Annotated in this window: 52 protein-coding genes (1 of these 52 running past the window's edge); 27 read left to right on the top strand and 25 right to left on the bottom strand. The window is 60.8% G+C overall.

Translation table 11 applies throughout. The annotated features are described in order from the left end of the window. The 11 genes from FH975_RS08875 to FH975_RS08825 form a co-directional block, all read left to right on the top strand. Positions 1 to 706: the 3' portion of an ABC transporter permease gene (locus tag FH975_RS08875; RefSeq protein WP_162321056.1), read on the top strand. Its footprint begins 341 nt before the window's first position; only the last 706 of its 1,047 coding nucleotides appear in the window; the start codon falls outside the window, past its left edge; its stop codon occupies positions 704 to 706. Then, positions 703 to 1,719, top strand: a complete 1,017-nt coding sequence (locus FH975_RS08870; protein ID WP_162321055.1) for an ABC transporter permease subunit — start codon at positions 703 to 705, stop codon at positions 1,717 to 1,719. The genes FH975_RS08875 and FH975_RS08870 overlap by 4 nt, the downstream gene beginning before the upstream one ends. A 62-nt stretch (positions 1,720 to 1,781) precedes the next feature. Further along, entirely contained in the window at positions 1,782 to 3,299 is a 1,518-nt protein-coding gene (locus tag FH975_RS08865; RefSeq protein ID WP_328821843.1) for a sugar ABC transporter ATP-binding protein, read from the top strand. Between the two features lie 11 nt (positions 3,300 to 3,310). Then, positions 3,311 to 4,330 (top strand): LacI family DNA-binding transcriptional regulator, encoded by a 1,020-nt coding sequence (locus FH975_RS08860; protein WP_162321053.1) that lies wholly within the window; start codon positions 3,311 to 3,313, stop codon positions 4,328 to 4,330. A 278-nt stretch (positions 4,331 to 4,608) separates the two neighbouring features. Beyond that, positions 4,609 to 5,901, top strand: coding sequence for an ABC transporter substrate-binding protein (locus FH975_RS08855; protein WP_162321052.1), 1,293 nt, complete (start codon positions 4,609 to 4,611; stop codon positions 5,899 to 5,901). Beyond that, positions 5,898 to 7,172 carry an ABC transporter substrate-binding protein gene (locus tag FH975_RS08850; RefSeq protein WP_162321051.1) on the top strand — a complete coding sequence of 425 codons (1,275 nt, stop codon included), beginning with the start codon at positions 5,898 to 5,900 and terminating at the stop codon, positions 7,170 to 7,172. The genes FH975_RS08855 and FH975_RS08850 overlap by 4 nt, the downstream gene beginning before the upstream one ends. A gap of 20 nt (positions 7,173 to 7,192) precedes the next feature. Next, a complete protein-coding gene (locus FH975_RS08845; RefSeq protein WP_162321050.1) occupies positions 7,193 to 9,916 on the top strand; it encodes a glycosyl hydrolase in 2,724 nt (907 codons plus the stop codon). A gap of 219 nt (positions 9,917 to 10,135) precedes the next feature. Next, complete coding sequence (locus tag FH975_RS08840) at positions 10,136 to 11,461, top strand: ABC transporter substrate-binding protein (RefSeq protein WP_162321049.1); 1,326 nt, start codon at positions 10,136 to 10,138, stop codon at positions 11,459 to 11,461. Positions 11,462 to 11,569: 108 nt separating this feature from the next. Beyond that, positions 11,570 to 11,956: a hypothetical protein gene (locus FH975_RS08835; RefSeq protein WP_153077838.1), complete on the top strand. Its 387-nt coding sequence runs from the start codon at positions 11,570 to 11,572 to the stop codon at positions 11,954 to 11,956. 82 nt (positions 11,957 to 12,038) lie between these two features. Beyond that, a complete protein-coding gene (locus FH975_RS08830; RefSeq protein WP_162321048.1) occupies positions 12,039 to 13,322 on the top strand; it encodes an ABC transporter substrate-binding protein in 1,284 nt (427 codons plus the stop codon). Further along, on the top strand, positions 13,322 to 15,343 hold the full coding sequence (locus FH975_RS08825) for a beta-galactosidase (protein WP_162321047.1): 2,022 nt from the start codon (positions 13,322 to 13,324) through the stop codon (positions 15,341 to 15,343). The genes FH975_RS08830 and FH975_RS08825 overlap by 1 nt, the downstream gene beginning before the upstream one ends. A 116-nt stretch (positions 15,344 to 15,459) precedes the next feature. Here the strand turns inward: FH975_RS08825 and FH975_RS08820 are convergent, their stop codons facing one another. The 5 genes from FH975_RS08820 to FH975_RS08800 all read right to left on the bottom strand — a co-directional run bounded on the left by FH975_RS08820 (position 15,460) and on the right by FH975_RS08800 (position 21,072). After that, the gene (locus tag FH975_RS08820) at positions 15,460 to 17,076 is read right to left on the bottom strand and encodes an aldehyde dehydrogenase (NADP(+)) (RefSeq protein WP_162321184.1); all 1,617 of its coding nucleotides are present in this window, start codon (positions 17,074 to 17,076) and stop codon (positions 15,460 to 15,462) included. A 106-nt stretch (positions 17,077 to 17,182) separates the two neighbouring features. Next, entirely contained in the window at positions 17,183 to 18,136 is a 954-nt protein-coding gene (gene kdgD / locus FH975_RS08815; RefSeq protein ID WP_162321046.1) for a 5-dehydro-4-deoxyglucarate dehydratase, read from the bottom strand. 122 nt (positions 18,137 to 18,258) lie between these two features. After that, on the bottom strand, positions 18,259 to 19,161 hold the full coding sequence (locus FH975_RS08810) for a LysR family transcriptional regulator (RefSeq protein WP_153077843.1): 903 nt from the start codon (positions 19,159 to 19,161) through the stop codon (positions 18,259 to 18,261). A gap of 67 nt (positions 19,162 to 19,228) precedes the next feature. Beyond that, positions 19,229 to 19,945 (bottom strand): FadR/GntR family transcriptional regulator, encoded by a 717-nt coding sequence (locus FH975_RS08805; RefSeq protein ID WP_162321045.1) that lies wholly within the window; start codon positions 19,943 to 19,945, stop codon positions 19,229 to 19,231. Beyond that, positions 19,942 to 21,072: an L-talarate/galactarate dehydratase gene (locus tag FH975_RS08800; protein ID WP_162321044.1), complete on the bottom strand. Its 1,131-nt coding sequence runs from the start codon at positions 21,070 to 21,072 to the stop codon at positions 19,942 to 19,944. The genes FH975_RS08805 and FH975_RS08800 overlap by 4 nt, the downstream gene beginning before the upstream one ends. A 116-nt stretch (positions 21,073 to 21,188) precedes the next feature. Between FH975_RS08800 and FH975_RS08795 the strand changes: the two genes are divergently transcribed. Next, entirely contained in the window at positions 21,189 to 22,220 is a 1,032-nt protein-coding gene (locus FH975_RS08795) for a LacI family DNA-binding transcriptional regulator (protein WP_235928617.1), read from the top strand. 133 nt (positions 22,221 to 22,353) lie between these two features. Here FH975_RS08795 and FH975_RS08790 read toward each other — a convergent pair whose 3' ends face one another. Both FH975_RS08790 and FH975_RS08785 read right to left on the bottom strand, forming a co-directional pair. Next, positions 22,354 to 22,767, bottom strand: coding sequence for a hypothetical protein (locus FH975_RS08790; protein WP_162321043.1), 414 nt, complete (start codon positions 22,765 to 22,767; stop codon positions 22,354 to 22,356). A gap of 100 nt (positions 22,768 to 22,867) precedes the next feature. Next, positions 22,868 to 23,587: a GNAT family N-acetyltransferase gene (locus FH975_RS08785; RefSeq protein WP_162321042.1), complete on the bottom strand. Its 720-nt coding sequence runs from the start codon at positions 23,585 to 23,587 to the stop codon at positions 22,868 to 22,870. Between the two features lie 50 nt (positions 23,588 to 23,637). Between FH975_RS08785 and FH975_RS08780 the strand changes: the two genes are divergently transcribed. From FH975_RS08780 to FH975_RS08745, 8 genes are all read left to right on the top strand, one after another. Continuing rightward, positions 23,638 to 24,174 (top strand): NADPH-dependent FMN reductase, encoded by a 537-nt coding sequence (locus tag FH975_RS08780; RefSeq protein WP_162321041.1) that lies wholly within the window; start codon positions 23,638 to 23,640, stop codon positions 24,172 to 24,174. 138 nt (positions 24,175 to 24,312) lie between these two features. Then, a complete protein-coding gene (locus FH975_RS08775) occupies positions 24,313 to 25,887 on the top strand; it encodes a sugar ABC transporter ATP-binding protein (RefSeq protein WP_162321040.1) in 1,575 nt (524 codons plus the stop codon). Beyond that, the gene (locus FH975_RS08770) at positions 25,884 to 26,918 is read left to right on the top strand and encodes an ABC transporter permease (RefSeq protein WP_162321039.1); all 1,035 of its coding nucleotides are present in this window, start codon (positions 25,884 to 25,886) and stop codon (positions 26,916 to 26,918) included. Before FH975_RS08775 ends, FH975_RS08770 begins: the two co-directional genes overlap by 4 nt. Further along, positions 26,915 to 27,991 (top strand): ABC transporter permease, encoded by a 1,077-nt coding sequence (locus FH975_RS08765; protein WP_162321038.1) that lies wholly within the window; start codon positions 26,915 to 26,917, stop codon positions 27,989 to 27,991. The genes FH975_RS08770 and FH975_RS08765 overlap by 4 nt, the downstream gene beginning before the upstream one ends. Further along, positions 27,988 to 29,022 carry a rhamnose ABC transporter substrate-binding protein gene (rhaS, locus tag FH975_RS08760; protein ID WP_162321037.1) on the top strand — a complete coding sequence of 345 codons (1,035 nt, stop codon included), beginning with the start codon at positions 27,988 to 27,990 and terminating at the stop codon, positions 29,020 to 29,022. The genes FH975_RS08765 and rhaS overlap by 4 nt, the downstream gene beginning before the upstream one ends. Positions 29,023 to 29,105: 83 nt before the next feature. Next, positions 29,106 to 29,453 carry an L-rhamnose mutarotase gene (locus tag FH975_RS08755; RefSeq protein WP_162321036.1) on the top strand — a complete coding sequence of 116 codons (348 nt, stop codon included), beginning with the start codon at positions 29,106 to 29,108 and terminating at the stop codon, positions 29,451 to 29,453. 6 nt (positions 29,454 to 29,459) lie between these two features. Further along, a complete protein-coding gene (rhaI, locus tag FH975_RS08750; RefSeq protein ID WP_162321035.1) occupies positions 29,460 to 30,620 on the top strand; it encodes an L-rhamnose isomerase in 1,161 nt (386 codons plus the stop codon). 59 nt (positions 30,621 to 30,679) lie between these two features. After that, positions 30,680 to 31,720: a LacI family DNA-binding transcriptional regulator gene (locus FH975_RS08745; RefSeq protein WP_153077855.1), complete on the top strand. Its 1,041-nt coding sequence runs from the start codon at positions 30,680 to 30,682 to the stop codon at positions 31,718 to 31,720. A 77-nt stretch (positions 31,721 to 31,797) separates the two neighbouring features. On the opposite strand, the gene FH975_RS08740 is transcribed toward FH975_RS08745, so the two are convergent. Genes FH975_RS08740 through FH975_RS08715 form a run of 6 tightly spaced genes read right to left on the bottom strand, consistent with a single transcriptional unit; the run spans position 31,798 to position 38,604 of the window. Continuing rightward, on the bottom strand, positions 31,798 to 32,778 hold the full coding sequence (locus FH975_RS08740) for a sugar ABC transporter substrate-binding protein (RefSeq protein WP_153077856.1): 981 nt from the start codon (positions 32,776 to 32,778) through the stop codon (positions 31,798 to 31,800). Positions 32,779 to 32,791: 13 nt separating this feature from the next. Beyond that, positions 32,792 to 33,814: an ABC transporter permease gene (locus FH975_RS08735; RefSeq protein WP_153077857.1), complete on the bottom strand. Its 1,023-nt coding sequence runs from the start codon at positions 33,812 to 33,814 to the stop codon at positions 32,792 to 32,794. Then, on the bottom strand, positions 33,811 to 34,794 hold the full coding sequence (locus FH975_RS08730; RefSeq protein WP_162321034.1) for an ABC transporter permease: 984 nt from the start codon (positions 34,792 to 34,794) through the stop codon (positions 33,811 to 33,813). The genes FH975_RS08735 and FH975_RS08730 overlap by 4 nt, the downstream gene beginning before the upstream one ends. Further along, positions 34,791 to 36,308, bottom strand: a complete 1,518-nt coding sequence (locus FH975_RS08725; protein WP_162321033.1) for a sugar ABC transporter ATP-binding protein — start codon at positions 36,306 to 36,308, stop codon at positions 34,791 to 34,793. The genes FH975_RS08730 and FH975_RS08725 overlap by 4 nt, the downstream gene beginning before the upstream one ends. Continuing rightward, a complete protein-coding gene (locus tag FH975_RS08720; RefSeq protein ID WP_162321032.1) occupies positions 36,305 to 37,354 on the bottom strand; it encodes an aldose 1-epimerase family protein in 1,050 nt (349 codons plus the stop codon). Before FH975_RS08720 ends, FH975_RS08725 begins: the two co-directional genes overlap by 4 nt. Next, positions 37,351 to 38,604: a cupin domain-containing protein gene (locus FH975_RS08715; protein WP_162321031.1), complete on the bottom strand. Its 1,254-nt coding sequence runs from the start codon at positions 38,602 to 38,604 to the stop codon at positions 37,351 to 37,353. The genes FH975_RS08720 and FH975_RS08715 overlap by 4 nt, the downstream gene beginning before the upstream one ends. Positions 38,605 to 38,825: 221 nt before the next feature. Here FH975_RS08715 and FH975_RS08710 point away from each other — a divergent pair, with 221 nt between their 5' ends. The 4 genes from FH975_RS08710 (at position 38,826) to FH975_RS08695 (ending at position 44,565) form a co-directional block, all read left to right on the top strand. Continuing rightward, positions 38,826 to 39,587 (top strand): DeoR/GlpR family DNA-binding transcription regulator, encoded by a 762-nt coding sequence (locus FH975_RS08710; RefSeq protein ID WP_153077862.1) that lies wholly within the window; start codon positions 38,826 to 38,828, stop codon positions 39,585 to 39,587. Between the two features lie 145 nt (positions 39,588 to 39,732). After that, complete coding sequence (locus FH975_RS08705; protein WP_162321030.1) at positions 39,733 to 41,772, top strand: bifunctional aldolase/short-chain dehydrogenase; 2,040 nt, start codon at positions 39,733 to 39,735, stop codon at positions 41,770 to 41,772. A gap of 7 nt (positions 41,773 to 41,779) precedes the next feature. Beyond that, entirely contained in the window at positions 41,780 to 43,228 is a 1,449-nt protein-coding gene (locus tag FH975_RS08700; protein WP_328821842.1) for a rhamnulokinase, read from the top strand. A 47-nt stretch (positions 43,229 to 43,275) separates the two neighbouring features. Next, the gene (locus FH975_RS08695) at positions 43,276 to 44,565 is read left to right on the top strand and encodes an alpha-hydroxy acid oxidase (protein ID WP_162321029.1); all 1,290 of its coding nucleotides are present in this window, start codon (positions 43,276 to 43,278) and stop codon (positions 44,563 to 44,565) included. On the opposite strand, the gene FH975_RS16605 is transcribed toward FH975_RS08695, so the two are convergent. The 9 genes from FH975_RS16605 to FH975_RS08650 all read right to left on the bottom strand — a co-directional run bounded on the left by FH975_RS16605 (position 44,555) and on the right by FH975_RS08650 (position 52,101). Next, positions 44,555 to 45,193, bottom strand: coding sequence for a prepilin peptidase (locus tag FH975_RS16605; RefSeq protein ID WP_162321028.1), 639 nt, complete (start codon positions 45,191 to 45,193; stop codon positions 44,555 to 44,557). The two genes, FH975_RS08695 and FH975_RS16605, sit on opposite strands and share 11 nt — an antisense overlap. Next, positions 45,190 to 46,089, bottom strand: coding sequence for a type II secretion system F family protein (locus FH975_RS08685; protein WP_162321027.1), 900 nt, complete (start codon positions 46,087 to 46,089; stop codon positions 45,190 to 45,192). Before FH975_RS08685 ends, FH975_RS16605 begins: the two co-directional genes overlap by 4 nt. 5 nt (positions 46,090 to 46,094) lie before the next feature. After that, complete coding sequence (locus FH975_RS08680) at positions 46,095 to 47,048, bottom strand: type II secretion system F family protein (RefSeq protein ID WP_162321026.1); 954 nt, start codon at positions 47,046 to 47,048, stop codon at positions 46,095 to 46,097. Continuing rightward, positions 47,045 to 48,517, bottom strand: a complete 1,473-nt coding sequence (locus tag FH975_RS08675) for a CpaF family protein (RefSeq protein WP_162321025.1) — start codon at positions 48,515 to 48,517, stop codon at positions 47,045 to 47,047. Before FH975_RS08675 ends, FH975_RS08680 begins: the two co-directional genes overlap by 4 nt. After that, positions 48,514 to 49,704, bottom strand: coding sequence for an AAA family ATPase (locus tag FH975_RS08670; protein WP_162321024.1), 1,191 nt, complete (start codon positions 49,702 to 49,704; stop codon positions 48,514 to 48,516). The genes FH975_RS08675 and FH975_RS08670 overlap by 4 nt, the downstream gene beginning before the upstream one ends. Continuing rightward, a complete protein-coding gene (gene cpaB / locus FH975_RS08665) occupies positions 49,701 to 50,414 on the bottom strand; it encodes a Flp pilus assembly protein CpaB (RefSeq protein ID WP_162321023.1) in 714 nt (237 codons plus the stop codon). The genes FH975_RS08670 and cpaB overlap by 4 nt, the downstream gene beginning before the upstream one ends. A gap of 10 nt (positions 50,415 to 50,424) precedes the next feature. Continuing rightward, positions 50,425 to 51,405, bottom strand: a complete 981-nt coding sequence (locus tag FH975_RS08660) for a TadE/TadG family type IV pilus assembly protein (protein ID WP_162321022.1) — start codon at positions 51,403 to 51,405, stop codon at positions 50,425 to 50,427. Further along, a complete protein-coding gene (locus FH975_RS08655; RefSeq protein WP_162321021.1) occupies positions 51,393 to 51,779 on the bottom strand; it encodes a TadE/TadG family type IV pilus assembly protein in 387 nt (128 codons plus the stop codon). Before FH975_RS08655 ends, FH975_RS08660 begins: the two co-directional genes overlap by 13 nt. A gap of 100 nt (positions 51,780 to 51,879) precedes the next feature. Continuing rightward, positions 51,880 to 52,101: a Flp family type IVb pilin gene (locus FH975_RS08650; RefSeq protein WP_162321020.1), complete on the bottom strand. Its 222-nt coding sequence runs from the start codon at positions 52,099 to 52,101 to the stop codon at positions 51,880 to 51,882. 307 nt (positions 52,102 to 52,408) lie between these two features. On the opposite strand from FH975_RS08650, the gene FH975_RS08645 reads away from it, so the two are divergent. Beyond that, complete coding sequence (locus FH975_RS08645; protein ID WP_162321019.1) at positions 52,409 to 53,029, top strand: TetR/AcrR family transcriptional regulator; 621 nt, start codon at positions 52,409 to 52,411, stop codon at positions 53,027 to 53,029. 61 nt (positions 53,030 to 53,090) lie between these two features. Here FH975_RS08645 and FH975_RS08640 read toward each other — a convergent pair whose 3' ends face one another. Together FH975_RS08640 and FH975_RS08635 are read right to left on the bottom strand one after the other, a co-directional pair. Beyond that, positions 53,091 to 54,026, bottom strand: a complete 936-nt coding sequence (locus FH975_RS08640; RefSeq protein WP_162321018.1) for an electron transfer flavoprotein subunit alpha/FixB family protein — start codon at positions 54,024 to 54,026, stop codon at positions 53,091 to 53,093. After that, positions 54,023 to 54,820 (bottom strand): electron transfer flavoprotein subunit beta/FixA family protein, encoded by a 798-nt coding sequence (locus FH975_RS08635; RefSeq protein WP_202923149.1) that lies wholly within the window; start codon positions 54,818 to 54,820, stop codon positions 54,023 to 54,025. The genes FH975_RS08640 and FH975_RS08635 overlap by 4 nt, the downstream gene beginning before the upstream one ends. 134 nt (positions 54,821 to 54,954) lie before the next feature. On the opposite strand from FH975_RS08635, the gene FH975_RS08630 reads away from it, so the two are divergent. Both FH975_RS08630 and FH975_RS08625 read left to right on the top strand, forming a co-directional pair. Next, positions 54,955 to 56,091 (top strand): glycerate kinase, encoded by a 1,137-nt coding sequence (locus FH975_RS08630; RefSeq protein WP_162321017.1) that lies wholly within the window; start codon positions 54,955 to 54,957, stop codon positions 56,089 to 56,091. Between the two features lie 10 nt (positions 56,092 to 56,101). Continuing rightward, positions 56,102 to 57,115 (top strand): NAD(P)-dependent alcohol dehydrogenase, encoded by a 1,014-nt coding sequence (locus FH975_RS08625; RefSeq protein ID WP_162321016.1) that lies wholly within the window; start codon positions 56,102 to 56,104, stop codon positions 57,113 to 57,115. 25 nt (positions 57,116 to 57,140) lie between these two features. On the opposite strand, the gene FH975_RS08620 is transcribed toward FH975_RS08625, so the two are convergent. Then, on the bottom strand, positions 57,141 to 57,671 hold a 531-nt coding region (locus FH975_RS08620; protein WP_162321015.1), incomplete at its 5' end, for a GntR family transcriptional regulator.

The raw sequence follows: 57,671 nt of genomic DNA, 5'->3' as shown, positions 1-57,671 counted from the left end.
CGGTGTGTGGAACGGCTTCCTGGTCTCCGTCCTGGGGATCCAGCCGATTATCGCCACGTTGGTCCTCATGCTCGCGGGACGCGGGGTGGCCCTTCTGATTACGGGCGGTTTCATCACCACTGTGAACAGTGCACCGTATAAGTTCATCGCGACCGGTTATCTCGTGGTTCTGCCCGTCGCATTCTTTATCTGGGTCGCGGCCGTTGTCATCGTGAGTGTGCTAGAGCGGCGGACCGCGTTGGGGATGCTCACCGAGGCTGTCGGTATCAATCCTGAGGCCAGTCGGCTTGCTGGCGTTCGGTCCCGCGGCATCATCTGGACCGCCTACATCGCATCCGGAGTTCTGGCGGGCATCGCTGGGGTGATCTTCGCCTCAAACACAATGGCGGCCGACGCCAACTCTGCTGGCTACCTGATTGAGCTCTATGCCATCCTCGCGGTGGTGCTGGGCGGAACGTCTCTCATGGGCGGAAAATTCTCCATCGCAGGAACCGTCATCGGGGTGATGACGGTGCAGGCACTCAACTCGGCCATTCTGTTCCTCGGCGTTCCACCCGCTCAGGCCCCAGTGTTCTTTGCGGCGGTGGTCATCATCGTGGTTCTGCTGCAGTCCCCCCGAGTGCACTCCTACGGCCGCTCCGTAGGACAGCTCCTCGGCGTGGGAGTTAAACCAACCCGCGAAGATAAGAAAGAGGTGGCGGCGTGAGCACCACTGACACCACCGCTAGACAGTCCACTGACGTGGCCACCACCATCAGCACCTTCACCGGCCGCTACGTCTCGCTCCTGCCCACGTTCGCTGCAATCACCATTCTGATTGCACTTCTGGTGGGAGCAGAACTGTACTTCGGCAACTTCCTGACTCCGCGCAATGTGTCTGCCCTGCTGCTCGACAACGCCTACCTGATGGTGCTGGCCGTGGGCATGACGTTTGTGATCGTGACCGCAGGCATCGACCTGTCGGTCGGATCAGTGATGGCATTCACCGGCATCTTGGGCGCGAGCCTGATCGCGAGCGGTATCCCGGTGATAATCGTCATCCCCGTCATGCTTGTGGCTGGTGCCGCGATCGGTCTGCTCATCGGTGTTCTAGTTCAGTACTTCAATGTCCAGCCCTTCATCGCTTCTCTTGCGGGGCTCTTCCTCGGACGCGGTCTCGCGTACGTGGTAAGTCTCAACTCGATTCGCGTCGAGGATCCGGTGCTGGTGTGGATGCGGACCAGAATTCCGCTGGGTGACTTCTACATCGCACCGACGGGCATAATTGCGATCTTTACCGTCATCATCGGTGCCCTGGTCATGCACTTCACGCGGTTCGGTCGAACTGTCTACGCGGTCGGCGGCTCCGAACAGTCCACGCGCCTGATGGGGCTGAACGTGGCACGCACGAAGGTGATGGTCTACGTCATCAGCGGTCTGTGCGGCGGTCTGGCGGGTCTGCTCCTGACCGCTTACACCGGTGCGGGCTACCCCCGCAACGGCATCGGCACCGAGCTCGATGTGATCGCGGTCGTGGTGATCGGCGGAACACTGTTGACCGGCGGGCGCGGCTATGTGCTCGGATCCATGATCGGGGTTTTCGTCTTCGGAACAATTAAGACGATCATCTCGTTCATGGGCGCCGAGCAGTCCTGGACGCACATCATTGTCGGAGTGCTGCTGCTGGTGTTCGTTGTGGTGCAGCGGGCGATTGTGTCGCGTTCGCAGCAAAAGGAGTGACGCGGCGTCGTGCTTAGAGGAGAAAGGTGATGCCGCTCAGCTCACCGTGCCAGTATGGTCCCGTGGACGCAGTGAAGCCGATCGTGGAACTTGAGGGTGCGACAGTGCGTTTCGGTGCCTTCACTGCCCTCGACGGCGTGGACTTCCGCATGTTCCCCGGCGAGGTCCACTCACTCATGGGGGAGAACGGGGCCGGCAAGTCGACGCTCATCAAAGCCATCACGGGCGCGCTTCCCCTAGAGAGCGGTACGCTTTTGATTGACGGTGATCCCGTCACTTTCCCCACGCCTCAGGCGGCGCAGCGCGCAGGCATCTCCACGGTGAACCAGGATGTCGACCTGTTGGCCAATATGTCAGTGGCAGAGAACATCTGGTTGGGCCGTGAACCACGCCGCTTCGGGCTCGTCGACAACAGAGCAATGCGACACCAGGCCCGCGAGGTGCTCAATAGCCTGGCCGTGGATATAGATCCGGCCTCGATCCTCGGGGGTCATTCGCTTGCTGCGCAGCAGCTCGTCGCCATTGCGCGTGCCATCTCGGTCGACGTCAAGGTTCTGGTCCTCGATGAGCCCACCTCGAGCCTCGACACAGATGAGGTCGCGGAGCTGTTCCGGGTGATTCGTGACTTTAAGGAACGCGGCGTCGCGATCCTTTTCGTAAGCCACTTCCTCGACCAAGTCTACGAAATATGCGACAGGGTCACGGTGCTGAGAGACGGAGCGCGTGTGGGGGAGTACCTCACGACCGAGCTGCTGCGCATCGACCTGGTGCAAAAGATGCTCGGGCGGGATGTCGCAGAGTTCGCGGCGCGGGAGCGCGTGATCGAGCCTGATATGCCCGCCGACCCATTCCTCAGCGCGCGCGGCATCACCAGCACGCCCGGAATCGCCGATGCAGATGTGGACATCGCCGCCGGAGAGGTGCTGGGCCTCGCCGGACTGCTCGGCTCCGGGCGCACCGAACTGGCCCGTGCGCTGACCGGCGTTGACCGGCCCGAAGACGGAATCCTGCGCATCGAGAATCGCGAAAAACGCCTGAACTCCCCGCGCCAGGCCCTCAGCCTGGGGGTGGTGTACTCGCCTGAGAATCGACGCACTGAAGGACTGGTCCCAGAGCTGTCGATTCAGGAGAACATCGTGCTTGCCCTGCAGGCGCAGCGGGGCGTTATGCGCCGCATCCCCACGGCACGTCAGCGCGAGCTCGTCATCAGCTGGATCGACGCCCTCGGAATCCGCCCAGCAGATCCGGACCGGAAGGTCCGAACCCTCAGTGGCGGCAATCAGCAGAAAGTGATGCTTGCGCGGCTCCTGGCACTGTCACCACGATTGCTCGTGCTGGATGAGCCCACCCGAGGCATAGACGTGGGGGCCAAAGTGGAAATCCAAAACCTGGTCGGGGACCTCGCCGACAACGGGCTTGCGGTGGTCTTCATCTCGGCTGAACTCGAGGAGGTGCTGCGGGTGGGTGACCGGGTGGCCGTGTTGCGCAACGGCCGCGTCGCCGAGACTCTCCCCGCTGATAGTCTCAATGCCGACATACTCCTGGCTCTGGTGGCACAGCCGGACCTGCCGGAAGCCTGAGGGAGGACAAGGTGGCGCAAGACCAAGGGGCTCGTGCCGCCAACATCTTTGATGTCGCGCGCCTTGCAGGGGTCTCCCATCAGACCGTGTCTCGGGTGATCAACGGATTGCCCAACGTGCGTCCCGCCACCAAAGAGCGGGTCGAGCAGGCGATGAAGCAGCTGCGGTACAGCCCGTCACCAGCCGCTCGCGCGCTTGTCACGCGGCGTACACGGACAATTGGTCTCATCACATCTGACTCTGTGGACTATGGTCCCAGCTCGATCGCCATGTATTTTAACCGCGCGGCCAGAGCTGCAAGGTACAGCGTCGACACAGTCACCACCGACGGGCGGGATCCGCAGACCGTAAAACGTTCCCTGGAGGGCCTGCTGCGTCAGCGCGTGGACGCTGTGGTGATCGTCGTCAACGACATTGAAGTCCTCGAGATGGTGAAGGCCCTCGACGTGGGGGTCCCCCTTGTCGTCGCCGCATCTACGGCCCGTCGCGGTCCCCAACTTGTCGCGATAGATCAGTACCGCGGTGCACGCGCAGCCGTGCGGCACCTTGCTGAATTGGGCCACACCCAGATTCTTCACCTCGCGGGGCCGGAGCAGGCCACCGACACGATCGAGCGGCTCCGGGGATGGCGCGATGAGCTCGCCGCGCGGCAGCTTGAGCCCGCCGAGATCCACTTCGGCGACTGGACAGCGGAGTCGGGTTACGCTGCTCCCGATGCGCTGGACATCTCGCGGGGCGCAGCAGTGTTCGTAGGCAACGACCAAATGTCCATTGGTCTGATGTCTGCACTCCGCAGGCGGAACCTGGTGGTCCCCGACGATGTCAGCATCGTGGGCTTCGACGACATTCCTGAAGCTGCCTACCTCTACCCGCCTCTCACGACCGTCCGCCAGGACTTTGCGGCCCTCGGCCAGATGATGATGCAAAAGGTGCTCATCGCCCTCGAAGAAGGCGAAGACGAAAGCGCCGACACTCCGTTGCCGACTCAGCTCGTGGTGAGAGAGTCCACCCGCCAGCTCTCCGGAGGCTGACGCTCCCCCACCTGCTGTTGCTTGGCGACCCGCCCACTAGCAAGATGCCAGCAAGGGGCCTGAAAATCGTCATGGACCGGTGGCAGCGTATGGTCTCCGCGGCCCACAGCACCTTGGCCAACGCGCCATCAATACCTGTTACGTATTCCACAAGACTCACAAGGCATCACGGAATTGAATCGATTTTCCCACAAAGTGACACCCGTCACGTAGCGTGGTGTACATCACTTGAGGCTCTCCATTCGAGCTCACACCACCCATTGATGAAGGAGAATCTGATGAGCAGCATCAGCCGATTCACCAGTCTCACGGCAGTCCTTACCGTTGGAGCGCTGGCTATGACAGCCTGCGGGGGAGACACAGGCGAAGACAGTGAAGCCACCGAGGAGAATCCCGTCGAACTCCGGTTCGCGTGGTGGGGTTCGGACCACCGCAACACCACGACCCAGGCAATTATTGATGATTTTGAAGAGGAATATCCTCACATCAGCGTCGAAGGTGAATGGGCGGACTGGGCGGGCTACCAAGACCAGTTAGCCACCCAGGTCGCCTCGCGTGACGCCCCTGACATTGTGCAGCTCGACGATGAGTTCATCCGCGAATACGCAGACCGCGGCGCGCTGCTTGAGCTGACGGAAGTGGATCTTTCAGAGATCGACGACACTGTCGTGGAAGGTGGTCAGGCCGAGGGCGTTCAGTACGCAGTGCCCACCGGTGTCAACGCACTTGTGATGATGGCTAACCCTGACATTTTCGAAGAAGCTGGGGTTGATCTGCCCGACGACACCACGTGGACCTGGGACGACTTCAAGGACATCAGCGAAACCATCCATGAGGAGACAGGGGCCTTCGGAACGAACAACCCCATCTCGCAGACTCTGATGGTGTGGCTTCGTCAACGCGACCAACACCTCTTCACGGACGAAGGGGAACTCGGCATGGACGCCAGCGATTTCGAGGAATACCTCGATTTCCTGATGGAGCTTATCGACATCGGTGCGCTGCCGAGCCCATCGGAGATGGCTGAAGAAGAATCCGCGGCCATGGAGGACTCCCTGATCGGCACCAACAGAACCGCTATGGGAATGTCCTGGACTAACCAGCTTCCAGCTCTGACGGTCGCCTCAGGGACTGAACTCGTGCCATTGCGCTTCCCGAGCCCCACGGGCAACGCTGAAGACAACGGACTGTGGTTCAAGAACACCATGCTCATCGGTGCTACCGAGTTGACTGAACATCCCGAAGAAGCACAGCTGTTCATCGACTTCATGATCAATTCGGAAGAGGCCGGCCTGAGCAACATGATGGACCGGGGACTGCCTGCCAATGAGTCGGTTCGCGAGGTCGTGGTTGAGGAAGTTGAGGGACAGGACCTGGTCGCAGCGGAATTCGTCGCGGACCTTGAAGGCGAAATCACTGACCCGGAACCCATGCTGCCTGTGGGCTTCAGCGGTATCGGCGATGCCATCAATCGCCACAGCCAAGACGTCTTCTTCGGCCAGGCCACATCTGAGGAAGCAGCCGAACGTTTGGTTCAGGAAGTTGAGTCCATCCTGGAGGGCAATGAATGACGCTGAAGGTAATGCGCTGCACAGCAGCACTAGTCGTCTGCGCCTTCACCTTGAGTGCCTGCGGAGAACCGAATACCACTGCTGGTGACGATGAGGATGTGACACTGAGGTTCGCCTTCTGGGGGTCAGACACACGGGTCCAGAACACAGAAGCGATTATTGATGAGTTCAATCAGGACTATCCGCATATAAACGTGGAGATCGAATACAGCGATTGGGCGGGTTTCTGGGATCAGCTCAATGTCCAGATCGCTGGAGGTACGCCGCCGGACATCTTTCAGATGGATGCGCCCTATCTCCGCGAATACGGCGAACGGGGCTCGTTGCTAGATCTCTCCGACGTGGACTTGACCCATATACCGGAGGAAATCGTGGAGTCCGGAACCATCGACGGTGAGTACTATGGGCTGGCTTCTGGGGTAAATGCGGTTGCTGTGGCGATGAACCCAACATTGTTCGAAGAGGCCGGAGTCGAACTTCCTGATGACACGGCGTGGACATGGGACGACTGGGCGGATATCGCCGCGGAGATCAGCTCCAGCCTCGACGGCGTATACGGGGCCTCAGGCCCAGCTGAGCCCCAACTGCTGCAGACATGGCTACGGCAACGTGACATGTACTTCAACGACGCTGAGGGTGAGTTGGGATTTGAAGAAGCGGAGCTCGCCGAATACTTCGAATGGCTGGACCAGCTCCACAATGACGAGGTCTTCCCTCCGGCTTCGGTCATGGTAGAGGAGATGTCCGTCAGCCAGGACCAGTCACTGGAGGCGACCGGGCAAGCCGCAATGGCGTTTACCTGGACCAATCTGTTGGGCGCACTGACGGATGCCGGAGGCGAGGACCTCGAGCTGATGCGATTGCCGAGTCCCACTGGAACTGCTGAAGACGCCAGACAGTGGTACAACACCGGTATGGTTTCCGCCTCTGCGCAAACGGATCATCCTGACGAGGTCATCACGTTCCTGGACTTCTTCGTCAATGACGAAAGGTCAGCGTTGATCAACATGACCGATCGCGGCCTCTCAGCCAATACTGAGATCCGAGAGACGCTGATGGCGGAGATGGACGAGGTGAATCAGGAAGCCGCACAGTTCATCACAGACATCGAGGATGAGTTGGGGCCACCCGAACCGGTTCCGGCCACTGGGTTCGGCAATGTCGCGGATATCCTTGGCCGCTACCAAGAGCGCATCTTCTTCGGGGATATGACCGCCCAAGAGGCTGCCGAAGCAGCATACCCAGAGTTGGAGAGTGACATCGGAAGCTGATGGAGAACGGGCAATCGCACATGACCCAGCAGAATCGGAGTCTCACAGCACCCAGTCGCACACCTCCAACTCGCAGTTCGATCGAACGCCTGCGAGCGGGTTTCGCCTCACCGGACCCCTCGGCTCGGCCGATGGTGCGGTGGTGGTGGTTCGGGCCACAGGTGGAAAGAGCTGACCTGCTCCGTGACCTTGACTCCATGGCGGAGTCAGGTATCGGCGGCGTCGAATGCGCATTCGTCTACCCGATGAGCGCGCAGACTGACACGTTCCTTTCTGATTCCTTCCTGAAGGACTTGGAGTACGCAGCCCTAGCGGCAGAAGAACGCGGTCTGCGTTTCGATGTCACGTTGGGATCCGGGTGGCCCTACGGCGGGCCGCACATAGACGCGGCGACAGCCTCCAGACGCATCCACTGGGAGCGCGAGGAGGTCCGCATGCCCGCCACGCGTCTGCTGGTTCCGCAAACCTGGCCTGACGACCAATTCATTGCTGCCTACATCGGTGAGGGAACTCGGGCTGAGACGCCCACCGTCTTCCTCCCTATGGAGACTCAGGTGGTCGACGGTGAACGCTACATACTTGTTCCCGAAGGCAGGGGCCCACGGGTCATGCTGACGGCAGTGTCGCGGCCCACCGGTCAGACACTGAAGCGCGCCGCCGCCGGAGCCGAAGGGTGGGCGCTGGACCACTTCAGTCGCACAGCTGCTCAAGCGCACATTCAGCATGTGGCAGAGCCACTGGTCGCTGCCGCTGGTGCTCAGCGGATCGGGTCAGTGTTCTGCGACAGTTTGGAAGTCTATGATGCAGATTGGACTCCGAAGCTGCCGGAGGAGTTCAGATCACGGCGTGGATACGACGCGATTCCGCACCTTTGGAAACTGCGAACTACTGACGAGTCCCATAGCGAGTTTCGAGCAGATTATGGCCGCACCCTCACCGAGATGCTGGAAGACAATTTCATCTCCGTGATGGCCGGGTGGGCCGAGAGCAAGGGTCTCCCGTTTCGGATCCAGGGGTATGGCGAACCCCCGGCCACCGTCAGTTCTTTCCGGCACGCCCACGCATTCGAAGGTGAAGGATGGGGATGGGACGCGGTCACGGCGTGCCGTTGGGCCAGCTCTGCTGGGCAACTCTACGGTCAACAGGTCATCTCTTCAGAGACTTGGACGTGGAACCACTCGCCGTCCTTCCGCTCCACTCCGCTGGACATTCTGGGAGAAGCGCATGACCACCTGCTGATGGGCATCAACCAGTTCGTCGGGCACGGCTGGCCCACCTCGCCACGGCCCGAGCAGAGACACCCGGATGAGTCCCCCGACCTGGGCCGAGTCTTCTACGCCTCCGCCGCTTTGGATGATCGGAACGCCTGGTGGGATGCAGCGCCGGCTCTCTGGGGAACGCTGCACAGGCTGTCATGGCTCATGCGCCAAGGCCACAGAGAATCCCAGGTGGGTATCTACGTTCCGGCCCGCGACATCTACGCTGGCTTCTCTGCGGCCGGACGATTCGACCTTTTCAAAGAGACGCGTCAGCACATAGGGGAGGAGCTCCCCTGGACGATTCGCACGGCCGGCCTTGACTTCGATCTATTCGACGACGACGCCGTCGGAGTGCTTGATCCACGGCGCTTTCCGCTCGTTGTCCTCCCCTGGGCGTCCAACATTCCTGCCCAGACTCGTTCATGGCTTCAAAGTGTTCTGGACGCCGGGGGCAAGGTGTTAGACCTTGGAGGCACAGCACAGTGCGGTGAGACGGTGACCGACCCAGGGGCCCTGCTCCAGCACACCGCCTCACTGCTCGGAGTGCCTTTCACTGTCTCTGACCCGGAGACCTGGGAGCCGCGGAAGAACACCAGCGTGGCGGTTACGACCCGTGTGGTGGGAGCGGACAGCCCTGGTTCCGGAGTCCGAATTCACTTTGTCGCCAACACTGGAGCACATACAGAATCAATCAGTTTCGCACAAGACATGGGTCGGGGCAGTGAGGGTTCCGTCGTCGAACGGTGGGATGCAGATTCGGGTCGAGTAGCGGAAGTGTTCAGCGGGGAGGAATACGTCACACTGCTCTTAGAGGGCTACGAGGCAACAATCCTGGTCGAACACTCAGGTCCCTACGGGACTGTCCCTGAGGTGCAAGGGCCCTCCGCGGCGGCTGTGGAGCCGCTGAATCAGATGGTGGCAACGCTCGAGGACTGGACCGTGCAGTTCCCGCAGGATTCGCAGCCACACCCAGTCGATCTCCCTCATCAGTGGGAAACGGAGGAACGGCATCGGGTGTACTCGGGCAGTGCTAGCTATTCAACAGCCTTTGCCGTTCCTGACGGCACTGGCGCGGTCGAGCTGGACCTGGGACCCGCGGTGCCGCACCAACTTGAAGACCCTGAATCGGCAGGCCTGATGGAGGCCTCCTTCAGCGCAGAAGTCCGGACTCCAGTGGGCGCGGTGGCGGTCGTCTTCTTGGACGGAAAGAAGGTGGGAGTTCTGTGGAAAACCCCGTACCGGATAGACCTCAGCGAGTGGGTAACACCAGGTGTTCAGCACGAACTCACCCTGGTCGTGTCGAACGTGACGAGCCACCGACTCGCCGTAGATGAGGGTCTGCCGCATCTGGTGGCTCAGGCCCACGAGAACTTCGGTCGTCGTTTTGGAATACAGACTCTCGAACTCGCCCTCGCCGATGTGGCCTCAGGGCTCCTGGCAGTACCCCAGCTTCGAATCCTTAAGGCTCGAGACCAGACTTCCTAGCGCATCCTCAAGCCAGAAGAATTTACCGTCAGTGATGCTGCTCGGGTATTACTGCATAGCTAACTGATACCGGTAAATCACTGTTTTCCGTTGACGTGTTTCCTGTCACATCAATAGAGTCATGGCTATCCACTACCAGTGAAGTGCATCACAGCACGACAATCTGGAAGTGAGCTCGTATTCAGTGCCTCGCACTCAATCGCTCAATGAAGAGGAACCATGATGAACATGAAAAACTTCACCCAACTTGCTGGTGCAACCATGATCGGAGCACTGCTGCTCACCAGTTGTGGTGCCTCCGGAAATGGAAATGGCAATGGCAACGATGGAAACGGTGATGCCGAAGCTGCCGGAGAGTCCGCTGAAGAGGTGACGCTGCGATTCGCATGGTGGGGATCCGATGCGCGCCACAGCACGACCCAGGACATTATCGACGCCTTCGAGGAGGAGAATCCAAACATTTCCGTTGAGGCGGAATATGGCGACTGGGGGGGCTACTGGGATGGGCTGGCTACTCAGTCAGCAGGTGGCAACCCACCGGACATTATCCAAATGGATGATAAGTACCTCCGCGAGTATGCGGATAGAGGCGCGCTACTTGAACTGAGTGACGTGGACACCTCAGATTTCGACGAGGATGCTGTCAACAACGGACGCACCGACGAGGGCCTCTTTGGCATCACCACCGGAATCAACGCCCTTGCATTGGTAGCCAACCCCACCATCTTCGAAGAGGCTGGGGTGGACATGCCCGATGACACCAGCTGGACCTGGGATGAGTTCGCTGAGCTGGCCGCCGAAATCAGCGAAAACCACGATTCCGCCTACGGCACCAATGACCCGAACGAACCCGGCGGCTTCCAGGTATGGCTCCGTCAGCAGGACAAGCACTTCACCACAGATGAAGGCGAGCTCGGCTTCGATGAAAACGATGCTGCGGAGTACTTCCAGTTCTACTACGACATGTTGGGCAACGGTATGCCCACCGCGTCCGAAATATCAGAAAATCAGAGTGCCGGCCCAGATCAGTCCCTGATGGGAACGGGCCAGGTGGCTCTGGCCCCATGGTGGACAAACCAGTTGCCGGGCCTCAGCGAGGCCTCGGGGGAGGATTTGGAACTGCTGCGCTTTCCCACCCAGTCCGGAAACACGGATGAAAGTGGCATGTGGTACAAGTCATCGATGATGATGTCAGCTTCCGCATCCACGGACCACCCGGAGGAGACCATCGCCTTCATTGACTGGTTCGTGAACTCCGAAGAGGCTGGCCAACTCAACCAGATGGACCGCGGACTCTTGGGGAACAACTCCGTCCGCGAAGCCATCAACGATGATCTCGAACCGGCTGACGCGCGAACTGCGGAATTCATCGCCGATATCGAAACCGAGGTTGAAGCCCAAGCCGCAGAACCGATTCCATCCCTGGGATTCTCAGGCCTGCAGGAGATCCTCTATCGGTACGAAATCCAGGTCTTCTTTGAGGAGATGACACCGGAGGAAGCCGCCAGCAGCATGATCTCTGAGATGGAGAGTGAGATCCAGTAGTAGCTCGAGCATTGCACTGGCAGGGGCGGTCGTCGATGATGGCCGCCCCTGCCAGTGCCCTGCCGGTTTGGACTGTGTGTCGACGGGTTGCTCAGTACATACCGAGACTTGGCGTCTGTGCTCGCCGTCCGCTATGGTCGGCACACGTGGCGCAACCAGGGGTTGGCCCGCGATGTCGGTCCAGACGTGACAAGCCAGTCGCTGGACAGGCCAGCAATGTTGATCGGGGATGAAATGACGGTTTTGGGGAATGACGCATTTGTCGCGGAATCCGTCGGCTTCGTGCTCGTGGGACTGATGTGGGCCTTGAGCCTGGCTGCGCTGGCAGGTTTGGCACATCTGCTGGGCAAGTGGATGCGCAATCGTGAAGAGCGCCGCAAGCGTCCCCTTGCTCCTCAAGACGACTCGCCCGCAATGAGCCGCGAAACGCAGCGCAGTGTCCGTAAGGGCAAGCGACGTCAGGACAACGCCAGCGACCTCGACGGCTACCTCTAACGTGTACTGCCGGCCGGGTGGGCAGCGCTCACTCGCCCTGTGACGCTTGACACGCACAACTCCACCCACCTACTGTTGGGTCGTGAAATTGAAACGATTTATAACAAGCACAGCCGTCACCTGCGTCGGCGCATTGGCCCTCACCTCCTGTGGGGGTGGAGGAGACGACGACGGCGAAGTCACCCTCGCATTCACCTGGTGGGGTTCTGATTCCCGGCACCAGGCGACTGAGGAGATTATCGATCTCTTTGAAGAGCAGAACCCAGGCATTACGATCGAGCCCTCCTACAGTGACTGGGCAGGCTACTGGGACCAGCTCGCGACTCAGACTGCCGGGGGCACCCCTCCGGACATCATTCAGATGGATGATGCGTACCTGCGTGAGTACTCCGGCCGCGGTGCCCTCTTGGAGCTTACTGACGTTGATGTCTCGGGACTCGATGAGGAGTCTGTCGCAAACGGACGCACGGAAGACGAAGGCCTGATCGGCGTGACGACGGGCATCAACGCCATGGTGCTTATGGCCAACCAGGACATATTTGATGAAGCAGGCGTAGATATGCCTGACGACACCAGCTGGACCTGGGACGACTACCTGGAGATCACCAGTGAGATCAGCGAGAACGTCGATGGTGTCTACGGTGCAACCGGCCCCGGCCAACCAGCCGATTTCCAGATCTGGCTCCGCCAGCAGGGAATGCACCTCAACACTGAGGAAGGTGAACTCGGATTCGAAGCCAGTGACGCTGAAGCGTACTTCGAGCACCTCTACGAACTTATGGAAGCCGGCGGTTACCCTCCGGCCTCAGTGATCGCGGAAGATCAGACGCCCGGACCAGATGAGTCGATGACCGGCTCGAACGAGGTCGCTATGGGCATGTGGTGGACTAACCAGCTGCCGGCAATCTCCGGTGCCTCAGGACAGAACATCGTGCCTCTGCGGATGCCCTCCATGACGGGAAACGCCGAGGAAAATGGCATGTGGTACAAATCGACCATGCTGCTATCAGTCAGCGCCAATACTGATCATCCTGAGGAAGCCCAGCAGTTCGTTGACTTCATGATCAATTCTGAAGAGGCTGGGGCGCTCAATGGCACTGACCGCGGGCTGCCGTCCAACCAGGAGGTTCGCGAGACCGTCTTCGACGAGCTCGATGGAGAAGACTTGGTAGCCAGCGAGTTCATCATGGACATCGAAGATGAGGTGGGGGCACAACCAAACGAGCCGGTTCCTGCCATGGGCTTCTCAGCGATGCAAGAGATGCTTCAGCGTTATGAGCTGCAAGTCTTCTTTGAGGAGCTGAGTCCAGCGGAAGCGGCCGACAGCATGGTGGCTGAGATGGAGCAAGAGCTGCAGGGATCGTGATGCATTGGCCAGGAAAAGTCCCCGGACTCGCCTATGGTGGCGACTACAACCCAGAGCAATGGTCCCAGGCAACACGGGAGCAAGACCTTGAGCTGATGGGCGAGGCCGGGGTGAACCTGGTCAGTGTCGCGATCTTTTCCTGGGCCATGCTTGAGCCCCGGGAGGGCGAATACGACTGGTCATGGCTCGATGAAACTATGGATCGGCTCGCCGACCGCGGAGTTTTTGCCGCGCTTGCTACGGCAACAGCGTCGCCACCGCCCTGGCTGACTCATAAGCACCCTGAGATCCTGCCTGAGACGGCGGACGGCGTGACGCTCTGGCCCGGCGCTCGTCAGGCCTACTCGGTATCGTCTCCCGTTTTCCGCTCATACGCCTTGCGCATGACCAGGTCTATTGCAGAGCGCTACGCGGATCATCCAGCACTGGCTCTTTGGCACGTGGACAATGAGTTGGGCTGCCATAACAGCCATGACTTCTCCGACGACGCTGCAGAAGCCTTCCGCCGCTGGTTGGAGTCCAGATACCACACCGTGGAGGAGCTGAATCGTGCATGGGGCACCGCCTTCTGGTCCCAGCGCTACAGCAGCTTCGAGGAAGTTCTACCTCCGCGCAAGGCCCCGATGTTCGTCAACCCCACCCAGCAGTTAGATTTCCACCGGTACTCTTCCGACGAATTGTTGGAGTACTTCCGGGAGATGAAGAGGATTCTGCGGGAGATTACACCTCAGATTCCGGTCACCACGAACTTTATGTGCACTACCCGGTCCAAGAATATGGACTATTTCTCCTGGGCGTCAGACATGGATGTGGTCGCCACTGATCATTACACCATCGCTGATGACCCTATGCGGCATATTGAGCTGGCCTTCAGCGCGGATCTCACCCGGGGGGTGGCCGGAGGTGAGCCGTGGATGCTCATGGAACACTCCACCTCTGCGGTGAATTGGCAGCAGCGCAATCACACCAAAGACTCCGCAGAAATGCTGCGCGACTCGCTCAGTCATGTAGCTCGTGGTGCTGATGCCGTGATGTTCTTCCAATGGCGGCAGTCACACGCAGGGGCCGAGAAGTACCACTCGGCGATGGTTCCTCACGCTGGAACGGATTCAGATGTCTGGGACAGCACAGTGAAGCTCGGCCATGCGCTGCAGAAGCTAGCACCGGTGCAGGGAAGCACCGTAAGGACACAAGTCGCTCTGCTGTTCGACTACGAATCATGGTGGGGAGCTGAGCTGGACTCTCACCCCAATAATGATCTTTCGTATCCAGAAGAAGTCATGCACTGGTACCGGGCGCTCTGGGAGATAGGGGTGGCTGTCGATGTGGTGCATCCAAGTCATGATCTGAGCAGCTACGATGCGCTCATCGTCCCGTGTCTGTATCTAGTCAGCGATGAACACGCGGCTGGTATAGCGGCGGCCGCGCAGTCTGGCGCTTCAGTTTTGGTGAGCTATTTCAGTGGGATCGTGGACGAGAACGAGCATGTCCGCCTTGGAGGGTACCCCGGAGCCTTCCGGGACCTCCTGGGGATTCGAACCGAGGAGTTCTGGATCCTCCAGCAGGACCAGGCGTGGGGTTTGGATGACGGCAGCACTGCCACCTTCTGGACGGAAAAGACGCGCCTGGCCGATGAGGGTTCGGGAGCTGCTGAAGCAGTGCTGAAGTACGTGGACGGCCCGCTACAAGGATTGCCTGCGGTGACGCGTCACGAAGTGGGCAATGGCAGTGCATGGTACGCCGGCACTCGGCTCGACGAAGAGGCGACCCGAACCTTGATTCGTCAGGTCATGGCGGAAGCCGACGTGAGCCCGGAACACGAGGACCTGCCGGAGGGTGTTGAAGCGGTGCGTCGCCACAAAGGTGCAGGCGATGCGAAAGAGACCTTCCTGTTCCTGCTCAATCACAACGCTGAGGGAGTCACCATCAGGACCTCCGGGATGGAGCTTCTGAGCGGAACTTTCGTCTCTGATGCGTTCGATATCGCCGCAGGTGGTATTGCCGTGCTGCACAAAAGATGACAGGTCTGTTGTGACCAGTGCAAGACTTTAACCCTCAGCTGCGCTGAATGCCAATAATTCGGCCCCGCGACCTCAGGAGGAGGAAGCGGGGCCGAACCCTTAGGGGAGCCGTCAGATCAGCTCTCCAGTTGGAGATCACCGTTCACGCGGCGATTCAGGTTCCAAGGATTATCTGCCTTGACTGGCGCCGGGAGCAGCTCTTCCGGGAGATTCTGGTAAGCCACGGGGCGAAGGAATCGCTCGATGCCCAGTGTTCCCACGCTGGTGGTCCGTGAATCCGAAGTTGCCGGGAACGGGCCACCGTGGACCATGGCGTGGTTGACCTCCACTCCAGTGGGCCACCCATTGGCCAGGATGCGTCCAACTTTCCCTTCCAAGACCGGCACCAGAGGTGCAGCTGAGGAATAGTCGGATTCCGTCAAGTGCAGGGTCGCGGTGAGCTGCCCTTCCAGACGGCTCGCAGTGGTGACCAAATCCTCAGTGGACGTGTACCGGATGACCAACGACGCGGCCCCGAAGATCTCTTCATGCAGAACCGGGTTGTCCCGGAACTGCTCACTGCTGGCCTGGTAAATGACCGGTGCCGGAGCGTTTTTAGTAGCCCCCTCAGCACCGCGACCGACAAGGTCGACCCCAGCCTGAGCGGCGAGCTGTTCGACGCCGGCATTCCAGGAATCAGCGATCGATGCAGTCAGCATTGTCTGGCCAGCAGCTGCCGCGGAGGCTTCACCCACCGCTTCTAAGAAAGCGTCCCCGCGGGCCCCGGCAGGCACGAACACCAAGCCTGGGGCAGTGCAGAGCTGTCCGGAGGAACCGGTCACCGAGGCCAGATACGCCTTGGCGAGTTCACTGAGGTCTTCTGGGCTTTTCTGCAGCACACCCTCGAAGAAGAACACCGGGTTGATGGAGCTCATCTCGGCGTAGACCGGGATCGGCACCTCGCGGGCTGCTGCTGCCTTCATGAGGGAGACTCCCGCAGCACGTGAGCCGGTGAAACCGACAGCGTGGATCGCCGGGTCGGAAGCCAGCGACTGGCCGATCGAGGAACCTGCGCCGTAGATCAAGCTGAACACACCGGGATGCAGACCTGCCTCGGCCACCGCATCGGAAATCGCGCGTCCGACCATTTCCGATGTTCCGGGATGTGCGTTGTGAGCTTTGAAGACCACAGGGCACCCTGCGGCGAGGGCTGAGGCGGTGTCGCCGCCAGCCACAGAGAAAGCCAAGGGGAAGTTCGACGCACCGAATACGGCGACGGGCCCAAGAGGTATCTTGCGTTGACGAACCTCTGGTCGGGGCATCGGTGTCCGGTCTGGAATCGCGGGGTCTACCCGCACTCCGCGGAAGTCACCCTGCCGGACCACGGAAGCAAAGAGGCGCAGCTGGTTGACCGTGCGACCCCGCTCCATATTCGCCCGCGCTTCTGGGAGGCCGGTCTCCGCCATCACGCGTTGGGTGAGGGCATCGCCGAGTGCGTCGATCTTCGAGGCAGCGGATTCCAAGAAGGCCGCGTGTTCCTGCGGCGTCAATGCAGAAAAGGACGGATAAGCTTCCGCCGCCGCGGCTGTTGCCTGCGCTAGCTGGGATTCATCGATCAGCTGATAGGTAGGTTCCAAAGCCTCACCGGTTGCGGGGTTCACTCCACTCACGGCTTTGCCCGTTCCAGCTACGCGCTGCCCTGCGATGATCGACTCTCCGGAAAGGTGAGTTGCTGCTGCTGTGTGATGGGTCATACTCAGCTCCTTGGTCTCATTCTGCGCCATGTTCTTGCTGCGCTTGGTCATATGCCCGATAGTCTCTGTCTAGCACAAGGGCCGCATGGAGAAACCTCGCGCTCGTTCAGACCCCGGCGGGTGCCGATGCTTCGGCGCGAGGACGAATCTCGGCGGCCTCGATCAATGCTGAAAGGTCAGCGACATCCTGCTCCGTGAGGTCCTGAAGCGGAGGGCGCACGGGACCGGGGTTACGCCCGACTGCCTTGAGGCCACCCTTCACTATGGAAACACCATAACCTTTGACCCTGTCCCGGATCTCCAAGTACGGCAGGACGAACCGGTTGAGCTTCTCAGTGACCGCGGAGCGGTCCTGACGGCGAACGTCGCCATAGAACTCCAGTGCGAATTCGGGTGCGAAGTTGTAGAGCGCTGATGAGTAGGTGCTCATCCCCAACTGCAGCATGGGAAGGGCGAAGGTCTCGGCAGTGGGGAGACCGCCGAGGTAGAACAGACGATCACCGGCAGTGGCGACGACGCGAGTCACTGCTTCGATATCTCCGGTGGCGTCCTTGAAGCCGATGAAGTTCTCATGCTTCTGGGCCAGGCGTACAACGGTTTCAGCAGAATAGACGGCGTTGGCCCGGTTGTAGACAATGACCGCCAAGTTGGTCGAGGAGCACACTGCATCAACGTGAGCCTCCAAGCCCTGCTGGTCACATTCGGTCAGGTACGGAGGCAGCAGCAGAAGCCCTTCGCATCCTGCAGCTTCCGCAGCCTGGGCGTTTCGCACCGCCTGGTAGGTGGCACCTCCTGCTGAGCCGAGCACGGGAACGACGCCGCCTGCCTCTTCGACTGCCAGCTGCACCACCCGAGCATTTTCCTCCGGAGAGAGGCTGAAGCCTTCTCCGGTACCCCCTGCGGCAAACAATCCGGCCACACCCTGGCGAGCCTGCCAGTTGAGGTGCGTTCGGTAAGCCTCCTCGTCGAGCTGCAGGTCTTCTGTGAAAGGCGTGACGGGGAAGGACAGTAGGCCGTCTTTGAGATGATGGGCCAGTTCATGAGGCGTATAACGGGGCACGGTTTGTCCTGATTCTCGTCTTCGGCGGTATGCCTGAGCCAGGCGCGCCGTATGGAAGCATGTGTCACCGACCACTGTAAAACTCGTCAGTGATGCGCGTCCAAGGTTTTCATTGGATGGATTTATGCTTCACGAGCATCACCGAGTCGGTTCTCTGCCAGTGCGTCCATAAGCTGTCTGACGGCTGGATTCCGTTGATCTTTGCGCCAGATCACGTGGAGCTCTACTGCCTCGTCGGTTTTGCCTCCCAACGGCAGGTGGCGGACTCCGCCGATTCCCAGACGCGCAGCCGATTCTGGGACGAAGGCCACTCCGCGACCAGCTGCCACCAAAGACACCATGGTCAGAATCTGACTGACGGTGTGGACGACGTTGCCATGTTGGATAGGAACGTGTCGGATGGCCAGATCGTAGAAGTATCGCGCCTTGATGGGGGAGTACATGATCAAAGGTACGCCTTTGAGGTCCCGGCCCTGAATGGTTCTGTCCAGTTCAGTCAGTGGATGGTCCTCGGGAACAGCGAGCTGCAGAGCTTCAGTTTGGAGCAAATGCGCTGAGAACTGATCAAGATCAACCGGCGGACGGGCGAGCCCCACGTCCAACTCGCCGGCATTGAGCGCCTCATGCTGTTCTCGAGTCACCATTTCGCGCAGATCAATCTCCACATCGGGGATGTGTTCACTCATCGTGGTCAAGAGTTCTCCCAGAACGCTGAAGCCAGAGGCTGCAGTAAATCCCATACGCAGCAGTCCAGCCTGACCACGGGCCACACGCTGGGCCGTCAGGGGTGCTTGATCGGCCGTGACAAGAAGTTTGCGGGCTTCATCAAGGAAAGCTGTTCCGGCCACCGTGAGGGAGACTTTGCGATTGTCCCGCTCAATGAGGTGTACGCCGACAGTTTTCTCCAGCTTCTGGATCTGCCGACTGAGAGGAGGTTGGGTCATGTGCAGCCGTTGGGCGGCACGGCCGAAGTGCAGTTCTTCAGCGACCGCGACGAAGCTGCGAATTTGGTCCAGAGTAAACATGATGCGTTCCCAGCATTATTGGAATGATGCCTGTGGTCGTTTAGGTATCATAGCGTGCCGGGGGATTTCAGCTCTTCTCCCCGTGCTCGCCAATGACTCGGCGGCGAGAATTTCCCAGATGCACACGCATGGCGGCGGCTGCACCGGCGCTGTCGCCGGCGACGACTGCGTCAATTATCTGTTGGTGCTCCCACGCTGCCAGCTCGTGCCGTTGACGACCGTGCTCTGAATCCGATCCCTCAAGCCTGGTCCGGGGCATGGAAATCATGACCGGTCCCAACGAGTCCAAGGCGTCCGAGAGGTAGGGGTTTCCGCTGAGCAGGGCGATACTGCGGTGGAAAGAGAAATCGTGCTGAATAGCCTGAGCTGGGTTCTCCGCGGAGCTGGCGAAACCGTGACAGGTGGCGATCAGCGCTGAGAGCTGCTGGTCAGGTGCTTGCGAGCTGCTGCAGCGGCGCGCGGCCAACGCCGCGGCCTCAGGTTCCAGTGCCAAGCGATAGTCGATGACATCGAGCCGGTCCCGCAGGCTGCGTACGGGGCGATGTGAAGCCGCAGTATGCGCCGGCGGTGGTGTCAGAGCGAAGCTTCCAAGGCCACGACGAGTGGTGATGAGCCCTTCTGCGTGCAGCCTGCCCAGAGCCTCGCGCACGACTGTCCGGCTGACGTGATGCTCGCTGATGAGTGCCGATTCACTGGGGAGCTTCTGACCCGCTGAGATAGTTCCCGACATGATCTGTTCACGCAGGCCTTCTGCGAGAACATCGCTACGCCGAGGTGCTTTCATGTGGTCAATTCCACCGAATCGGTGGTCCATGCGCGTGCCTGCTCGCTGAGGGAGAATCCCAAACCTGGGCGGTGCGGCACCAACATGCGGCCGCCCTCTATTTCGAGGCGCTCATTGAACAGTGGATCCAGCCAGTCGAAATGCTCCACCCAGGGTTCGTGGGGGTAGGCGGCGGCCAGATGCACATGGATCTCCATGGCGAAGTGCGGCGCGAGGTCAAGTCCTGCGCTGTGCGCCAGTGTGCAGAGCCGCAGAAACTGAGTGATGCCACCCACTCGTGGTGCATCAGGCTGGAGGACGTCACACGACTTGGCCGCGATGAGCTGTTCGTGTTCCGCTACGGAGGCCAACATCTCACCGGTTGCGATTGGCGTATCCAGCGCTGCAGCGAGCGCGGCGTGACCAGCGGAGTCGTAGGCGTCCAATGGTTCTTCGATCCAGGTGAGGTTGAACTCTTCCAACGCGCGGCCCATGCGCAGCGCAGTAGACCTGTTCCACTGCTGATTGGCATCTACCATCAACGGCACATCAGGTCCCAGGTGCTCGCGCACAGCGCGTACTCGTCTCAGGTCTTCGGCGGTATCCGGCAGTCCCACTTTGATCTTGATTCCAGCGATCCCCGCCGCCAGGGACGCTGTGGCACGTTCGGTAATTTCTTCGATGGAAGCGTGCAGAAACCCTCCAGAGGTGTCGTAGGTGCGCACAGAATCGCGATAGGAGCCCAAGAGTTTGGCCAGTGGCAGTCCGGCGCGCTTGGCTTTCAGGTCCCAGAGTGCGATGTCGATGGCCGCCAACGCTTGTGTGGCTACTCCGGAACGACCGACTGAGGCTCCTGCCCAGAGGAGCTTGTCGTACACCTTGGCGATATCACTGGGATCTTCGCCTAGGAGATTCTCCGCGACCTCCCGTGCGTGAGCGTACTGTGCAGGGCCTCCTGCGCGTTTGGAGTAGGAGAACCCCAAACCCTCGTAGCCCTGGGCCGTAGTGATCTCGGCGAAGAGGAAGACCACCTCGGTCATCGGGCGCTGGCGCCCGGTGAAGACTTTTGCATCCGAAATGGGAGTTCTCAGGGGGAGTGTCGCCGTCGAAAGTGTGATGTGGGTGACTGAGTCAGCTCGATACGCCATGGAGTAATCGTATAGGTAGGGAACATGTACGACAAGTATTGACAGCGTTTCGTCTCTCGCGGTGGAATCTGAGAAGTGACGAACTCTCCGCTGTGCGGCGCATGTATTCTTTCCCCATGGCAATGGCTCAGGTGCGTGACGTAGCGGCTCATGCAGGCGTCTCGCCAGCCACAGTCTCCAATGCGCTGAACCACCCAGAGAAGGTTTCTCCGGTGACACGTGCGCGTGTGTTGACGGCTATCAAAGAACTTGGTTACGTGCGCAACGACGCCGCACGCCAGTTGCGCCAACGCGGCAACCGCGCCGTAGGAATGATCGTCCTCGATGTGGCAAACCCGTTTTTTGCCGGAGTGGCGCAGGGCGCAGAGCTATCACTGGCGGGTACGCAGCGCCCGCTTCTGCTCGGCAACTCCGCGCAGCAAAAGGAACGTGAACTCAGCTACCTCAATCTTTTTGAAGAGCAGAGAGTTTCCGGCATCCTGATTTCCCCCGTTGGCAATGTCATGAATCGGCTCCGTCAACTGAGAAAACGCGGAACAGCAGTGGTGATCGTTGACCGCAAAAGCGGCGAGCGGGAGTTCTCTTCGGTTTCCACTGACGACATTCACGGGGGACAGCTTGCGGCGGAGCACCTCGTTGCACGCGGACGCCGTCGCCTTGCGGTCATCGGAGGTCCGGGCACTATCCGACAGGTCGCTGACCGGCTCTCTGGCGCTCGCATGGTGGCTGAGCGGCGTGAGGGGGTGACGGTGGAGTATCTGGATACTGGCGCAATGGACGTCGAATCCGGGCGTCGGGGGGCTCACGCGCTGATGTCCCGCCCTGCGCATCAGCGTCCCGATGCGATCTTCGCCGCCAACGATCTAGTGGCGCTAGGGGCTCTGCAAGAATTAGTGCGCTCAGGCATCTCAGTCCCCGATGACATTGCTCTGATGGGTTACGACGATATTGTTTTCGCTGTTTCGGCTGCTATCCCCCTGACGTCAGTGCGTCAGCCCGCTGTGGAAATTGGCAGTTGTGCGGCAGATCTGCTGCTCGCTGCCATTGACGACCCGAAAGTCCATGCCGAGCACCCGATGTTTACTCCGACACTCGTGGCTAGAGAGTCCACCGGAATGGAATCAGAACCGGCGAGCACACCCTCGTGAGGTGACCGCACCGGAAGGGAGAACAGGATTGCGTGGCAGTTCTCGGTAGGTGTTCTCGGTCATCTCGGGGCGTCACTTATGAATGCCCTTGTGAGCGCTGATCACCCCAGCGTCCGCGACGCCGGTAGACGGTTCAGGCTTCCTGATGACGATCCGTAAGAATGCTTGACCATCCGATGACTCCGCCCAAAAGCAGTATCCACGCAATCTGGGCGAAGGGCACGAGTGTGGCTGCCAAAATCCCGAAGGTGACCATCGCGCCCACACCCGCGGCACCGACACCCGCGGTCACCGCGGCGCCGAGCTCGCCAGTGCCCCAGAACCACCGAGTGACGGCACCCATCAAGCCGCCGACAAGACCTGCCGCGGCACTTTCACCCAGCAACGGCAGCGCCACCTGGAAGGCGGAGGCCTCGACGTCGGGGTTGACGTCAAAAAGCCCAAAAAGGTACGCCACCGCAGCCATGGGGAGAGCGAGAGCGAGACCCGCTGCTAGTCCATACAGGGGGCGGCGTCCGAATGCGGGGGATGGCAGTTCCTCTGTCATAGACCCCACTTTTCCACAGAGCTGGCTGGACCTCACCACGCGGAGGGTGCGTGACCTGTTCGGCGGCCGTGAGCTGAACGCGCCAGAGACCGAGTGGAGCTCAGTCCAGAGTCACGGTGGTCTGGTGGCCGACCTCGGAGAATCCGAGGCTTATCGCCATGCGCAGTGAGCCCGGAGATTCGGCAGCGGCACGCCATTGCGGAATCAGCCCAGCGACGAATGCCTCTTCCACTGCAACCGCGGCCGCAAACCGGCCCAGCCCGAGGCCTCGGTGATCAGGGTGGGTCAAGACTCCCAGATGCCCCAGCACCTCCTGCCAGACGTGCCGGCCAGCCGCCGACATCACTTCACCGGTGTCGTCACGAACCACGGCGGCCGTCCACGCAGAGTCTTCCAGTCCAGATCTGGCGACATCGTCGGCCGGGGATCGGGCCATTAGCCGTTGAACATGTTCCGTGTCGAAAGACACTGAGACCTTGTCCGACCCCTGGATTTCCGGTGGCTCCTCGCAATAGAGCAGATGCGCCTCACCGAGGATACGAGCTCCCGGATACTGAGTCCGCGCCAGTTGCAATAGCCGCGACTCCAGGGCAAGCACCTCGTCCGGCATCCCCCGTGCAGCGTCCAGCAGGGAACGTGGTCCGTACAGCACCGTCCTGCCAAAGATCTGGACCAGACTCACTGCCGCGGCGTCGTCGTTCTCGGCCTCAATCCGGTGTCCGTCAGGGCTGGCAGCGGCCAACGCCGTATCTTCCAAACCGAGGATCCTGGACCAGGCCAGCAGAATGATCTGTTCGGTGTGGGCAGCTAATCCCGTCATGGACCCAGACTACTGAGCCTGACTGAGATGCGGACAGGTACGGTGGGGCGATGGTGAACATCGGATACATCGTCGGAAGCTTTGCCCAGGATTCCATCAACCGGAAGCTGGCAGGAGTCCTTGTGGACCAGGCCCCGGCCCATGCGGAGCTCACAGAGATCGACATCACTGCGCTGCCGATCTACGACCGGCATATGGACAAAGACTTCCCTCAGGTTCTGCGAGATTTCAAGGACGAGGTGGCCCAGGTTGATGGACTGCTGATTGTTTCTCCGGAGCACAACCAGTCTTTTCCAGCCGCGGTGAAGAACGCAGTCGATGTGCTGTCCCGTCCGCCCAAGCAGGGCCAGCTCGCCGGGCTCAAACTGGGAATCGCAGGTGCCTCACCTGGTCGGTTCGGCACCATTAATGGCCAGTCTCAGATCCGCCAGTTCCTGCCGCCTCTGGGAGTCGAGCTTATGGGGAGACCACTGCTGGCCGTGCATGCCACAGCTGAGACTTTCAACGACGACGGCACCGCCGACCCCCAAACGACTCGCCGCGCCCGGGCCTACGTGGAGGCATTCACGGAGTTTGTGCAGAGTTAGAACCTCAGGCGAGGGGCCACGTTGACAGGTGACCTCAGTGGTTCTATGATCGGGATCACAAATTGAATCGATTTAGACTGTGTCTTGCTAGAACCCTAGGAAATCGGCTCATCTCTGTCACTTGCACCCGGAGGATTCATGGTCACAGATGCGGACGTCCCTGTCCTCGAGCTTGAAGGCGTGCGAAAGACGTTCGGCAGTGTGGTGGCGCTCGCTGACGGAACACTGACTGTGCACCCAGGGTCCGTGCACGCCCTCGTCGGGGAAAACGGCGCAGGAAAATCCACGCTCATCAAAATTGTGGCCGGGCTGCACAAGCGTGACGAGGGTGTCTTCCGCTTCCGGGGAGCTGGAGCCGAGTTCTCCTCAACGGCAGATGCCAAAGCGGCAGGCATCGCGGTCATCTATCAGGAGCCCACGCTCTTCCCGGACCTCTCAGTCACCGAGAACATCTTCATGGGCCGGCAGCCCCTGGGCGGCGGTCGACGTATCGACAAGCACGCCATGGTCAATGAGGCTCTGCGCATCTTTGACAGGCTGGGGGTTGATCTTGACCCCCACCGCCCCGCCCAGGGCCTGTCGATTGCGGATCAGCAGATCATCGAGATTGCCAAGGCGATCTCCTTGGACGCACACCTGCTCATCATGGACGAGCCCACCGCGGCGCTCTCCGGGATGGAGGTGGAACGTCTCTTCAACGTCACCCGCAGCCTGCGCGACGAAGGCCGTGGAATCGTGTTCATCTCGCACCGCTTTGACGAGGTCTTTGACCTCAGCGACACGATCACCGTGATGCGTGATGGCTCGTATATCGGGACGGTGGCGACAGACGAGACCACCAATGACGAGCTGGTCACCATGATGGTCGGCCGAGAGGTCAAAGATCTCTACCCCAAGACCCCCGCAGAGATCGGCGAGGCGGTGCTCGAGGTCGAGGGCCTCAACTCCGCAGGAACCTTCCACGATGTGTCCTTCAACGTCCGCGCCGGAGAGATCGTCGGCCTGGCGGGCCTCGTCGGTGCTGGTCGCAGCGAAATAGCGCGGGCGGTGTTCGGGGTGGACCCCTACGACTCTGGAACAGTGAAGCTCGCAGGTCAGCACATCCCCAAACACAGACCGGCCGCAGCGATCGAAGCCGGCATGGCGCTGGTTCCCGAAGATCGCCGCCAACAGGGCCTAGTCGTCGAATCCTCGGTTGCCGAGAACATCGGTGCTGCTATCCGAGGACATCTCCAGAAATTCGGCATCATCACCCGCTCGGCGGAAAACCGCGCGGCCTCCTCCTGGGCCGGACGCCTGCAGGTCAAGACCGCGGCTATGTCCATGAACGCCGCCACCATGAGCGGCGGCAACCAGCAGAAGGTGGTGATCGCGAAATGGCTGGCCACCGATCCCAAGCTGCTCATCATCGACGAGCCCACCCGAGGCATCGATGTCGGGACTAAGTCTGAAGTACACCGCCTGCTGTCCCAATTGGCGGGAGAAGGAATGGCGATTCTTATGATCTCCTCAGAGCTTCCCGAGGTGCTCGGCATGGCTGACCGCGTACTGGTCGTCAGTGAAGGCAGAATCACTGCCGAGCTGGCCCGCGAAGACGCGACGCCGGAGAAGGTCATGCACGCTGCCACAGTCCGTCGTGAAGAAGCGATTGAGAACTCTGGATCCAGCCCGGCTGACCACTTGGCGACCGCAGGAGAGGTGAACGGCAGATGAGCACAGTAGCGCTCTCCAAACCCAGCCACATGCGGAACGCCCAAAGGTTCGCCAAGAACGTGGTGACTTCCCGCGAGATGGCTATTGTTCTGGTGATCCTCGCAGTCATCGCGACTGCCACGAGCTTGAATCAGAACTTCCTCTTCAGCTCCCAGGGTTGGCGGGACCTACTCCTGACCCCCTCCATTCTTATGGTTCTGGCCATCGGCTCAGCAATCGTCATCGTGACCCGGAACGTTGACCTCTCCGTCGGTTCCACACTTGCCATCACCGCGTATATGACCGGTCGGCTTTTCATCGACTTCCCTGGGATACCGATCATTGGGGTCATCCTCATAGGTGTCGCAGTGGGAGCGGGCCTTGGTCTGATCAACGGGCTCCTCGTCGCCTTCGGCAAGGTGCCTGCGCTGGTGGTGACCCTGGGCACCATGTATATCTACCGCGGCGTCGTTCTCACCTGGGCGGGCAGCGACCGTATCAACGCCTCAGACATGCCGCGAGAGTTCCTCAATTTGGGAACTATGCAGATCGCCACTATCCCACTGCTGACCATCGCAGCGGTCGTTGTGCTGATCGCAGCGGTCTACTGGCTCAATTCCACCCGCAGTGGGCGGGAAATGTACGCCATTGGTTCGAATCCAGAGGCCGCGACGCTCTACGGGCTGCCATCGACTAAGCGGATTATTGTGGCATTCGTGATCGGCGGCGCCCTCGCAGGACTTGCCGGGGTGATGTACGCGGCGAGGTACGGCACTGTCAGCGCTGGAGCCGGCATGACCTGGGAACTCAACGCCATCGGGGCCGCCGTCATCGGCGGTGTCGCGATCTTCGGCGGCTCCGGCACGGTCTGGGGCGCGGCACTGGGCGCGATCCTGCTGATGACCATCAACCGGACCCTGCCCATCATGGGCGTGCCGGACTTTTGGCAGCGGGCTGTGGTCGGTGCACTGATCATCGGCGCGATCGTCCTGGATCGCTATCTGGCTGCACGGCAGACGCGCAAGCTTCAAGAAGCAAGGGATGAGACATGAGCAGCACCACTCACGCTGAGACCGGCACTCCCGCAGCAGAGAACGTGACCCTGGGCGACGCCGCCCCACGCACCTACAAGGACTTCCATCGCCCGTGGTGGTTCCGCACCTTTATCACCACAGAGTTTCTGATCATTGCGCTACTTGCGCTGGTGTGGATATGGGCGAACATCTCGGTGGACAACTTCTCCGGGCCACTGACTGTCCGTTATCTCCTGATGGACATTGCGCCGCTGCTGATGATCGCGCTGCCGATGACTCTGATCATCGTCACAGGACAGATCGATCTGTCGGTGGCAAGTGTGATGGGCCTGTCTTCGGTCGTGGTGGGCATTGCGCATGTCCAGTGGGGTTTGTCTCTGCCTGTGGCAGGGCTGCTGGCAATCGTGGTGGGCATCGCCTGTGGAGCTTTCAACGGGTTCTTCGTTGCCTATGTGAAGCTGCCCTCACTTGCGGTGACTATAGGTACCTTGGCGCTGTTCCGAGGTCTTGCCGTTGGGCTGCTGGGCACAACTGCACTGACTGACTTCGACCCACAATGGACGTCCCTGGCCACAGCATCACTGGGCGATACCCGACTCCCGCTTGTGGTGGTTCCCGTCGTGGTGCTGATCTTGGTCTTCGTGGTCCTGCTGCACTTCACTCCCTTCGGTCGAGGCCTCTACGACATCGGACATAACGATCTCACCGCACGCTTCAGCGGAGTCAATGTGGCGCGGAGCCAGATGATCACTTTCATCCTGTCCGGTGGCGTGTCAGCTTTCGCAGGCATCTACTACACGCTGCGCTTCGGCAACTCCCGCGGTGACAACGCGATGGGTCTGGAGCTGGAAGTGATCGCGGCAGTGCTGCTCGGCGGGGTGCTGATTTTTGGAGGTCGGGGCGCGCTCCACGGTGTCCTGGCGGGTGTGCTTCTGATCGGAGTGATCTCCTCAGCGCTGCGGCTTGAAGGAGTGACGGTCAATGTCATCAACATCATCATCGGTATTTTGCTGATCGCCTCCGTCATCACTCCCCAAATTGTTGCGGGTCTCCAACGGCGGAGTCCCAAAAAGAGAAAGGTAGCACCATGAAGAGGAACATTTTTAGCGCACGGGCTGCATTGACAGCTGCCGGAATGGCAGCGGTGCTCGTCCTCTCCGCCTGCGGGGGTGACGAGAACGGAAACGGCAACGGAGATGCCGAAGGGGATGACTTGAGCATCACCTTCATTCCGAAGAACCTCGGCAATCCATACTTCGACACCTCAAATACGGGGGGTGAAGACGCAGTCAACGAATTCGGCGGCGAGTTCTCCGAAGTGGGCCCCCAGGAGGACACGCCGGACGGGCAGGTGCAGTACATCAACACCGCTGCGCAGCAGGGCGAAGATGCCATTGTGATTTCCGGAAGTGACCCTTCTGCTCCTTGCGATGCGCTCAATGAGGCGAGGGAAGTGGGCGCCGCCGTGGTCACGTTCGACTCTGACACCGGACCCGACTGCCGCGACGTGTTCGTGAATCAGGCTGACGCGCAGGGGATCGCTCAGGCGCAGGTAGACATGGTGGCTGAGCAGATTGATGGTGAAGGGCAGATAGCGATCCTCTCCGCTTCGGCTAACGCCACCAACCAGAACCAGTGGATCGAGCTGATGGAGGAAGAGCTCGACGCTAACCACCCGGATATCGAACTCGTCGAGATCGCCTATGGTGATGACGACGATCAGCGTTCCTTCGATCAGACTGCGGCGCTGTTGCAGACCCATTCTGACCTTGACGCCATCGTGTCACCGACAACAGTGGGTATCGCTGCGGCTGCTCGCTACATCTCAGACTCTGACTATGCCGGAGAAGTCCTCGTGACAGGTCTCGGCACTCCAAACCAGATGCGTGAGTACGTTGAGGACGGCACCGTCGAGGCGTTCGCACTGTGGAACCCCGAAGACCTCGGATACCTCGCAGGCTGGGCAGCCCACGCTGTAGCGACAGGTGAGATCAGCGGCGAAGAGGGTGACACTTTCGAAGCCGGCCGCCTGGGTGAGTACACGGTGGGTGAAGACGGAGAAATCCTGCTGGGAGATCCTTTCGTCTTTGACTCCGAGAACATCGACGACTTCGACTTCTGAGTCGCAGTCGCGCTGGAGCGCCCGATCGGCAAACACGCGGTCGGGTGCTCCAGTTAGCCGGCCCCAAGGAGTAAAGGAAAAGTATGCGACGAGTATGTTTCCAGCTGCAGGTCAAACCGGACCGACTGGATGAGTATAAGGATCGGCATCGAGAAGTGTGGCCAGAGATGCTCAGGGCGCTCAAACGCTCCGGTTGGCACAACTACTCGTTGTTCCTGCGCCATGACGGACTGCTCATCGGATACTTCGAAACAGACTCACTGGAAGCCGCGCAGGCCGCCATGCAGGCCGAAGAGGTCAACGCCCAGTGGCAGGTGGAAATGGCGGGGTTCTTTATGGACCTCGAGGGTGCCCGCCCGGACACTGGGTTCGTGGAGCTGGAAGAAGCCTTCCACCTCGAAGATCAACTAGCCAGGCTCGAAGGAAACTGAGGAGATATGCCAACTTTCGAACAGATCGCCCCGCAGCTGGAGCACCAGGCCATAGAGGTTCCCTCCTGGGCGTACGGAAACTCCGGCACACGGTTCAAGGTCTTCGGCTCACCCGGCACCCCGCGCAGCGTGGAGGAGAAGATCGACGACGCCGCCACAGTGCACCGGTTCACCGGCCTGGCTCCCGAGGTAGCGCTGCACATTCCTTGGGACATGGTGGACGATTTCGGCACGCTCACTCGCTACGCCGCTGATCAGGGCATCGACATCGGCACCATCAACTCCAATACTTTCCAGGACGACGATTACAAATTCGGCGGGCTGACTCATCACGACCCGGTGATCCGGCAGAAGGCCGTGGACCACCATCTTCAGTGCATTGAGATTATGGGGGAGACGGGTTCCCGTGACCTGAAGATCTGGCTTGCTGATGGTTCGAACTATCCTGGCCAGGCTGATATCCGCAGTCGTCAGGATCGGCTCGCTGACTCACTGCAGAAGATCTATGCGCAGCTCAGCGCAGACCAGCGCCTGGTGCTGGAGTATAAGATCTTTGAACCAGCGTTCTACCACATGGATGTTCCGGACTGGGGCACGGCCCTTGTGCAGGTCCAGGCGCTGGGCGACAACGCGCTGGTGTGCTTGGACACCGGCCATCATGCGCCCACCACAAATGTCGAGTTCATCGTCGCGCAGCTGCTGAGAGTCGGCAAGCTCGGGTCCTTCGACTTCAATTCCCGCAACTATGCCGACGACGATTTGATTGTCGGTTCGGCGGATCCGTTCCAGTTGTTCCGGATCCTCTTTGAGGTCATTCGCGGTGGCGGGTATGAAGCCGACTCCGGGGTTGCCTTCATGTTGGATCAGTGCCACAACATTGAGAAGAAGATTCCAGGCCAGATCCGCAGCGTGCTCAACGTCCAGGAAATGACCGCCCGCGCGCTGCTCGTGGACCGTGAGGCACTCGCCCAAGCACAGAGCGCCGGTGACGTCCTCGGAGCGCATCAGGTGTTCATGGACGCTTTCTACACTGACGTCCGAGCCGACCTTGCGGCTTGGCGCGAATCCCGCGGACTGCCCGGTGACCCGATGGCGGCCTACGCCGCTTCTGGCTATCAGGAGAAGATCGAAGCAGATCGTGTCGGCGGCACTCAGATGAGTTGGTAGGACTGCTGCTGGAGTTGGGCTCGGCAGTCACAACGCAGAGCCCAGTAAAGTAATGATCGATGAGCCAAGATCAGCCAGGCGGCAAGCCTCCCGACGAGTCGTCGACGATCCACGACGTCGCCAAGCTGGCGGGTGTCTCCGCCGGGACGGTCAGTAATGTCCTCAACCGTCCGTTCTATGTTAAAGACGTCACCCGCGACCGTGTTTTGGCGGCTATCGATGAGTTGAAATTCCGTCCTCAGCAGACGGCTCGCCAGTACCGACCTGGACGAGTTCGCACCCTGGGGATAGCCCTGGCAAATCTCAATAACCCATTTTTTGTGGACGTTGCACTCGGAGCGGAGAAGGCTGCCCGGGAAAATGATATGGGCGTAGTCATCACCAATAGCGCCTATGACGCACACATCGAGAACCAGAATCTCGAGCTGTTGGTCCAGCAGCGGGTTCAGGGCCTGATCATCTCCCCGGTCGACGAATCATCTTCCCGCCTGCAGATGCTTCGCGACAGGGGGGTTCCCATGGTTTTCGTGGACCGAGTGGGCGAACACTCCGATGGTGGGTGGAGCGTTGTGGTCGACGATGAGCGCGGAGGTGCTCTGGCGGCCCAGTACCTTCTGGAAACCGGCCATACTTCGATCGCTTTAGTAGGCCACCCCAAGAGTTCGCTCAAGGTCCGGGCCCGACTTGATGGAGTTCGCGCAGTCGTCGAGCAGCGTCAGGGGATTTCGTTCGAGGTATTGGAAACGGCCTCCTGGACTGTCGACGCGGGGCGGGAAGCCGGACACCTCATTGCTGATATGGATCCGACTATCCGTCCGACCGGCATCATGTGCGCCAATGACCTACTGGCCTTGGGCGCTCTCCAAACTCTCAACGGTCGGGGCCTCCGGGTTCCGCATGATATCGCTGTCATCGGGTATGACGACCTCGAATGGGCGGCGGTGGCTTCTCCGCCGCTGACGACGATTCGTCAGCCACGAGATCTTCTGGGTGCTACCGCAGTGCGGATGCTCCTAGAACTTTTCAGGGATGGCGGCGCCCTCCCGAGGAACAACCACGTGGTTCTTCAACCTGAGCTGGTCATCCGCGACACTGCTTAGGGCACTTTTGCGGAGAGGGCGAGCCACCGTGTGACTCACCCTCTCCGCGCAGGGAACCAAAGTTGCCCGTTCGGGCTCTAGAAGGCAGGCTCTTCGTCTGCCACATTCTCCTCGGTCACCACGGTGAGCGGAATCGGAATGCGGCTGTCCACCTCTTCCCCTGTGGCTGCACCAACAATCGTCTCCAGGGCTAGCCGTCCGTCTTCCTCCGGGGACTGGACGATGGTCGCGGTGTAGTAGCCCTCCTCAATGCTCTCGAAAGCGTCCTGCTGTCCGTTGATGCCCACAATCGCAGGCATGTCTTCCAGATCCCGGCCGGACTCCGTCCAGGCATCGATGAAGCCACGCGCCATAGTGTCGTCGTTGGCGTAGACCCCTTGTAGGTCGTCTCCATGTTGGGAGAGCACGTCGCGGCTGAGCTCCAAGGCGCGCTGCTGGTCGAAATCAGCGTTGACCGTCTGCACAACCTCGATATCCGAACCGAGTTCTTCGAGTTTGTCGTTGAACCCGTCGGTCCTGCCAATGGTGGTGCCGTTACCGGCCTGGCCGGCGATGATCACCACGTTGCCTTCGCTGCCGAGCTCTTCGTCCAGAACATCTCCGGCCAATTGGCCCTGCTCGTAGGTATCAGGACCGGTGAAGGAGGTGTAGAGACCTTCAGCTTCTTCATCCATGGGGGAGTTGATCAGCACCAGCGGTATACCGGCGTCTTGGGCCTCTACCAGGCCAGGAATGTAGGCCTGGGGATCCAGGGGCCACAGCACGATTCCGTCAGGATTGCGACCGATGCATGTGCGGAGCTGATCCGTTCCGGTTTGTGCCTCGAATTCCTGACTGAGCAGGGTCACATCGACTTCGAGTTCGTCTGCTGCATCTTGAAAGGCTGCATTGGCGGGCGATACGTAGGCGTGTGACTCGGCAGCGGTGACGTAGCAGATGTCCAAGCCCTCAGCGGCTTCTGCTCCGTTGTCGCCGTTGTCAGGGCTGTCACCTCCACAACTGGTCAACAGAAGGGCACCGGCAGCAGCGACGGCTCCAAAACGTAGTGATGATTTCATGACATTACCTTTCTCATGGGGCAGGTGATCGTTTTTGCGCCCTGGTTGGGAGCAATGATGAAAGAGACAGTGCCGAACGCGGACTGTCCGAGGCGATGCGGTCCAGCAGAATGAGGATCAACAGAATGGTGCCGGTGACGATGTTCTGGTAGTACGAAGCCACAGACTCATACTCCAAAGTCGTCGTGATGGCGGCGAGCACGAGGACGCCCCCGAGAGTTCCGAGGGCGGAACCCCGCCCACCCTCGAGTCGAGTTCCTCCGATGACGACGGCGGCGATGGCAGTGAGGGCGATGGTGCTGCCGAACACAGGTGATCCGGTATTGGTCGCCAATGACTGCATGACCCCAGCGATGCCGGACATCAGGCCGCTGAAGACGAACGCACCAAAGACATAGGCCCCTGAGCGGATACCGGACGCCGTCGCGGCGTCCTCATTGCTTCCCACTGCGTAGGTGTGCCGACCCGAGACTGTGTAGGTGAGCCACAGGAAGAGCAGGATTATCGCCAGAAGGAAGATGAATGTGCGGAGGGAGAAGCTGCCTCCCAGCGCCCTGGAAACAGCCAGTCCGAACAGTGGGTCGTTGCCGCTGATCGGATTGGAATCGGTGAGGAAGTGGCACAGCGCCCGCAGGAAGATCATCGAGGCCAGGGTGGCCACCAACGAATTGATCTGCAGCACGACCACGAGAAAACCGTTGAGTATCCCGGCTAAGAGGCCTACGAGGACTCCGGCTGCTGCTGCACCGAACTGACCGAGTTGGGGTTGAAGGGCAATGGCCGCAATCCCCGACAGGGCCAGGATGGAGCCCACCGAGAGGTCCAGCTTGCCCAACAGCAGAACGACGGTCAGCCCCACTGCCACGAGTCCCAGGGTCGCTGCCCGGTCAAGGCTCAGGCTAAGCGTTCTGAACTCAGTGAGTCCCGGCACGAAGGACACCGAAAGCAGCACCGTTGCCACAAGAATGAGCACAACTCTGTAATGGATCAGAGTCAGAACAGCTGGGACTTCAAAAACTTTCCTAAGCGATTTCACGAGGCGCCTCCCCGGCGACGTAGGTAGACGTCAAGGGCAACGGCGGCTGCGATAAGTGAACCCATCACCAGACCCTGAGACTCTGTCGGGATGCCGTTGAGAACCATAATGTTGCTCAGCAGCGTGACAAGCAGCAGTCCGCCCAGGGCACGCGGCATACTGCCGAAACCCCCAAGAAGGCTGACACCGCCGACGACGACTGCGGTGATGGCATCGAACTCGTACCCCGCACCGACGCCGGGCCGCGCAGTCTGCAGGGTCAGGCCCAGCAGCACGCCGCTGAAACCCGATAGGGTTGCCGTCATCCAAAACGCCGCCCCTTTCGTGAACTGCAGCGGAATGGCGCTGGCCCTGGCGGCCTCTGGATTGGACCCGGTGGCGTATACCCACCGGCCGAAGGTTGTTCGGGAGAGTAAGAGGTGCCCACCAAGGGCGACCGCAAGAAAGATCAGCACGATGACGGGGACACCTATGAGTCGGCCGGTGAGAAAGGCCTGCAGCTCGGGATCATTTCCGTAGACAATGACCCCGCCCACAGCGGCCTGTGCCACACCCAACACAATGGTTCCGGTTGCGAGGGTGGTAATCACCGGATTGAGTCGCGCATAACCAATGAGTAGGCCGTTGATGAGACCGGCCAATGATGCAGCGAGGACCCCCACCAGCGCGGCGAGCACGCTGCCCAGGGCTGGTTGGAGACCCAGCGCAAGCAGAGCTCCGATCCCCACCATGGCCGGCACAGAGAGATCAGCCAGTCCGCGGACGATGAATACGAAGGTCATGCCCACGACGATGATCCCGACAATCGACATGTTGATGACGACATTCGTCAGGTTCCGGGTGGTCAGGAACTGCTCACTGAGCAGGCTTCCAACGATCAGCAACCCGAGGATGCCAACGGGCAGGGCGACGCCTCCCAGTAGCTTGTTCGCCCTCTTTTCGTCGGTCGCTCGAGGAGGCACGGTGGATGTGGAAGTCATGGTGCTGCCACCTCCCCTGTTGCTGCAGTCATTACTGACTCCTCATTGGCATCTGCCCTGGACAATTCGGCGGTGAGTCGGCCTTCGTGCAGGACGTAGACACGATCGCTGACTGCGAGCACTTCGGGCAGTTCTGAAGAGATCATGAGGACAGCTACGCCTTCTGCCGCAAGTTCGCCGATGATGGTGTGGATATCAGATTTCGCACCCACATCGACTCCGCGTGTGGGCTCATCCAGAATGAGAACTTTGGGGTTTGTCGCTAGCCATTTCGCGAGGACGACTTTTTGCTGGTTGCCACCGGAGAACGTCGCCACTGTGCGTTCGATCACTGGAGGCGACACGTAGAGATCCTCTGCCTTCTTCTGGGCCAGCCTCCTCTCCTGACTTCTGAGAACCCAGCCAAAGGCGGCTACCTGATCGAGCACCGGCAGGGCAATGTTGTCCTTCACCGTCAAGGAAAGTGCTACCCCGTCGCGCTTGCGGTCCTCCGGGACCAGAGCGATGCCTGCTCGCACCGCTGCTTTAGGACTGCGTACGGTGACTTCCGCACCATCGATCAGCACCGAACCAGAATCGAAGCGATCGAGTCCGAAGATCGCGCGAGCGACTTCCGTTCGCCCGGCTCCGACCAGTCCGGCGAGGCCGACAATCTCACCGGCTCGTACAGTCAGGGAAATGTCCTCGAAAAGGCCTACCCGGGTGAGCTCCCTTACCTCAAGTACGGGCTGTCCGATCTCCACCTCACGCTTAGGGAAAACATCGTCCAGATCGCGTCCGACCATAAGCGTGATCATCTCCTTCGGGGTGAGGCCTGCGGTGGGACGGCAGTCGATCATGCGGCCGTCACGGAGCACAGTCACTCGGTCCGAGATGTCGAGCACCTCACGCAGCCGGTGACTTATGTAGATGATCGCGATGCCTTTGGCGCGCATGCGTTCGACGACGGAGAAGAGCGCTTTGGCCTCATGCTGGCTCAGCGAAGACGTCGGCTCATCCAGAACCATGATGCGCGGTTGTCTCGCGTAAATTTTGGCGATTTCAACCAGCTGCTGTTGGCTCACCGAAAGCCGACCGACTAATTGCTGAGGATCAATTCTGGTCCCCAGCTGGTCCAACACTTCCTGGGCTCGCTGAGACAAAGCCTTGCGTTTGACCAGACCTGCAGAGTTGGGCATATCACCGAGACCGATGTTCTCAGCAACGCTGAGGTCGGGTACCAGGTTAATTTCCTGGTACACCATGCCAATGCCATGAGCTTTGGCCTCCAGAGGAGAGGAGAAATGCACCTGCTCGCCATCTAAGGCGATCGTGCCCCGGTCCGGCCCATGGACTCCTGCAAGAATTTTCATCAGAGTGGATTTGCCGGCACCGTTTTCACCGACAATTGCGTGGACTTCTCCGGCACTGACGGATAAGTCCACGTCAGTAAGCGCTTTGACTCCGGGAAACGACTTGGTGATTCCCGTCATGTCCAGTACTGGAGGGGTGTCAGTGGGTGAGGGGGTGATCATGTCTGCTCCCGTCGTGAGGGGCCGAAGGTGAAGCTCATTCGGTACGTTGTGCTTTCACCGACACTTAGAACTGGAAGGGCCGCTGATTCTTCGGCACTGCGCCGTCCGTAAACGTGTGAGGTATTTGCAGGCTCCAGGCCCATCACATATTGGCCGTGACCTGCCATCTTCCACTGGTGCAACGCGGGCAACGCTGCAGTGTCGAACTGGAGACTGAATGCGATGCCCAAGGTGGGGTTGTCGATGGTGGCGCAGGCCTCAGCCCGGTTGCTGACATCGTGCAGAAAGACCTGTTCCTTGAAGCCAGACTGGGGTGGCTCGATCTCATGCCATCTGGCAACTGCGGCGGCTGCGTCGTCGTCGCGAGGTGTCACGTGTGCTGACGAGATGTTCAGCTGAGCCTGTTCGCTCACCAGCGGCCATCCAAGATTGACGTGATACAGCACCATATGGCCTGCCTCACTGGGGCCCTCATTGGTCACTGTGTCTTCCACTGTCAGCGAGGCGCCCCCAAGAGGAGCGCTGATGGTCCTGCGCAGCACCAGGTTCTCGCCAAAAACCGTCGATTGGCGGACCTCTCCGCGGATCACCAACTCTCCTGAGACGATGCGAGTCTCCTGCAACACTGCTGGAGTGATGCCTACGCGGCCGTGCATGGAGTAGTCCCGGCCTCCGATTGAGGAGGGAGGACCGAAAGTGTCGAGTCCACACGTGGCGAGCAACCCACCGCCGAAACTCCTTAGCCATTCGGTGCCACGGGCTTCTCCCAGTGCCGGTGAGGTGATCCCCGCAGGAGATATCCAGGCGACAGGCACACCCTGATAGCTGACCTGGCCGAGATCGAGCGCGCGGTCGGGGTGAACATCAGCTTCAAGGCCACCCCCGGTCACGATCCGCAACCTGCGGGCGCCCCGGGCCTTGCCGTCGTCTTCGCTGAACTTCTCAATCCGCGCCAGCTGGCTGAGCGACCCGACCCGGTATGGCAACTCCTCAGCGGAGATACCGTAGACGCCGCGCGGGACTTCCCATGTGGTCTTGGTGTTCATGCCACAGCCAGCGAGTTGCGTTCGCGAGACAACTCCGCATTGCCTGGCCCGAAGTGCTTCAGGACCACCAGATCCTCCGTGGGGTGGGTATTGGTGAGAGTGACACCGGCTGAAGCGGCCGGGGCCGTGACGAAGTACTCGTCACAGGTCAACTGTCCGTAGCGGATCATTGTCGAGGCGAAAAGTGGCTGATCCCCGATGGTGCCGGCGCCTGCCACACAAATCAGACCATAGGCATCGGACTCCTCAACCGTTGCGGAACTTCCAGCCGGAATCGTGAGTTCCTTGGCACTGAAGCTCTCCGAGCGGTAGGTGATCCACTTTTCGGTCCACCCCACATGTTTCGCAGAAGCCGTGGTTTCTACCGGCGGGGTGAAACGGCTGCCGAAGAAGCTACTCTCCACATTCCGTTCCCAGTCAACGAGCTCGATGATGAATTCGAGATCTCCGCGGCGATCCTCCGGCACGTCCTTCCACAGCAGCTCGTCAGGAACCTCGCGGTGGTTGGACCAGGACTCGGTCATCGCGAAGACATCACAAGCAGCCTGCGGTTCGTAGGTGCAGACGCTCGCGGGAGCGTGCAGGATGCCGGCGGGCACATCCCATCCGGTTCCAAGGGTGATGCGGTAGGCCCGGGACAGGCTGGTGATGTTGTTGTCACCGCCAGTGAGGAAATCTTCCAGCTTGTCTAGGACATCTTGTTTGGTGGTCTCTGGGTGGAGCCCAAAGAAGGTGTAGCCGAACTCCCCCATATGGTTGTTCATTTGTGGAGGGAAGTAATACGCCTCTGGCTTGCCCGGCTTGCCGACCAGCGCCGCGTGCTCGTCCCTGTGGTGAATATGGAATGGCAAAGGAGCCTGATTGTCGAAGAACTTTGAGTACATCGGCCATCCCTTATGCGTGCTCCACAGAGTTCCGATGGCCTGTTCTTTGAAGTGGGCGACGAACTCATCGAAGGGAATGACCCCTCCCTCGGGATCCACAACCAGGCTGAGCCCTTCGAAGGGATCCGTGCGGGGACCGTTCTCAGCTCGGATAGTGGAAGACAACCAGCGCTCATCAATTCCGCCGCGTTCCTTGCCCAGGGGATAGTAATCGTCTGGGTGGAGCCGGAGGCGCTTGCCGGGAGTGCAGAAGGCACGGGGTACCCAGGTAGGAGCCAGTCGGAGAACTCCACCGCCGGCCTCCAGCACACGCTCCATTGCGTTTTCTGAGGAGGTCACGTCTGCATACGGTCCTGCGTTAGTCATCAGTAAGTCCTGTCTTCAAAAGTGCCCATTTGGTTCAATGAACCATTGCTGCTAGTGACCATAGTCACAGAGATCTCTTCGTGTCAAGACCAAGATGCCCGGTACGGCGGGGTCTAGGTGAAGACAGCGCAAACGCAGCAGGGTTCATTGAAACGTTGTCTGGGCGAGCGTTGACTCACTTGGTCTTCTCTTGCCCGGGGCCTGCTGTAACATGCGGCGGTATGGCGATCTCCTCCTCCCTTGACGCTGAAGAGCGCCGGAATCTGTTGCTGGAAATGCTCGGAGCAGAGGGTCGGATCACCATCAGCTGGGCAGCTGAGTCACTCGGAGTGTCTGAGATGACCCTGCGGCGAGACCTTGCTGACCTCGAAGCTCTCGGCCAGCTCCGGCGGGTCAGAGGTGGTGCGGTCGCGCCGCTGCGGCCAGAGACTTTCGCTCAACGCAGTGCCCGCGGTGCCGCAGCTAAACGGGCAATCTCTGCCAAAGCTCTAGAGGTCATACCCGCTGAGGGCATGTGTGCCTGTGATGCCTCGTCCACAGTTGGTGTGTTGTTGGGTGGAGTGGGCCACGCGGCCGATCTGACCGTCGTGACGAATTCGAGTGAGAATTTTCGAGCTGCCGAGGTGCGTCCCGGAGTGACCGCAGTGCTCGTGGGAGGGCACCGTGAGCCGCGAACTGACAGCTTCGTCGGGCCACTGGCCGCACTGATGGCTGCATCGTTGCACTACGAGGTCTTTGTGAGTTCAGCCGCAGCCCTAGATGCCGACTGGGGCAGTTCTGAGTCCACGGCGGAGGAGGCGGCGATCAAGCGAATCTTCCACCGCCATGCCGATAAAACCGTGCTCCTAGCTGATAGCTCCAAGCTCGGCTCCCGCGCCACGGCCCGGGCGTTGGAGCTTGGTGAGGTAGATCTGCTCATTACGGACCTAGATCCGAGGGATGGCCGACTGGATTGTTTCCGCGATCATGTGGAGATCCGCTGAACTGCACTTCACACCGGTTGGTCGATCACCTCATGACGTGACAGTCGGCACATTGAGGCATTGTTTCCCGACCCTTGCCATGGTACTTTGTGTTCGATTGATCTTAATCGAACATGCGTCGAATCACACCTCAGGGAGTTCTCCTATGGCCGCTCATCCAACTGTCCAGTCCCTCATTGAACGGTCCAACCGGCTGGGCGCGGACCCCAAGAACACCAATTACGCCGGGGGCAACACCTCCGCCAAAGGCACTGACCGTGACCCCGTCACCGGCGGCGACGTCGAGCTTCTCTGGGTCAAAGGCTCCGGCGGAGACCTCGGAACCCTCAAGGACACTGGACTCGCTGCACTGCGCCTAGACCGCATGCGCGCCATGGTGGATACCTACCCCGGCGTTGAGCGCGAAGATGAAATGGTCGCAGCATTCGACTACTGCCTACACGGTAAGGGTGGCGCAGCCCCGAGCATCGACACTGCCATGCACGGGCTGGTGGACGCCGCGCATGTCGACCACCTTCACCCTGACTCCGGCATCGCTATCGCCTGCGCCTCCGATGGCCCCGAACTCACAGAGAAGATCTTCGGCGACAAGGTGGTCTGGGTACCCTGGCGCCGCCCAGGTTTCCAGCTCGGACTCGACATCGCGCAGATCAAAGAGCGCAACCCCCAAGCCGTCGGATGCATCCTCGGCGGACACGGCATCACCGCATGGGGAGACACCTCGGAGGAATCCGAACAGAACTCCCTGTGGATCATCGACACCGCCGCGCACTACATTGCCGAACACTCCGCAGCGGAGCCGTTCGGCCCGGCACTCGAGGGTTATGGCGCGCTCAGTGAGGATGAGCGGCGTGCCAAAGCAGCCGCTCTGATGCCCACCATTCGCTCCATCGCCAGCACGGACAAGCCCCAGGTCGGACACTTCACCGACGACGACGCCGTCCTGGACTTCCTTGCCCACACCGAACACCCGCGTCTGGCGGAGCTCGGCACCAGCTGCCCAGACCATTTCCTCCGCACCAAGGTCAAGCCACTGGTGCTGGACCTGCCATCCGATGCCTCGGTTGAAGATGCCCAAGCACGACTGCGCGAGCTCCACGAGAGTTACCGCGAGGATTACCAGGCCTACTACGACCGCCACGCCGATCCGGACTCCCCGGCCATCCGCGGGGCCGACCCAGCAATCGTGCTCATTCCCGGAGTTGGCATGTTCAGCTTCGGCAAGGACAAGCAGACAGCCCGCGTTGCCGGAGAGTTCTTTATCAACGCCATCAACGTCATGCGCGGCGCTGAAGGGCTCTCCAGCTACACCCCGATTGACGAACGCGAAAAGTTCCGCATCGAGTACTGGGCGTTGGAAGAAGCCAAACTGCAACGGATGCCTAAGCCCAAGGAACTGGCCACGCGCATCGCCCTGGTGACCGGGGCCGCCTCCGGTATAGGCAAGGCGATCGCCAAGCGGCTGGCAGCTGAAGGCGCCGTTGTCGCTATTGCCGATTTGAGTCTGGAGAAAGCTCAGGAAGCTGCGGCCGAAATCGGTGGTCCGGACAAAGCCGTCGGCGTCAGGGTTGACGTCTCTGATGAAAACGCCGTTCAGCAGGCCATCGATGAGACCCTCCTAGCCTTCGGCGGACTGGATATCGTCATCAACAATGCCGGTCTTTCGCTGTCCAAATCTCTTCTGGACACCACTGAAAAGGACTGGGATCTCCAGCACAACGTAATGGCCAAGGGCTCGTTCCTGGTCTCGAAGGCGGCTGCGAAGGTGCTCATCGAGCAGAATTTGGGTGGAGATGTCATCTACATCTCCTCCAAGAACAGTGTCTTCGCCGGTCCCAACAACATCGCCTACTCCGCCACCAAAGCTGATCAGGCCCATCAGGTCCGCCTGCTTGCCGCAGAACTTGGCGAACACCAAATCCGGGTCAACGGGATCAACCCCGACGGGGTTGTCCAAGGCTCCGGCATCTTCGCTTCAGGCTGGGGCGCCAACCGGGCCAAGACGTACGGCATCGAGGAGCAGGACCTGGGTAAGTTCTACGCCCAGCGCACTATCCTCAAACGAGAAGTTCTGCCGGAAAACGTCGCCAACGCAGCCTTTGCGCTGTTGAGCCAGGACCTATCCCACACCACCGGTCTGCACGTGCCGGTCGATGCCGGCGTCGCCGCCGCCTTCCTCCGCTGAGCCAACGATGATGAGCACAACCTGGCACGCAGCGGTAGACCTTGGCGCATCTTCCGGCCGAGTCATGCTCGGCCGCGTAGGGCCTGAGACTCTGGAACTCAAAGAAGCTGCCCGATTCCCCAACAGTGTGGTCCACTTGCCCGATGGGCTGCACTGGGACGTCCTCGGACTCTACGAGCACGCAGTTCAGGGACTCGCCGCAGCAGTTCGCGAAACCCGCGACGACGGGGGTATCACCTCAATCGGCATCGACTCCTGGGCTGTGGATTATGGTCTGCTCAAAGGCGCCGTTCCGGAGCAGATGAGTCTCATTGGTTCGCCCTTTCACTATCGGGATGAGCGGACCAGTCGAGGAGTGGAAAAAGTGCACCAGCAGGTCACTTTCGCCGAACTCTACCGGCGTAACGGCCTGCAGTTCCTGCCGTTCAATACCCTGTATCAGCTCGCCGCCGAGGACCAAGACCTGCTCACGTTGGCGGACACTCTGCTGCTCATTCCGGACCTGCTCGGCTACTGGCTCACCGGGGAAATGCTGTCCGAGCAAACCAACGCCTCCACCACCGGACTGCTCGATGTGCGTACCAAAGCGTGGGACACCGAGTTGATGCAGACCCTCGGGCTGTCGGCGGAGCTCTTCGCCCCGGTCGCCGCACCAGGAACCGCCCTGGGTAAGACCCGATCTGAACTAGACGAAACCTTAGGTGCCTCAGGCCTTCCTGTCACACTGGTCGGCTCTCATGACACGGCCTCGGCTGTGGTGGGAACCCCTCTCTCCACACCCCACTCTGCCTATATCTCCTGCGGCACCTGGGGACTGGTCGGTCTGGAACTTGATCAGCCCGCCGTGTCCGATGCCTCCCGCGAAGCCAACTTCACCAATGAGGGGGGAGTTGACGGCCGGACCAGGTTCCTCACTAATGTGATGGGCACCTGGCTGCTGTCCGAGACTTTGGGTACGTGGCAGCGCCGCACGGGCGAGGAGCAGAGCCTTCCCGAGCTCTTGGAAGCTGCATCGGAAGTGCCTGCCGGTCGCGTCGTCGTGTTCGATGTCCAAGACCCGAGGTTCATGCCACCTGGCGATATGCCGGAACGGATCGCTCAGCTGTGCAGCGAGTTGGGTCGGCCAGCGCCGGAAACCACGGCTGAGATCGTCCGCAGCATTGTGGAGTCAATCGCTCAGGGCTTCGCCGACGCTCTGGAGAATGCATCACGACTTGCCGAGAAGTCGGTGGACACAGTGCATATGGTGGGCGGTGGAAGCCTCAACGCGCTCCTCTGTCAGGCGACAGCCGACCGGTCGGGGTACCCTGTGATCGCGGGCCCGGTGGAGGCCACCGCCATCGGGAACCTCCTCATCCAGGCCCGCACCGCCGGCACCATCGGTGGAACTCTGGAAGACATCCGCGAGCTCATTGCTCGCACGCACAAGCTAACCACCTACCAGCCCCGCAGCTGAGGGGGCCGATAGCCACGGCGTCAGCGCCGTGGTGATGAGGAGAACTCATGTCTGATCATTCCGCCAAAGACGGCGCAGCTAGTCATGCCCGCATCCCGGTGAAACGTCAACTGCCCAAGCCGGCGGACCTTGCGCCTCTGATGAAGTTTAAGAAGTTCGACTTCAACGCCTCGCGTCGGCGGCTCAGTGCGGCTCTCACTATCGAGGACCTCTACAGGATCGCCAAGCGCCGGACCCCGAAGGCTGCGTTCGACTACACCGATGGGGCCGCAGAAGGCGAGTTCTCCCTGACGCGAGCTCGGCAAGCTTTCGAAGACGTGGAGTTCAACCCCTCGATTCTGCGCAATGTCTCATCAGTGGACATGTCTTCCCAGATCATGGGCGGACACTCAGAACTGCCGTTCGCGATCGGCCCCACAGGCTTCACCCGCTTGATGCAGACAGAGGGCGAGATCGCCGGAGCCTCAGCCGCCGGAGCCGCGGGAATTCCCTTCACGCTCTCCACGCTGGGCACGACCTCCATCGAGGACGTTCAGGCAGCCAATCCCCAGGGACGCAACTGGTTCCAGCTCTATGTGATGAAGGACCGTGAGATCTCGTATGGTCTGACCGAGCGTGCTGCGGCCGCCGGGTTCGACACCCTGTTCTTCACCGTGGACACCCCCGTGGCGGGAGCTCGCCTACGTGATAAGCGCAATGGTTTCTCCATCCCGCCGCAGCTGAGTCTCGGCACGGTGATCAACGCCATCCCACGGCCTTGGTGGTGGATCGACTTCCTCACCACACCGCCGTTGGAGTTCGCCTCGCTTTCCAGCACCGGCGGGACGGTGGGTGAGTTGCTGGATAAGGCGATGGACCCCTCTATCTCGTTCGACGATCTGAAGATCATCCGCGAACTTTTCCCTGAAAAGCTCGTCGTCAAGGGTGTGCAGACTCTGGAGGACGCCAAGAAGCTCGCAGACTTGGGGGTGGACGGCATTGTGCTGTCCAACCACGGCGGACGCCAGCTGGACCGGGCGCCGGTGCCGTTCCATCTGCTGCCCAAAGTCGCCCGAGAAGTCGGATCCGATCTGGAGATCGGCCTGGACACCGGCGTGATGAACGGCGCTGACATTGTCTCGGCCGTTGCGCACGGAGCAAAGTACACGTTCATCGGCCGGGCTTACCTCTACGGGCTTATGGCCGGTGGCCGGGCTGGTGTCGACAGAGCCATTGAGATCCTCGCTGAGCAGATTGAGCGCACCATGAAGCTGCTGCAGGTCTCCGACCTCAGTGAGCTCCGACCCGAGCACGTCACCCAGTTGACTCGTCTGGTCCCGGTCGGCCCTAAAGGCTGATCGCCAGGGCAAGGGCGGCGCCCAGCACCATGGAGGGACCGAAGGGAACCTCAGAGTCGTGGTTGCCGCGGCGACTGATGATCATCACCAGCGCGATAATTCCGTTGAGTGTGAAGCCGAGCAGTGTGCCTATGGCCACCTCGGTCCAACCGAACCAGCCGAGCAGGAGGCCGATAACGGCTGCGAACTTCACATCACCCAGCCCTAAGCCTGTTGGGGTGATCAGCGCGAGCACAAAGTACGCACACAACAGAGTCACGGAGGCGAGGATGCTGCGACCGAAGGCGTTCCAGGCGTCGTCGACCGCGGCAGTGCCCGCCAAAGACACCAGAAGGACAAGGCCTGTTCCCGCCACGAGCAGGTCTGGCAGGCGGTGAACGGCGAGGTCGATGACGATCAATAGAGCGCACCCCACTGCTGCGCCGGTGAATGCGAGCAGCTCGAAAGCGTTGTCGGCCAGGGCGGCCGCACCCACACCGGCGAGGGCGGCCAGGTACAGGTGCGCATGCGAGCGCACCCAGAGCGACTGGCTATCGATAAACACCTTCACGACCGGCGTGAGCAGCCAGGCCGTCAGCAAAGCGGCGAAAGAGGCCACCGCCACCAACCACAATGGTTCCACCGTCACATGCCGCCAAAGGAGTCGACGATGTTGATGGCGGCCGGGCCCATGACCACTATGAATATCACGGGAAGGATGAAGAGCATCAGGGGAGGGAGCACCTTCACTGGAATCTTTTGGGCCTTCTCCTCGGCGCGCTGCCGGCGCTTCAGGCGCATCTCATCGGCCTGCGTGCGCAGCACTCCGGCTATGGAGACACCATAGGCATCGGCTTGGATGACTGCCCGGACAAAGCGGCGCAAGTCCGTCACGGTGGTGCGTTCGGTGAGTCCTTCGAAGGCTTGACGGCGCGAGTTCCCCATCTGGATATCCTGCAGGGTACGCACCAGCTCCTCCGCGAGCGGCCCCTTGCCGTTCTCAGCAGCCCGTGACATCGCGGCGTCGAACCCTAAGCCCGCCTCCACGGCAATGGTCATCTGGTCGAGTGTGTCTGCGAGCTCCAGCTGGATTTGTTGATTTCGCTTCTGACCATGGCTATTGAGCAAAAGCTCAGGCAGGAAGTACACCACGACCGTGACAAGCACAGAGATCAGAACCATAAGAGGTGGGGGAGCCGCCCACACAATGAGCACGTTGATAGTGATCGATGTCGCGAGCCAGACCAACTTCAGGCCGAGCAGCTTTTCCAAGGTCCATCCAGCGGGGCGTCCAGCGAGAGTGTGTTGCCGATCCAGGACCTTCACAATCAGGTCCGGCGTCATCCGACGGGTCAGCGGTGCGGCCGAGCCACGAGGCTTCGCACCATGATCACCTCGTGTAGAGGCGATGAGCGTGACACCACCACGGCGAAGGTTGGCCCGGGCGCGCCTGCGGACAGGGTCTACGGCGGTCCATGCTGTCCAGGCGGCCAAGCCCACTGCAATGCCCGCACAGACAGCCGCGATGAGGATCAGCTCAGGCATGGCACTCAGAACTTAATCTCTACAGTCTTCTTGAGCCACAGACCACCGATGAGGAGCATCACCACACCCAGAATCATGAGGCCGTACCCCAGGAGACTCTCTGTGAACGGCGCTAGGTATGACGGATTGGTCACCAGCAAGAAGGCTGCCAAACCGAACGGAAGAGCCATCAGAATCAGGGCTGAGAGCTTGCCCTCTGCGCTGAGGGTGGCGACCTGGCCGCGGATTTCGTTGCGCTGGCGAATGGTTCCTGCCACCCCATCCAGCACTTCGGCCAGGTTGCCTCCAACCTCGCGGTTAATCGCGATGGCTTGGGTTATCCAAGAGAAGTCCTCACTCGCCATGCGCTCCGCTGTCACATCAAGGGCTGCACCGAGGTCGCGGCCCACGCGGGTCTCATTGATAATGCGCACGAACTCATCCGAAGTCGGGCTATCTGCTTCATTCGCCACGGAGGACAGGGCCTGCGGAAGACTGTGTCCGGCACGCAGATTCGAGGCCATGAGTTGTAGCGAGTCATCAAGCTGCTCTGCGAACTGTTTCTGGCGTTTGGTGATTCTCAGTCCCAGCACTATTCGTGCCCCCAAGGGGACCACTGCGGCCAGGAGGATCGCGAGAAGTGTGCTGCTGAACAATAGTCCGATCGCCACCCCCACAATTGAGCCGACAATGATCAGGAAGACAAAGTCTTGGGGGCGAGTCTTCAAGCCTGCTAGGTCCAAAGTCGAGGCGCCCACCGGCGCGCCGCGCCGGCCCATAGCGCGTTCGATTGCGGTGGTGGCAGCGGCGGCTCCCTTTTGAAGAGCGCTCTGGTTGGGCACGTGGCCGGGTCGTCTGCGTGCAATGGGGATGCGCACTGGTCCGGGGGACAGCAGGAGGTACCCGATGATTCCAACAGCCAATGCGCCGGCGATGACGCCTCCTGCAAGGACCGGGTTATCGCTGAGAACATCGCTCATCGTCCAAGGCCTGACGCTGATTCTGCAAACACCTGTGGCGAGACCGTGATGCCCAGTTCTGCGAACCGATCCGTGAAGCGGGGCCGGATGCCGGTGGAGATCGGTTTGCCGAGGAACCGACCAGTATCGTCGACCCCTGCGGAGTAGTCGAAGACGAAAACGTCCTGGAGGGTGACCGTTTGGCCTTCCATACCGTGTACTTCGGTCACTGCTGTCACTCGTCGGGTCCCGTCACGCAAACGCGTCAGCTGGACGATCAGATCCACTGCTGAGGCGATCTGTTCGCGGATGGCCCGCAGCGGCAGGTCCATGCCCGCCATAAGAACCAGGGTCTCGAGCCGGGCGACTGCGTCCCGTGGAGAGTTCGCGTGGACAGTGGACAGCGAGCCGTCGTGACCGGTGTTCATCGCTTGGAGCATGTCCAAGCTTTCTCCACCGCGAACCTCTCCGACCACAATCCGGTCCGGACGCATACGCAGAGAGTTACGCACCAGATCGCGGATACTGACTTCTCCCTTGCCCTCCACATTTGGCGGACGGGACTCCAACCGCACCACATGGTCCTGCTGCAACTGCAGCTCAACAGCGTCCTCAATGGTCACAATGCGTTCTCCATCGGGGATGAAGGAGGAGAGCACATTGAGCAGTGTGGTCTTACCGGATCCGGTTCCTCCGGAGACGATCACATTGAGTTTCGCTGCCACACACGCGTCGAGCAGTTCGGCCATCTCTGGGCTGAGGGTTCCGAAGCGGATGAGATCGTCGACCTTGAAGGGGTCTTTGCTGAATTTCCTGATGGTCAGTGAGGAGCCGTTGAAGGCCAGCGGAGGGATCACCGCATTGACGCGAGAACCGTCCGACAAGCGTGCGTCGACCATCGGCGAGGACTCATCAATGCGACGCCCAATGCGGGAGACGATCCTTTCGATCACCAACCTCAGGTGTTCTTCCGAGGCAAAGCGGCTCGCGGCCCGCTGGAGCTGTCCGGACTTCTCGATGTAGATCATCTCTGGGCCATTAACCATGACCTCGGTGATGTCCGGGTCATCCAACAGGCGCTGCAGAGGCCCGTATCCGAGGACATCGTCTTGAACCTCTGCGGTGAGCCGTCTGCGCTCCTCGGTGCTGAGCGGAACGGAGGACTTTTCAATGACGGCGTTGAGTTCCGCTCGCACCAGGGAGTGGAGCTGTTGTTCACCCAGTGAAGGGTCGTTGAGTCGGGCACCTATGCGTTTGAACAGGGTGGCGGCCGCCTGGTCCTTCAGCTTGCGGAGCGCGTCGTCAGGTTCGGTCGGCGTTGTTGGGCTGGTCTGCTTCTTGACGTTGGCGCCGGACTTGCGGATGGCGGCACGGGTGGTGGCTGCTGGTGTGTGCTCGTCCTGGGATGTCTCGGCTGAGTGCTCGCCAGAGGGTCTGCCGGGCTGCTGCTGTCGGCGCTGGGCGGCCTGCAGTCTTTCGGAGAGGCTCATTTTTTCGGTCTCCTGCGCTCGCGAAGCCTTCCTCGCCGATCCAGGTCGACGCCTGCAGGCAGGAGGCTGCTGGCCAGTGGTGCCATGGCCTTGACGAAGGGGTCCCTGGCTCGAGTCTGCATGAGTGGAACACCGGTGTTGATGGAAGCCGGAGCTGCTTTTGAGACCGGGATTGACGTCTCAACGGGAACACCGAGGGTCTCGTTGACGTCGTTGAGGGAGACTCCGTGGGCGGTATCGGCAAAGTTGACCACGACATGGTAGTAGTCGGTGAACATCTGCAACACAGAGAGTGTGTCCACTACTTTGCGCAGGCCACTGATCCCCGGGACGCTCAGTGTTGTCAGCAGCAGGGGATCGGTGGTCTGGTCAAGCGCTCCTAGGGTGTGGTCCGAGATTCCGGGCGAGGTGTCAACGACAACGAAGGGAAACTCACGGCTGAGTAGTTTGAGCAACTGACTGATTTGGCCGCTCGTGATGTTATCGGCCGCTGCCGGGTGCTCGGGCGCTGGGACCACATAGAGGCCCGTTTCGTGGAGGGTGAGGCGTGTTTTCAACGCGATAGTGTCACCGCTGGCTGCACTCTGCAGAACATCAGGGAGGAAATGCTCAGGGGTGAGATTTAGGGCCGTGGCGACATCACCGAACTGAAGGTCCAGGTCCACGATCACGGTTGAGTTCGGCATTGCCCCGGCCAGTGCCACCGCCAAGTTCGTGGCGATGGTCGTCTTGCCGGCGCCACCTTTGGGAGAGACCACTGTAATCACCCGGCCCGTTGGTTCCTGGTCCTGAGCCTTCGTGTGGCGGGCAGCGAGTTTCTCGGCCAGCTGAGCAGCCTCCGTGACTGCCTGCCGTACCTGATCTTCATCTGCAGTGGAGGTCAGGAGGTCCTTGACTCCAGCACGCATTGCCTGCAGACCCAGGGTCTCGGCCTGATCGGTGATCAGCAGAACCACAGTATCTGGATGTTCGGTGCGGAAGCGCGCGGCGAGGCTAAGGCACAATTCTAGGTCTGCCCGGGAGTCCAGAATGAGTACTCCCGGGGCCGTGGCGCCGTTGAGTCGACCGAGCAGGTCCGCCGGGTTGTCGGATGGTGGTGCTGGCAGGGGCACGTGGGCCGCTCCTGCCGCTGCGGTATAGGCGGTTGCCACGTCCAAGCCAACGCCAGCTAAGGCGATGCGGATCATTGCAGCACGTCCTCGGTGGTGACGGGACCCGCGTCGTCGTCCGGGCCGTCCTCCGGTTCCAGCGAGAGCCAGATTCCGTGGAATTCCGCAGCGTGGGCTACGAGTTTCGCATCAGTGGCCTCCACTGCAAGAGTCACCATGAGTGAGTCGGCGGCAGGTTCAGTCGTTTCGGCCCCGTTCTCATCTTCCACCACGGAGACTCCACCCTGGACCCGAGTGACGAGGACTTTCTGCAGGGTCAGTTGCGTCTCTGTCTCTCCGGCACTGACGAAGAATCCGACGGTGTCTCCTGCGGTGAGGTGTCCGCCGATCACGCGCGTGGTGGGGAGCTGAACCGTGATCTGGTGGTAACCCTCGGGTGCCTGGACTTCATCGTCGGGCTCGAGGTCCTCCGGTCTGGCGAAGCGACCGGGCACGAGCTGCTCGCCGGGGTAGAGCCTGACGGTGGTGACCTGGCCGGAGACATCGTCCAGCGAGCCCAGACTGTCAGGCACCACCATGGCAGCCGGTACTTCATCTGCGGACACGTAATCCCCTAAATCTGAGGCAGGTGTTCCTTCGGGGACTGAATCGGTCACGATCAGGACGGTCTCTGGCGACATGTCAGCCATGGCACGCTCGTCTGCTTGGCTGACGTAGTTGATTACCAGCAGCGCTGCGATGGCGGCGAGAACAACCGCGATGATGGCGGCCAGGATACGACGGGACACTTGTGAGGCCTTAATCTGCTGTGAGGGCAACCACAGAGGCCCCCATGCGGGGGCTGCTAGGGCTGTATTCGAAGTTTTCCGACAGGTCGACGAAGCGGTCAAAACTCCCGCGCACGCACCGGTCGCTGCCACTGCAGGGTGCGTTATGGCTGATAGATCCGAAGTGGTAGCCGGAGAGCGTGAATGCCGCATATCCGAAGATCTGGTACCGTGCGTTGTTGCCGGTGCCTTCAGCGAAGTCGAATATCGGCAGGAGCACAGTCTTGCCAATCCACTTCTTGAAATCGGCGTTTACGCAGGGCGAGGGAGCGCTGTTGCCGGGGTCAGTCTCAACCCACCCGTCGATCACCGACTCTGTTTTGCCGCAGGCTGAGGGGTTTGGTTCCAACCAACCGAAGCCACCTGGCAGCACATTATTTGAGCGGCCAGTGCACTCAGTTTTTGAGGCCTTGGTGGAGTAAATCGTGCGGTCCGGTGTGGTGGACGGGATGTCGACTCCGGTAACGGCACCAGAGGAATCGCGGAGTACTGATATACCAGTTTGTGCCTCGAGCTCGCACCAGGAGTAGGCAAGAGGCATCACTGCTGTTCCGCCCGTGGGATACCCCCAACGTGCGCTGGATTGGGCGCGTAATTCGGTCTCATCGATGCCAACAATCGGCCCGAACCAGTGCTCGCGCACCGCGCTGGTCTCGGCCCTGACTTCACCGGCGGTCTGATCAAGGTGGGTGATGGTGCCGTTTGCCCCGTTGCCGTTGAAGTTGGCTACGGCCATGTCCTGCGCGGTGTCGGCGGTGGTGGAGCAATCGTCGCGCGCGCAGTCTTGGGCGGCTGCTAGCACCGCAGCGTCCGCGCCGGTCTGCAACTGTTGGCGGTCGGCGTGCATAGCTCCTATGTCAATAGCCAATGCGGCCAGAATCATGATGGGTAACACCATGAGAGATACGATCACGGCGACCGCGCCGCGGTCGTTTTTCTTTAGCCGTTGCATCGCATAGTCCCCTTGCCGGTCAGGTTGATGGGCGTGCCTAGCCCCAAGAGCTCCATGGGGTACCGGATGGTAACGGTGGCTGTTCCGGGCCCGGATGTTCCAGCTGCGGAGCAGGAGGTCGGTGTGATGGTGATGTGGGAAGGTGAAACGTTTGCCGCCGGCGCCGCTGAAGAGACCGTTGTAGCCCGAGCGTCTGCAGGACTATCGGTTAACGCCATGACCCGGACTCCATCACGGGCGGCATTCGAAAGCACGGACTGCACGTGAAAGGCATGCCCAAAGGCGATGATGCCTAGCAGCATGAGAATCAGCACCGGCGCGACGAGTGCAAACTCGACTGCCGAGGCGCCACGATCACGTGCCCGTGCTTTCATGTCTTAGTCCTTTCACTGGCGTGGAAGTGTCAGTGAGTTGTCGTACGCCAGTTGTCGGCGGACCCTGTTCAGGTCCGCCGACAACCAAGTCTCGGCAGTATCAGGGAGTGATGCTGCTCGGGTCGTCGATTCCTTCCCCAACTTCCTCGAAGAGGCCGGTGAGCGTCTCGCCGAGAAATACGACAGCGAGAATGATGACGACGGCGATCAGGCCGACGAGGAGGCCGTATTCCACGGCGGTGGCGCCGCGGTCCTTACGGCCTTCGAAGCGGTCGGCAACCAGGGACTGGAGGGTGGCGACAAGTGCGTATGCGCGAATCATGATGATTCCTTTCGTGGGGTGGGGCCAAACGGCTATTCGAGGCCCCTTCCTCCAGGTAGGAATCAGGTGCCGTTAAGAATCGTGGCAGAACTTTGCTCAAGAAGCAAATATCGGGAGAAGCAATGTTACACGGATCAAACTTTTGCCGAGTAAGCACTCAGTTCAGAGTAATCAATGACACGATTTCGACGGACAGCCCCTCGCCCAGCCCCACATATCAGGGATCCAGAACTACAGTGATGTGATTATCCCTATCTACTGGGCAAGCAAGAATGCTCAGTCAGCGAACTTGCGGTAACATTTTTGTATGGAAGATGTGCGGCTCGGACTGCGTGAGCTCAAGAAACGGCAGACCCGGGACTCGATAGCAGCAGCAGCGTTGAAACTCACCGAAGAAAAGGGTCTCAGCGATGTGACACTTGAGGAGATCGCCCGAGAGGCTTTCGTCTCGCCGCGCACCATCTCCAACTACTTCTCCTCAAAGGAAGAGGCCGTTCTCGCCGCAGGAACCATCGCGACCGAACAGGTCCTCGAGGACTTCAGCTCCAGTCCTTCAGAAGTGCCCCCTCTGGAGGCGCTCTGTGTGCTGATGAGTTCCTACGCCCGGGAGCATCCGGACCGGCTGCGGAAATCCGCGCGCATGGTCGCGCTCGAGGAGAGCAATCCTTCCTTGCGGCCCATCCGCCTGGCTCAAGAGGTGGAACTCGTCATCGACCTCAGCGGGCGGATAGCTACCCGCACTGGAACAGACTTAACCGTAGATGTCTATCCATCGATGGTCGCCTCAGCGGCGGTCTCTGCAATGGTGACGTCTCTGACGCTCTGGTACCTCGCGGGGTTCCCCGAGGATCGACTGCCGAAACTCGTTGAGGACTCATTCAATCTGGCCAGCGCGGGTTATCCCCGCCGCACCGCAGAACCTGCCTAGGCCCATAACTGCTCAACCCGCCAGAACCACGCTGAGAGTCTCCTCCGCGCCCCTGGCGGCATCAGTCCTTGCGGCGGCGCAGCTCGGCGATCATCTGCGGCAGGACATCGTTGAGGTCCCCCACTACCCCAAAGTCAGCGATCTCGAACACTGAGGCGTCCTCATCTTTGTTGATCGCCACAATAGTGCCGGAGGTCTGCATCCCGGCCTTCTGATGCACCGCACCGGAGATGCCGACCGAGATGTACAGCGGAGGAGACACGGTCACGCCGGTCTGTCCCACTTGGGCGGAGTGATCGATCCACCCGGCGTCGGTGGCCACCCGGGACGCTCCGATGGCTGCTCCCAGCTCATCGGCCAACTGCTCCACCAAGGACAGGTCGCCGTCCACCCCGCGGCCGAAGGCCACCACCGTGGACGCCTCCGTGAGACTGGGACGGCCGGAATCGGGCAGCGCAGACTCCTCAAGGATCTGCACCGCCGACGACGCCTTCACCTCGAGCTCCACCACCTCCGGCTCGGGGCCAGGAACCGCCTGTTGCGAGGCCGTATTGGGGCGCAGTGTGGCAAGCAGCGGGCCATCCTCGCTGATCTGGGCGGTGGTGCGCCAGGAACCGGCGAGTACCGATTTGGTAGCCGCACCGGAACCGGTGACGCCCGTGGCCCCAGTGATGAGTCCAGCGTTGAGAGCCACTGCCGCCTGCGATAGCACATCGACCGTATCCGGCGTATCCGGGCCGATAATGAGATCCGGGTGCAGCTCTCCCGCTGCCGCCGCCAGGAGTTCACCCAGGGCCGGGTTCGGAGCGTAGATCGGACCGTCGCCGGTGAGTACCCCGGTGACCCCCTTCACGGCAAGCGGAGCAGCCCCTTGAGCTGGCAAACTGCCGGCCACCACCACCGCCTCACCCAGTGCGTCGGCATGCGTCAGCAGCTCCGCCTGCGCGGGGGTCAGGTGGGCATCGACCCGGTCGAAGAACACGAGAACTTGAGTCACAGCAGCCCCTCCTTGCTCAGGAACTCTACGGTTTTCTGTCCAGCTGCGCCGTCGTCATGGATGATCTCACCGGCTTGGCGCTCAGGTCGGGGCTCGGCAGCAAGCAGCGATACTTTGGACTCCACTGCGTAGCGCGTCAGTCCCAGCTCAGCCAAACTGAACGTGGTGGTCGACTTCTTCTTGGCCTTCATAATGGCGCGGAAGTTGGGGTATCGCGGCTCGTTGGCCTGATCCGTCACCGCGACCACCGCCGGTAGCGGCGCGGACACCTTCTGGAATCGGTTGCCGGAGATCCGGTCCACAACTAACTGACTGTCCTTGAGCGCGACGTCGGTTGCCTGAGTCAGTGCCGGAACCCCGAGTCGGGCGGCCACCTGGGCTGGCACCGCGGCCGTCTCCCCATCCTCTGACGCCATGCCTGTGAGCACCAGGAATTCATCTGCGGAAGCGGTGGAGCGCACGTAACTGATGGCGGCGCTAAGTGCGGCAGCAGTGGTCCAGATATCGGCGGCCTGCAACGCCTCATCAGTGAGGTGGAAGCCATCATCTGCGCCGATCTGCAGGGCTTTCTTCACCGCAGCAGAGGCACCGGGGGGACCCATCGTCAGGGCAGAGACGCGGACCTCGGCGTCGTACTGTTCCTTAATCTGCAGCGCGGCTTCCAGCGGGTGTTCGTCCAGTTCGCCGAGGATGCCCTCGCTGCGGATCAGACGGCGGTCCTCGCCGATCTGACGCTCCAATTGAGCGTCGGGCACCCACTTGACCAGCGTGATGATGTGCAGTGAGCCCGGCATGATCCCTTCCATAATTCTGCAGGTGGTGTACAAGCCTTTCTATGGTCGCATGACTCGTCAGCAGAGTTCGGCTCAGAACGGCTCTATGTAGCGCACAGCACACCAGCAACGTCGAGGTTAGATAGTCTCAAACCATGAAGATCGTATGCGCGCCCGATTCGTTCAAAGGGTCGGTGACCGCCGCCCAAGCAGCTGCCGCGTTGGCTGCTGGTGCCCGGCAGGTCTGCCCGGAAGCGGAGGTCATTGAGCTTCCCTTCGCCGATGGAGGAGAGGGCACCCTCGATGCGCTCATGGCCGCATGGGGGCGAGAGCCCGAATCAGTGGCCACTGTGGACGCGCTGGGGCGCCCCACTCAAGCGCGGTACGGGTTGTCGCCGGACGGGCGGACCGCAGTCATTGAGGCGGCGGAAGCCAACGGCCTGCCCCAGGTCTCCGATGTTCCCCTGCAGCCGCTGCGAGCCGACACCTACGGGGTCGGGCTGATTGCTCACCATGTCATGACTGCCGGTGCAGAAGAGATCCTGCTGTGCATCGGTGGATCCGCCACCACCGACGGGGGAACCGGCATCCTGCGTGCCCTGGGGGTCGAGTTTCTCGACGAGGAGGGCGTCCCTACAACGCCGGGAGGAGCGGGACTAAACCGCACTGCGCGGGCCGATCTCTCCGGTATGGACCCGCACGCGCGCAAGGTGCGCTGGCGCATAGCGGTGGACGTGGACAACCCGCTGATCGGTGAGCGGGGTGCGGCAGCAGTGTTCGGTCCGCAGAAGGGCGCCACTGCTGAAAACATTGCCGAGCTCGACGCCGGGCTCAACCAGCTTGCTACAGTCCTGGCCGCCATGGCTGGCGTTCCGGCAGAGGATTACCGCAGTGCTGAAGGTTTCGGGGCAGCCGGCGGAATTCCCCTGGCGCTGGTCAGCGTACTCGGGGCCGAGGTAGTCCCGGGTTCGACCATGGTGGCTGAGGCGCTCGGGCTCGACAACGTTCTGGCCGGAGCGGATCTGGTCCTGACCGGCGAAGGGCGGTTCGATGCCCAATCGTTGGGCGGCAAAGTGGTGGATGCGGTGGCGTCGCGGGCACCTAAGTCCAGTGGCGTCGTCGTCATAGCCGGGGCGGTCCAACTGTCCCCGGCACAGAGCCGGGCTGCCGGCATCACTGCTGCGTTCTCCATTGCGCCCGGTGCCGCCAATCTCGAAGAGCTCCAGTCGGATGCGGCGAGGCTCATCGAGAACACTGCAGCACACGCCTGCGCGTTATTTGTATTCCGGTAAGATTAATTCCATGACTATCGCTTCTGCGAACCCTTCGGCCGTACTCCTCGACACCGGCGTGGTGCGCATAGAACACCGACCCACTCCTGAACCAGCCCCAGGTGAGGTGATGGTGGCTGTCGGTGCAGTCGGCATCTGCGGCTCGGACATCCACTACTACGAACATGGCCGCATCGGTGACTTTGTGCTGCGTGCCCCGATGGTCATGGGCCATGAGTCTGCCGGCGAGGTGGTGGCAGTCGGTGAGGGCGTGGATGCTTCCCGCATCGGTCAGCTGGTGGCTCTGGAACCGGGAGTGCCGTGTAAGGGGTGTGTCCAGTGCCTAGCCGGGCGGTACAACCTGTGCCCGGATATGGAATTCTTCGCCACCCCGCCAGTGGATGGCTCCATGGCCGAATACGTGACACTCGACGCCGCCTTCGCCCACCCAGCTCCCCAGGGGATGACCGCCGAGCAGGCTGCTATGGCAGAACCCGTCTCAGTTGGCGTCTGGGCCTCAAAGAAGGCAGGAGTGACAGTGGGGGACCGGGTGCTGATCACCGGGGCCGGCCCGGTGGGGCTCTTCGCCGCGCAGGTAGCGCGGGCATATGGAGCAAGTTCGGTCACGCTGACAGATCTTTCCGATTACCGGCTCTCTGTGGCTGCCGGCCTCGGATTCGAGGCCCGGCGAGCAGATGGCCAACTCGAGGAGAACGCGTTCGACGTATTCTTCGAATGCTCCGGGGCAGCGCCAGCATTCAAGGCAGGAATGCGCGCTCTGGACCGCAATGGACGCGCCGTGGTGGTGGGTATGGGTTCAGATGAGCTTCCCCTCGAGGTCTTCGCACTGCAGGGTAGGGAGCTGACCGTTCAGGGCGTCTTCCGCTACCGGAACTGCTACCCGGCGGCCCTGGAACTGATCGGACGCGGCGCGGTCGACGTCGCCCCGGTCCTGACGCACCGCTTCACCTTGGATGAGGCTGAGGCTGCTCTGACACTAGCTCGCCGGGACCAGAACTCTCTGAAAGCTGTAGTGGTGCCCTAGGGTGCCGGTGATCGCTCTGCATGTTTCACGATTGGTGCACATGACGCCAGGCGCGCACTAGCTGACCGAATTCCTTAACTTGGACCAACACGTGATCCCGTGCAGCATTCTCGGCGGCCTCGGCGTTGCCTGCCTCAATGGCTTCTGTGATCTGCCGATGTTCGGTCAGAGACCTGCGGAGGCGGTCTGGAACACGCAGCTGCAGCCTGCGGTAAGGCTGCAAAGCCCTGCGCAGATGATGCGCCTGGTGCCTCAGGTACTCATTGCTGCATGAGTCGTAGATGACGCCGTGGAACCATGCATTTGCGTAGTAGTACCCGTCGGAATCTTGCTTCTCCTCATATAGCCGGCACTCTTCCAGGGCATGATGGAGCTCCTCCAATTGGGTCCGGTCCATCATGGTGGCGCACAACCGCGCCGCCATGCCCTCCAGCTCAGCCATGACCTCGAAACGGTCAGCCAGTTCAGGCAGGCTCAGCTCTGTGACATAGGTGCCCTGCTTGGGTCTAATCAGCACAAGCCCTGAGCGTTCCAACGCCTGGAGAGCCTCCCGAAT

This window comes from Nesterenkonia haasae (assembly GCF_010119385.1).
GTDB lineage: Bacteria > Actinomycetota > Actinomycetes > Actinomycetales > Micrococcaceae > Nesterenkonia > Nesterenkonia haasae.
Note: the sequence above shows the minus strand (reverse complement) of the source record. Positions and strands in the feature narration are given on the sequence as shown.

Excerpts from the sequence above, each read along its gene's own strand:
- FH975_RS08855 (WP_162321052.1), top strand. The coding sequence starts at position 4,609 with ATGAGCAGCATCAGCCGATTCACCAGTCTCACGGCAGTCCTTACCGTT.
- FH975_RS08850 (WP_162321051.1), top strand. The coding sequence starts at position 5,898 with ATGACGCTGAAGGTAATGCGCTGCACAGCAGCACTAGTCGTCTGCGCC.
- FH975_RS08845 (WP_162321050.1), top strand. The coding sequence starts at position 7,193 with ATGACCCAGCAGAATCGGAGTCTCACAGCACCCAGTCGCACACCTCCA.
- FH975_RS08840 (WP_162321049.1), top strand. The coding sequence starts at position 10,136 with ATGATGAACATGAAAAACTTCACCCAACTTGCTGGTGCAACCATGATC.
- FH975_RS08825 (WP_162321047.1), top strand. The coding sequence starts at position 13,322 with ATGCATTGGCCAGGAAAAGTCCCCGGACTCGCCTATGGTGGCGACTAC.
- FH975_RS08820 (WP_162321184.1), bottom strand. The coding sequence starts at position 17,076 with ATGACCCATCACACAGCAGCAGCAACTCACCTTTCCGGAGAGTCGATC.
- FH975_RS08810 (WP_153077843.1), bottom strand. The coding sequence starts at position 19,161 with ATGTTTACTCTGGACCAAATTCGCAGCTTCGTCGCGGTCGCTGAAGAA.
- FH975_RS08805 (WP_162321045.1), bottom strand. The coding sequence starts at position 19,945 with ATGAAAGCACCTCGGCGTAGCGATGTTCTCGCAGAAGGCCTGCGTGAA.
- FH975_RS08800 (WP_162321044.1), bottom strand. The coding sequence starts at position 21,072 with ATGGCGTATCGAGCTGACTCAGTCACCCACATCACACTTTCGACGGCG.
- FH975_RS08795 (WP_235928617.1), top strand. The coding sequence starts at position 21,189 with ATGGCAATGGCTCAGGTGCGTGACGTAGCGGCTCATGCAGGCGTCTCG.
- FH975_RS08790 (WP_162321043.1), bottom strand. The coding sequence starts at position 22,767 with ATGACAGAGGAACTGCCATCCCCCGCATTCGGACGCCGCCCCCTGTAT.
- FH975_RS08785 (WP_162321042.1), bottom strand. The coding sequence starts at position 23,587 with ATGACGGGATTAGCTGCCCACACCGAACAGATCATTCTGCTGGCCTGG.
- FH975_RS08780 (WP_162321041.1), top strand. The coding sequence starts at position 23,638 with ATGGTGAACATCGGATACATCGTCGGAAGCTTTGCCCAGGATTCCATC.
- FH975_RS08775 (WP_162321040.1), top strand. The coding sequence starts at position 24,313 with ATGGTCACAGATGCGGACGTCCCTGTCCTCGAGCTTGAAGGCGTGCGA.
- FH975_RS08770 (WP_162321039.1), top strand. The coding sequence starts at position 25,884 with ATGAGCACAGTAGCGCTCTCCAAACCCAGCCACATGCGGAACGCCCAA.
- FH975_RS08765 (WP_162321038.1), top strand. The coding sequence starts at position 26,915 with ATGAGCAGCACCACTCACGCTGAGACCGGCACTCCCGCAGCAGAGAAC.
- rhaS (WP_162321037.1), top strand. The coding sequence starts at position 27,988 with ATGAAGAGGAACATTTTTAGCGCACGGGCTGCATTGACAGCTGCCGGA.
- FH975_RS08755 (WP_162321036.1), top strand. The coding sequence starts at position 29,106 with ATGCGACGAGTATGTTTCCAGCTGCAGGTCAAACCGGACCGACTGGAT.
- rhaI (WP_162321035.1), top strand. The coding sequence starts at position 29,460 with ATGCCAACTTTCGAACAGATCGCCCCGCAGCTGGAGCACCAGGCCATA.
- FH975_RS08745 (WP_153077855.1), top strand. The coding sequence starts at position 30,680 with ATGAGCCAAGATCAGCCAGGCGGCAAGCCTCCCGACGAGTCGTCGACG.
- FH975_RS08740 (WP_153077856.1), bottom strand. The coding sequence starts at position 32,778 with ATGAAATCATCACTACGTTTTGGAGCCGTCGCTGCTGCCGGTGCCCTT.
- FH975_RS08730 (WP_162321034.1), bottom strand. The coding sequence starts at position 34,794 with ATGACTTCCACATCCACCGTGCCTCCTCGAGCGACCGACGAAAAGAGG.
- FH975_RS08725 (WP_162321033.1), bottom strand. The coding sequence starts at position 36,308 with ATGATCACCCCCTCACCCACTGACACCCCTCCAGTACTGGACATGACG.
- FH975_RS08720 (WP_162321032.1), bottom strand. The coding sequence starts at position 37,354 with ATGAACACCAAGACCACATGGGAAGTCCCGCGCGGCGTCTACGGTATC.
- FH975_RS08715 (WP_162321031.1), bottom strand. The coding sequence starts at position 38,604 with ATGACTAACGCAGGACCGTATGCAGACGTGACCTCCTCAGAAAACGCA.
- FH975_RS08710 (WP_153077862.1), top strand. The coding sequence starts at position 38,826 with ATGGCGATCTCCTCCTCCCTTGACGCTGAAGAGCGCCGGAATCTGTTG.
- FH975_RS08705 (WP_162321030.1), top strand. The coding sequence starts at position 39,733 with ATGGCCGCTCATCCAACTGTCCAGTCCCTCATTGAACGGTCCAACCGG.
- FH975_RS08700 (WP_328821842.1), top strand. The coding sequence starts at position 41,780 with ATGATGAGCACAACCTGGCACGCAGCGGTAGACCTTGGCGCATCTTCC.
- FH975_RS08695 (WP_162321029.1), top strand. The coding sequence starts at position 43,276 with ATGTCTGATCATTCCGCCAAAGACGGCGCAGCTAGTCATGCCCGCATC.
- FH975_RS08685 (WP_162321027.1), bottom strand. The coding sequence starts at position 46,089 with ATGCCTGAGCTGATCCTCATCGCGGCTGTCTGTGCGGGCATTGCAGTG.
- FH975_RS08680 (WP_162321026.1), bottom strand. The coding sequence starts at position 47,048 with ATGAGCGATGTTCTCAGCGATAACCCGGTCCTTGCAGGAGGCGTCATC.
- FH975_RS08675 (WP_162321025.1), bottom strand. The coding sequence starts at position 48,517 with ATGAGCCTCTCCGAAAGACTGCAGGCCGCCCAGCGCCGACAGCAGCAG.
- FH975_RS08670 (WP_162321024.1), bottom strand. The coding sequence starts at position 49,704 with ATGATCCGCATCGCCTTAGCTGGCGTTGGCTTGGACGTGGCAACCGCC.
- FH975_RS08660 (WP_162321022.1), bottom strand. The coding sequence starts at position 51,405 with ATGCAACGGCTAAAGAAAAACGACCGCGGCGCGGTCGCCGTGATCGTA.
- FH975_RS08655 (WP_162321021.1), bottom strand. The coding sequence starts at position 51,779 with ATGAAAGCACGGGCACGTGATCGTGGCGCCTCGGCAGTCGAGTTTGCA.
- FH975_RS08650 (WP_162321020.1), bottom strand. The coding sequence starts at position 52,101 with ATGATTCGCGCATACGCACTTGTCGCCACCCTCCAGTCCCTGGTTGCC.
- FH975_RS08645 (WP_162321019.1), top strand. The coding sequence starts at position 52,409 with ATGGAAGATGTGCGGCTCGGACTGCGTGAGCTCAAGAAACGGCAGACC.
- FH975_RS08635 (WP_202923149.1), bottom strand. The coding sequence starts at position 54,820 with ATGCCGGGCTCACTGCACATCATCACGCTGGTCAAGTGGGTGCCCGAC.
- FH975_RS08630 (WP_162321017.1), top strand. The coding sequence starts at position 54,955 with ATGAAGATCGTATGCGCGCCCGATTCGTTCAAAGGGTCGGTGACCGCC.
- FH975_RS08625 (WP_162321016.1), top strand. The coding sequence starts at position 56,102 with ATGACTATCGCTTCTGCGAACCCTTCGGCCGTACTCCTCGACACCGGC.